General features: G+C 61.7%; 51 protein-coding genes and 2 pseudogenes. 24 read left to right on the top strand and 29 right to left on the bottom strand.

From position 1 onward, the window contains the following. Window positions 1-195 precede the first annotated feature (195 nt). From ACEN83_RS20030 to ACEN83_RS20000, 7 genes are all read left to right on the top strand, one after another. Entirely contained in the window at window positions 196-1,695 is a 1,500-nt protein-coding gene (locus ACEN83_RS20030) for a purine-cytosine permease family protein (protein WP_495578205.1), read from the top strand. Next, window positions 1,692-2,534, top strand: coding sequence for a nitrilase family protein (locus ACEN83_RS20025; protein WP_495578204.1), 843 nt, complete (start codon window positions 1,692-1,694; stop codon window positions 2,532-2,534). The genes ACEN83_RS20030 and ACEN83_RS20025 overlap by 4 nt, the downstream gene beginning before the upstream one ends. Window positions 2,535-2,621: 87 nt before the next feature. Continuing rightward, entirely contained in the window at window positions 2,622-3,644 is a 1,023-nt protein-coding gene (locus ACEN83_RS20020; RefSeq protein ID WP_116581379.1) for a helix-turn-helix transcriptional regulator, read from the top strand. A 201-nt stretch (window positions 3,645-3,845) separates the two neighbouring features. After that, on the top strand, window positions 3,846-5,642 hold the full coding sequence (locus tag ACEN83_RS20015; protein ID WP_495580895.1) for an amidohydrolase: 1,797 nt from the start codon (window positions 3,846-3,848) through the stop codon (window positions 5,640-5,642). 18 nt (window positions 5,643-5,660) lie between these two features. Further along, a complete protein-coding gene (locus ACEN83_RS20010) occupies window positions 5,661-7,400 on the top strand; it encodes an amidohydrolase (RefSeq protein ID WP_495578203.1) in 1,740 nt (579 codons plus the stop codon). 107 nt (window positions 7,401-7,507) lie between these two features. Then, window positions 7,508-8,248: a TorF family putative porin gene (locus ACEN83_RS20005; RefSeq protein ID WP_495578202.1), complete on the top strand. Its 741-nt coding sequence runs from the start codon at window positions 7,508-7,510 to the stop codon at window positions 8,246-8,248. 45 nt (window positions 8,249-8,293) lie between these two features. Beyond that, on the top strand, window positions 8,294-9,682 hold the full coding sequence (locus ACEN83_RS20000; RefSeq protein WP_495578201.1) for a purine-cytosine permease family protein: 1,389 nt from the start codon (window positions 8,294-8,296) through the stop codon (window positions 9,680-9,682). A gap of 166 nt (window positions 9,683-9,848) precedes the next feature. Here ACEN83_RS20000 and ACEN83_RS19995 read toward each other — a convergent pair whose 3' ends face one another. The 7 genes from ACEN83_RS19995 to ACEN83_RS19965 form a co-directional block, all read right to left on the bottom strand. Next, window positions 9,849-10,565: a L,D-transpeptidase family protein gene (locus tag ACEN83_RS19995; protein ID WP_495578200.1), complete on the bottom strand. Its 717-nt coding sequence runs from the start codon at window positions 10,563-10,565 to the stop codon at window positions 9,849-9,851. Then, complete coding sequence (locus ACEN83_RS19990; RefSeq protein WP_495578199.1) at window positions 10,562-11,320, bottom strand: M15 family metallopeptidase; 759 nt, start codon at window positions 11,318-11,320, stop codon at window positions 10,562-10,564. The genes ACEN83_RS19995 and ACEN83_RS19990 overlap by 4 nt, the downstream gene beginning before the upstream one ends. Before the next feature lie 33 nt (window positions 11,321-11,353). Further along, window positions 11,354-12,343, bottom strand: coding sequence for a lipoyl synthase (gene lipA, locus ACEN83_RS19985; protein ID WP_495580894.1), 990 nt, complete (start codon window positions 12,341-12,343; stop codon window positions 11,354-11,356). Between the two features lie 141 nt (window positions 12,344-12,484). Then, window positions 12,485-13,741 (bottom strand): serine hydroxymethyltransferase, encoded by a 1,257-nt coding sequence (gene glyA / locus ACEN83_RS19980; RefSeq protein ID WP_102699168.1) that lies wholly within the window; start codon window positions 13,739-13,741, stop codon window positions 12,485-12,487. A gap of 32 nt (window positions 13,742-13,773) precedes the next feature. After that, window positions 13,774-14,157, bottom strand: coding sequence for a glycine cleavage system protein GcvH (gcvH, locus tag ACEN83_RS19975; protein ID WP_495578198.1), 384 nt, complete (start codon window positions 14,155-14,157; stop codon window positions 13,774-13,776). A 376-nt stretch (window positions 14,158-14,533) separates the two neighbouring features. Next, window positions 14,534-16,042 carry a transcriptional regulator GcsR gene (gene gcsR, locus ACEN83_RS19970; RefSeq protein WP_495578197.1) on the bottom strand — a complete coding sequence of 503 codons (1,509 nt, stop codon included), beginning with the start codon at window positions 16,040-16,042 and terminating at the stop codon, window positions 14,534-14,536. A 69-nt stretch (window positions 16,043-16,111) separates the two neighbouring features. Then, the gene (locus ACEN83_RS19965) at window positions 16,112-17,026 is read right to left on the bottom strand and encodes a LysR family transcriptional regulator (RefSeq protein WP_015094432.1); all 915 of its coding nucleotides are present in this window, start codon (window positions 17,024-17,026) and stop codon (window positions 16,112-16,114) included. 151 nt (window positions 17,027-17,177) lie between these two features. On the opposite strand from ACEN83_RS19965, the gene speB reads away from it, so the two are divergent. The 5 genes from speB (at window position 17,178) to ACEN83_RS19940 (ending at window position 23,811) form a co-directional block, all read left to right on the top strand. After that, window positions 17,178-18,179 carry an agmatinase gene (gene speB / locus ACEN83_RS19960; RefSeq protein WP_008055762.1) on the top strand — a complete coding sequence of 334 codons (1,002 nt, stop codon included), beginning with the start codon at window positions 17,178-17,180 and terminating at the stop codon, window positions 18,177-18,179. A 68-nt stretch (window positions 18,180-18,247) separates the two neighbouring features. Beyond that, window positions 18,248-19,756, top strand: coding sequence for an aldehyde dehydrogenase family protein (locus tag ACEN83_RS19955; protein WP_495578196.1), 1,509 nt, complete (start codon window positions 18,248-18,250; stop codon window positions 19,754-19,756). 167 nt (window positions 19,757-19,923) lie between these two features. Further along, window positions 19,924-21,498 (top strand): purine-cytosine permease family protein, encoded by a 1,575-nt coding sequence (locus tag ACEN83_RS19950; RefSeq protein ID WP_015094434.1) that lies wholly within the window; start codon window positions 19,924-19,926, stop codon window positions 21,496-21,498. 17 nt (window positions 21,499-21,515) lie between these two features. Then, on the top strand, window positions 21,516-23,204 hold the full coding sequence (gene betA / locus ACEN83_RS19945; protein WP_495580893.1) for a choline dehydrogenase: 1,689 nt from the start codon (window positions 21,516-21,518) through the stop codon (window positions 23,202-23,204). A 148-nt stretch (window positions 23,205-23,352) separates the two neighbouring features. Next, window positions 23,353-23,811 carry a GNAT family N-acetyltransferase gene (locus ACEN83_RS19940; protein ID WP_104447741.1) on the top strand — a complete coding sequence of 153 codons (459 nt, stop codon included), beginning with the start codon at window positions 23,353-23,355 and terminating at the stop codon, window positions 23,809-23,811. A gap of 13 nt (window positions 23,812-23,824) precedes the next feature. On the opposite strand, the gene ACEN83_RS19935 is transcribed toward ACEN83_RS19940, so the two are convergent. Further along, complete coding sequence (locus ACEN83_RS19935; RefSeq protein WP_102699161.1) at window positions 23,825-24,130, bottom strand: NIPSNAP family protein; 306 nt, start codon at window positions 24,128-24,130, stop codon at window positions 23,825-23,827. A 230-nt stretch (window positions 24,131-24,360) separates the two neighbouring features. Here ACEN83_RS19935 and ACEN83_RS19930 point away from each other — a divergent pair, with 230 nt between their 5' ends. Together ACEN83_RS19930 and ACEN83_RS19925 are read left to right on the top strand one after the other, a co-directional pair. Then, complete coding sequence (locus tag ACEN83_RS19930) at window positions 24,361-25,023, top strand: ATPase (RefSeq protein ID WP_495578195.1); 663 nt, start codon at window positions 24,361-24,363, stop codon at window positions 25,021-25,023. 40 nt (window positions 25,024-25,063) lie between these two features. Further along, on the top strand, window positions 25,064-25,402 hold the full coding sequence (locus tag ACEN83_RS19925) for a hypothetical protein (RefSeq protein WP_104447739.1): 339 nt from the start codon (window positions 25,064-25,066) through the stop codon (window positions 25,400-25,402). Between the two features lie 498 nt (window positions 25,403-25,900). On the opposite strand, the gene ppk2 is transcribed toward ACEN83_RS19925, so the two are convergent. Next, the gene (ppk2, locus tag ACEN83_RS19920; RefSeq protein WP_495578194.1) at window positions 25,901-26,818 is read right to left on the bottom strand and encodes a polyphosphate kinase 2; all 918 of its coding nucleotides are present in this window, start codon (window positions 26,816-26,818) and stop codon (window positions 25,901-25,903) included. Between the two features lie 177 nt (window positions 26,819-26,995). Between ppk2 and ACEN83_RS19915 the strand changes: the two genes are divergently transcribed. The 4 genes from ACEN83_RS19915 to ACEN83_RS19900 all read left to right on the top strand — a co-directional run bounded on the left by ACEN83_RS19915 (window position 26,996) and on the right by ACEN83_RS19900 (window position 29,414). Further along, entirely contained in the window at window positions 26,996-27,925 is a 930-nt protein-coding gene (locus ACEN83_RS19915) for a Ppx/GppA phosphatase family protein (protein WP_495578193.1), read from the top strand. A 24-nt stretch (window positions 27,926-27,949) separates the two neighbouring features. Beyond that, a complete protein-coding gene (locus tag ACEN83_RS19910; protein ID WP_495578192.1) occupies window positions 27,950-28,393 on the top strand; it encodes an arsenate reductase ArsC in 444 nt (147 codons plus the stop codon). A 62-nt stretch (window positions 28,394-28,455) separates the two neighbouring features. Beyond that, the gene (locus tag ACEN83_RS19905) at window positions 28,456-28,836 is read left to right on the top strand and encodes a DUF1801 domain-containing protein (protein ID WP_495578191.1); all 381 of its coding nucleotides are present in this window, start codon (window positions 28,456-28,458) and stop codon (window positions 28,834-28,836) included. 188 nt (window positions 28,837-29,024) lie between these two features. Further along, window positions 29,025-29,414, top strand: a complete 390-nt coding sequence (locus ACEN83_RS19900) for a c-type cytochrome (protein WP_495578190.1) — start codon at window positions 29,025-29,027, stop codon at window positions 29,412-29,414. Here the strand turns inward: ACEN83_RS19900 and ACEN83_RS19895 are convergent, their stop codons facing one another. Beyond that, window positions 29,415-30,272: a LysR substrate-binding domain-containing protein gene (locus ACEN83_RS19895; RefSeq protein ID WP_116581395.1), complete on the bottom strand. Its 858-nt coding sequence runs from the start codon at window positions 30,270-30,272 to the stop codon at window positions 29,415-29,417. Window positions 30,273-30,406: 134 nt separating this feature from the next. On the opposite strand from ACEN83_RS19895, the gene ACEN83_RS19890 reads away from it, so the two are divergent. From ACEN83_RS19890 to ACEN83_RS19875, 4 genes are read left to right on the top strand one after another with little or no spacing between them, the layout of a single operon-like run. Continuing rightward, window positions 30,407-31,459 carry an agmatine deiminase family protein gene (locus tag ACEN83_RS19890; RefSeq protein WP_495578189.1) on the top strand — a complete coding sequence of 351 codons (1,053 nt, stop codon included), beginning with the start codon at window positions 30,407-30,409 and terminating at the stop codon, window positions 31,457-31,459. 4 nt (window positions 31,460-31,463) lie between these two features. Continuing rightward, window positions 31,464-32,372 carry an N-carbamoylputrescine amidase gene (gene aguB / locus ACEN83_RS19885; protein WP_495578188.1) on the top strand — a complete coding sequence of 303 codons (909 nt, stop codon included), beginning with the start codon at window positions 31,464-31,466 and terminating at the stop codon, window positions 32,370-32,372. A 1-nt stretch (window position 32,373) separates the two neighbouring features. After that, entirely contained in the window at window positions 32,374-33,474 is a 1,101-nt protein-coding gene (locus ACEN83_RS19880) for an extracellular solute-binding protein (RefSeq protein ID WP_495578187.1), read from the top strand. A 49-nt stretch (window positions 33,475-33,523) separates the two neighbouring features. Beyond that, window positions 33,524-34,648: an agmatine deiminase family protein gene (locus ACEN83_RS19875; protein ID WP_495578186.1), complete on the top strand. Its 1,125-nt coding sequence runs from the start codon at window positions 33,524-33,526 to the stop codon at window positions 34,646-34,648. A 129-nt stretch (window positions 34,649-34,777) separates the two neighbouring features. Here ACEN83_RS19875 and ACEN83_RS19870 read toward each other — a convergent pair whose 3' ends face one another. From ACEN83_RS19870 to ACEN83_RS19790, 17 genes and pseudogenes are all read right to left on the bottom strand, one after another. Then, on the bottom strand, window positions 34,778-35,206 hold the full coding sequence (locus tag ACEN83_RS19870) for a nuclear transport factor 2 family protein (protein WP_218483594.1): 429 nt from the start codon (window positions 35,204-35,206) through the stop codon (window positions 34,778-34,780). Further along, complete coding sequence (locus tag ACEN83_RS19865; protein WP_495578185.1) at window positions 35,199-35,942, bottom strand: SGNH/GDSL hydrolase family protein; 744 nt, start codon at window positions 35,940-35,942, stop codon at window positions 35,199-35,201. The genes ACEN83_RS19870 and ACEN83_RS19865 overlap by 8 nt, the downstream gene beginning before the upstream one ends. 27 nt (window positions 35,943-35,969) lie before the next feature. Further along, complete coding sequence (locus ACEN83_RS19860) at window positions 35,970-36,170, bottom strand: helix-turn-helix transcriptional regulator (protein WP_104447726.1); 201 nt, start codon at window positions 36,168-36,170, stop codon at window positions 35,970-35,972. After that, window positions 36,167-36,541, bottom strand: a complete 375-nt coding sequence (locus tag ACEN83_RS19855; protein WP_495578184.1) for a hypothetical protein — start codon at window positions 36,539-36,541, stop codon at window positions 36,167-36,169. The genes ACEN83_RS19860 and ACEN83_RS19855 overlap by 4 nt, the downstream gene beginning before the upstream one ends. Before the next feature lie 264 nt (window positions 36,542-36,805). After that, complete coding sequence (locus tag ACEN83_RS19850) at window positions 36,806-37,378, bottom strand: chorismate mutase (protein WP_495578183.1); 573 nt, start codon at window positions 37,376-37,378, stop codon at window positions 36,806-36,808. Window positions 37,379-37,459: 81 nt separating this feature from the next. Further along, complete coding sequence (locus ACEN83_RS19845; protein ID WP_495578182.1) at window positions 37,460-37,750, bottom strand: DUF7693 family protein; 291 nt, start codon at window positions 37,748-37,750, stop codon at window positions 37,460-37,462. A 135-nt stretch (window positions 37,751-37,885) separates the two neighbouring features. Further along, a complete protein-coding gene (locus tag ACEN83_RS19840; protein WP_102699150.1) occupies window positions 37,886-38,155 on the bottom strand; it encodes a PAAR domain-containing protein in 270 nt (89 codons plus the stop codon). After that, on the bottom strand, window positions 38,152-39,708 hold the full coding sequence (locus ACEN83_RS19835) for a type VI lipase adapter Tla3 domain-containing protein (RefSeq protein ID WP_495578181.1): 1,557 nt from the start codon (window positions 39,706-39,708) through the stop codon (window positions 38,152-38,154). Before ACEN83_RS19835 ends, ACEN83_RS19840 begins: the two co-directional genes overlap by 4 nt. Before the next feature lies 1 nt (window position 39,709). Next, window positions 39,710-39,979: a PAAR domain-containing protein gene (locus ACEN83_RS19830; protein ID WP_495578180.1), complete on the bottom strand. Its 270-nt coding sequence runs from the start codon at window positions 39,977-39,979 to the stop codon at window positions 39,710-39,712. Next, entirely contained in the window at window positions 39,976-41,652 is a 1,677-nt protein-coding gene (locus tag ACEN83_RS19825; RefSeq protein ID WP_495578179.1) for a type VI lipase adapter Tla3 domain-containing protein, read from the bottom strand. Before ACEN83_RS19825 ends, ACEN83_RS19830 begins: the two co-directional genes overlap by 4 nt. Further along, on the bottom strand, window positions 41,649-43,679 hold the full coding sequence (locus tag ACEN83_RS19820; protein ID WP_495578178.1) for a T6SS effector phospholipase Tle3 domain-containing protein: 2,031 nt from the start codon (window positions 43,677-43,679) through the stop codon (window positions 41,649-41,651). Before ACEN83_RS19820 ends, ACEN83_RS19825 begins: the two co-directional genes overlap by 4 nt. 334 nt (window positions 43,680-44,013) lie before the next feature. Then, window positions 44,014-46,363, bottom strand: a pseudogene (locus ACEN83_RS19815) (type VI secretion system Vgr family protein); the annotation flags it as partial. A 286-nt stretch (window positions 46,364-46,649) separates the two neighbouring features. Beyond that, a complete protein-coding gene (locus tag ACEN83_RS19810; protein WP_495578177.1) occupies window positions 46,650-48,206 on the bottom strand; it encodes an amino acid permease in 1,557 nt (518 codons plus the stop codon). Window positions 48,207-48,369: 163 nt separating this feature from the next. Next, window positions 48,370-49,530, bottom strand: coding sequence for an iron-containing alcohol dehydrogenase (locus ACEN83_RS19805; RefSeq protein WP_495578176.1), 1,161 nt, complete (start codon window positions 49,528-49,530; stop codon window positions 48,370-48,372). Between the two features lie 3 nt (window positions 49,531-49,533). Continuing rightward, entirely contained in the window at window positions 49,534-50,925 is a 1,392-nt protein-coding gene (locus ACEN83_RS19800) for an aldehyde dehydrogenase family protein (RefSeq protein ID WP_495578175.1), read from the bottom strand. 7 nt (window positions 50,926-50,932) lie between these two features. Beyond that, entirely contained in the window at window positions 50,933-52,306 is a 1,374-nt protein-coding gene (locus ACEN83_RS19795; protein ID WP_007979256.1) for a glutamine synthetase family protein, read from the bottom strand. A gap of 260 nt (window positions 52,307-52,566) precedes the next feature. Further along, the gene (locus ACEN83_RS19790; protein ID WP_495578174.1) at window positions 52,567-54,156 is read right to left on the bottom strand and encodes a winged helix-turn-helix domain-containing tetratricopeptide repeat protein; all 1,590 of its coding nucleotides are present in this window, start codon (window positions 54,154-54,156) and stop codon (window positions 52,567-52,569) included. A gap of 216 nt (window positions 54,157-54,372) precedes the next feature. On the opposite strand from ACEN83_RS19790, the gene ACEN83_RS19785 reads away from it, so the two are divergent. Beyond that, window positions 54,373-55,125, top strand: a complete 753-nt coding sequence (locus ACEN83_RS19785) for an SDR family oxidoreductase (RefSeq protein ID WP_495578173.1) — start codon at window positions 54,373-54,375, stop codon at window positions 55,123-55,125. 44 nt (window positions 55,126-55,169) lie between these two features. Next, complete coding sequence (locus ACEN83_RS19780; RefSeq protein ID WP_007979246.1) at window positions 55,170-55,583, top strand: cupin domain-containing protein; 414 nt, start codon at window positions 55,170-55,172, stop codon at window positions 55,581-55,583. A gap of 403 nt (window positions 55,584-55,986) precedes the next feature. Here the strand turns inward: ACEN83_RS19780 and ACEN83_RS19775 are convergent, their stop codons facing one another. Continuing rightward, entirely contained in the window at window positions 55,987-56,730 is a 744-nt protein-coding gene (locus ACEN83_RS19775; protein ID WP_495578172.1) for a hypothetical protein, read from the bottom strand. A 324-nt stretch (window positions 56,731-57,054) separates the two neighbouring features. Beyond that, window positions 57,055-57,291: pseudogene (locus tag ACEN83_RS19770) on the bottom strand (hypothetical protein); the annotation flags it as partial. Between the last annotated feature and the right edge of the window lie 100 nt (window positions 57,292-57,391).

Below are 57,391 nucleotides of genomic sequence, written 5' to 3'. Positions count from 1 at the left end.
GCTCCCGATTGTCGATTACATAGGTGCTGATCTATGTGAACAGTGTGCCTGCGATATTTTATTGCCCTGATTCACGCCCTACATTGCCGTGAAACCAGCGTCATCGTCAGCTTTTTCTGGAGTTTCACCCGATCTGGACGTCGTAGCGAGCGCTGTAACCACAAAAACAACAAACACCAGCATAGGAACAATCGTATGTCAGGTTCCCCAGTGTCTGCGCGCGCCGCCGAGGCGAGTGGCGGATTGGCCATCGAAGGCCACTCCATCGATTACATTCCGGAAAACGAACGTCACGCCAAACTCAGCAGCCAGGGGCCGTTCTGGTTCCTGGGCAACTTCCACTTCTTCACCATCTCCATCGGTTTTGTCGGCCCGAGCCTCGGATTGTCCGCGCTGTGGACCATGCTCGCCGGTGCCCTGGGCATCATGTTCGGCACCATTTTCATGGCGTTCCACGGCTCCCAGGGGCCGGAAATGGGCCTGCCGCAGATGATCCAGTCCCGCGCCCAGTTCGGTTATCGCGGGGTGATCCTGGCGTTGATGGCGACCATGTTCGTGTTCGTCGGATTCAACGTGGTGAACATCTCGCTGATCATGAACGGCCTGGAACATGTGTTCGGCATCGACCCGACCATCGTCGCCGTTACCGTGGTGCTGATCGGTGCGCTGTTGTCGATCTACGGCCACGACCTGATGCACAAGGCGTTCAAGTGGGCCTTGCTGGCGACCTTGCCGCTGTACGCCCTGGTGACCATCGCCCTGATGTTCGGTGCGGGTCAGGAAGGTGTCACGCCGGCGACCGATCTGGGCTTCAACTGGGTGGCCTTCGCCACGCTGTTCGCCATCGGTGCCAGCTACAACATTTCCTATGCGCCCTACGTGTCCGACTATTCCCGTTACCTGCCGAAAAACACCAGCAGGGTGAAACTGATCGCGGCGGTGTTCATCGGTGCCTCGTTGTCCGGCAGCTGGATGATCGGCCTCGGCGCCTGGCTGGCGCAGCAGTTGAAAGCAGCGGATGCACTGGTGGCGTTGAATCAGGTCGGTTCTTCCATGGTGCCGGGGTTGGGCAATCTGCTGGTGATCGTCTCGGTGGCGGGCTTCCTGCCGATCATTGCACTCAACACCTACAGCGCCATGCTGACGCTGCTTACCGGTGTCGACTCGATCAAAAAAATCACCCCGACACCCCGCGCCCGCGTGCTGTCGATCAGTGTGATCAGCGTGATTCTGTTGACCTGCGTGCTGTCGATCAAAGGGGACGGCATCGCGCTGTTGAACACCTTCCTGGTGCTGTTGCTGTACTTCCTCGTGCCGTGGACCGCCGTCAACCTGGTGGACTACTTCTTCGTGCGCAAGGGCCGCTATGCGATCCCGCATTTCTTCACGCCGAAGGGCATCTACGGCGCCTGGCAATTTCGCGGGATCGTTTCGTACCTGATCGGCTTCGCCGCGATGGTGCCGTTCTTCTACATCTTCGATGCCGCCGCCGGCAAAGAGGTGTTTGTCGGGCCGCTGGCGCGGGTGCTGGAAGGCGTGGACATCGCCTGGCTGGTGGGCCTGGTGGTCTCGGGGCTGACCTATTACCTGCTCAGCCGCTCGATTGACCTGGCCGCCGAACGCCGGGTGATCGACGCCCTGAGCGAGAGCGACATCGTCGCCATGACCCATTCATCTGCGGAGGCAGGGCGTTGAGCAGCGTAAAAAATACCGTGGTCGCCTGCTGCCAACTGGCACCGAAAGTAGGTGACCTGGGCTACAACCGCACGCTCACCGAGCGCGCGATTCGCCAGGCGGCGCACCAGGGCGCGCAAGTCGTCGTGCTGCCCGAACTGGTGCAGAGCGGCTATGTGTTTGCCGACCGCGACGAAGCGCTGAGCCTGGCGGAAACCCTTGACGGTCCGACCTTGCAGTTGTGGCAGGCCCTGGCCCGTGAGCTGAACCTGGTGATCGTCGGCGGCTTCTGCGAACGCCTGCCCGGCGATGAGCTGGCCAACAGTGCGGCGATGATCGACGCCAATGGCCTGCGCGCGGTGTACCGCAAGGCGCACCTGTGGGATGCCGAAAAGGACATCTTCACCGCCGGCGATGCGCCGCCGCCGGTGGTCGAAACGCTGCATGGACGGCTCGGCATGCTGATCTGCTACGACCTGGAATTCCCCGAATGGGTGCGCCTGCCGGCGCTGGCCGGCGCCGATCTGTTGTGCGCGCCGGTCAACTGGCCCGACGGTCCGCGGCCGCAAACCGAGCGCCCGGCGGAAGTCCTGCGGGTGCAGGCCAATGCCTCGGTGAACCGCCTGTTCATTGCCGCGTGCGATCGCTATGGCCATGAGCGCGGGGTCGGCTGGGTGCAAGGGTCGGTCATCGTCGATGCCGACGGTTACCCCTTGGCCGGTCCGGCGGAGCAGGGCGGCGAGCAGATCCTGCTGGCGACGCTGAACCTCACCGAAGCGCGCAACAAGCGCATCAGTGCCCGCAACGACCTGCATCAGGACCGCCGGCCACAGCTGTACGGGTTGCACAGCACTTTGTAACCGATGATGTCATTGCGTGCTGGACGCCCGTCAGGGGCCTATGGCATCGTCGAAACGAAAGGCCATGCAGTGAACGGGATCGCAATGATGGGGGCGGGAAATAAAGTCGACGGTGACGCAACGATGGTCACGCTCAAGGCGTTCAATCATTGCGTACTGCACCTTGGCCGGCTGGCGCGGGAGAGCGGGGCGTCGCGATTCATCGCCGATGGGCTGCAGGCATTCGGTCAACTGGTGCCCTTCGCCTCTGCCTGGTGGGGCGAAATGTCTGCGCCAGGTCATGATGTGCCCATGCAAAGCTGGATGCATGGCAGCATCAATCTTCCTGAATCCTTTGCCGCCGAATGGCATCCGGTGGCGGCCAACGATCAGTTTTCCTACGCCACGCTCAATCGTCCCGGTGAAGTGGTGCGCGACAAGGGTTTCACCGACCCTTGCGAGGCAGTCAATGATTTCGCCCGGCGCTTCGATCTCTATCACTTGATGAGCATCACCTACGAATTGCCCGAAAGCGGCCTGATGTTTTTCGTCTGCCTCTACCGGGGTGAGGATGAACAGGCGTTCGAGGAGAACGAAGCCGAGCTGTTTTTGGCGTTCTGCGATCACCTGTTCCAGCTGTGGCGGTTTCAAGTGCAGGACATGATTCGCTTCGACAGCGAAAACGGCGCGAGTGATTTTGGCATCGCGCGCATGGACGGCAGTCTGCTCTATGTAGGGGCCAGGTTGTGCGTTGCCATCCAGCGCGAACTGCCCGGCTGGAGCGGTTCCACGCTGCCACCCGAGGTGATCGCGCAACTGTCCAGAGCCCCCTGCGTGATCCGTCTGGGCCGCTGCGCCCTGACCCTGAGCCCCAACGCCGAACACGTCATCCTGTCCCTCGAAGCCCCCTCGGGCGGGGACGGTCTGGCACCTCGGGAGCGCACGGCGGCGATGCTGTTCGCCGCTGGCCACTCCTACAAGGAAATCGCCAGAATGCTCGCCTTGAGCCCGTCTACCGTGCGGACCTACCTGCGCAATTGCTACTTGCAGCTCGGTGTGAAAAGCAAGGTGGAGCTGGGCTCTGTCCTGCGTTCGCCGGGTGCGCTGACGGAGTCCGTGCGCCGGGATTAATCCCTGCCGTTTCAATTATTTGCCTGACCCCTCCTCATTTGCAGAGGTCCATTCGAACGCTGCGCCCTATAGGGTAGGCCCTGTCTATGCAAGGGCTTGTGCAGCCGTTCGGGCCGCTTCAAAACAATAAGAACAGGGGTGAGGCATTTGATACTTTCCAGGCTTTTTGTCGCCATTGCGGCGACCACGACATTTTCCGGCATGGCGTTGGCGGCGACACCCGCCGACACGGTCATGCGCAATGGCTACGTCTACACGGTCGATGGCCAGAGTTCCGTGCAGCAGGCCATCGCCATTTCGGGCGGCAAGATCGTCTACGTCGGCAGCGATGCCGGGGTCGACGGCTACATCGGCAAGCAGACACAACTGATCGACCTGGCCGGGCGCATGCTGATGCCGGGCTTCGTCGATGCGCACATGCACCCGGGGGATGGCGGTCGCGCCATGACGCTGTGCGACCTGAAATACCAGACCATGACCCGCGCGCAGTTTCAGGCAAGCATCCAGGCCTGCCTCGATGCCGAGAAGGACAAGGGCCCAGACGTGTGGCTGGAAGTCGGCAGCTGGGACCGCATGGGCATGACCGGGCTTGACGGCGACGCCGACAAATCGACCCTGGACGCGCTCAAGACCCAGCGTCCGATCCAGGTGCGCTCCACCGATTTTCACACCGTGCTGACCAACTCTCGCGGCCTGGAACTGGCCGGGATCAACAAGAGCACCGCCGACCCCGAAGACGGCAAATACCGACGTGACAGCGCCGGCAACCCGAACGGCATCTGCGAGGACGGCGCCGCCGAGTCTCTGGCCGCCGTGGTGCCGCCCGCCACCGACGCGGAAAAACTCAACCAGACCCGTGCGGCCCTCGACGCCATGCGCCAGCAGGGCATCACCAGCTTCTTCGATGCCCTGTCGGGGCCGGAAAGCGGCAAGGCCTTCACCACTCTGCAAAAGTCCGGCGAACTGACCGCCCGGGCCTTGCTGGCGATCAAGCTGGACCCGGCCGCCGCGGCCGCCGACCCGGTGAAAACCATCGCCGAGGCCAAGGCCCTGGCCAACACCTACGACCAGGGCGAAGTGCGTGTCGCGCCGGGCGTGAGCATGCGCCACGTCAAACTGTTCATGGACGGCATCATCAATGCCCCGGCGGACACCGGCGCCATGTTGACCCCGTACCTGCACAACAGCGGCACCGACAAGGCGCCGAAGTGGACGCCGGGCAAGAACCTGGGCGAGCTGTACTTCCCGCCGCAGGTGCTCAATCCGTTGGTGCTGCAAGCGGTCAAGGCCGGTCTCGATCCGCACCTGCACGCCACCGGCGAGCGCGCGGTGCGCGATGCACTGGACAGCGTCGCCTATGTGCGCAAAGAACTGCCCGGTGCGGATTTCCGCCCGGCCATCGCGCACGCCGAGTCGGTCGATCCTGCCGACTATTCACGCTTCAAGGCGCTGGATGTCACCGCGACCATGTCGTTCCAGTGGGCGCAGCAGGCGCCGTCCACGGTCGACGGCACCAGCGATCACCTCGGCGCCGAGCGTTTCGAGCGCATGGAGCCCTCGGGCAGCATCGCCCATGCCGGCGGCCGTGTGGCGTTTGGCAGCGACTGGCCGGTCGATCCCCTCGATGAGTTCCTGGCGCTGAAAGTCGGTGTCACCCGCTCCGGCGACCCCACCAATCCGCACAGCTATGGACCCAAATATGCCGGGCGGCTCAACAGTGATCCGGCCATGTCGCGAGCCGAAGTACTGCGCAGCATCACCCTGAATGCCGCCCAACAGCTGAAGCTGGAGGCGGTGCTGGGCTCGGTCGAAGTCGGCAAGTTCGCTGACCTGATCGTGCTCGACAAGAACTTCATGCAGGTGCCCGAGGAGGAACTGGGTCGCAATGACGTGCTGCTGACGCTGGTCGGCGGCAAGGTCGTGTGGGCCAAGGCGCCGTTCCTGGGGCTTGCGCCGCACGTGGTTTCCCAGGCTGTTACTTCCCGATCCGCCCAATAAAAACTAGAGAGCGTTCCGATGCGATTGATTCCAAACCTGTTGGCCGCCGCACTGGCCTTGTCGTCGGTGCAGGCGATGGCCGCCGCTGACCTGGTGTTGTTCAACGGCAAGGTCTTTACCGCCGAACCCGGCCAGGCGCTGGTGCAGGCTGTTGCGGTGCAAGACGGCAAGATTCTGAAAGTCGGCAGCGATGCCGAAATCAATGCCCTGGCCGATGCCGGGACCCAACGCATCGACCTGGCGGGCAAGGTGTTGATGCCAGGCATGATCGACACCCACAGCCACCCGGTGGTGGGGGCGTTCGACAGCATGAAGGCCAACCTGCTGGACGAAGTCAAACCGCTGCCGGAACTTGAGCAGTGGTTGATTGAAGAGGACAAGGCCGGGCGCGCCCGGGCTGGCGATGTGATCAGCGTCGCCGGGGTCAGTTCGGCCTATTGGGAAAAAAGCCGTGAACTGGGCAAGGTGTTCAATCAGGGGCGCTGGGCCGATCAGCCTGTCGTATTCAGCGGCATCGACGGCCACACCGGTTGGGCCAACAACGCGATGCTCAAGCGTCTGAACATCGACGCGGCACTGGTCAAGAGCCTGCCGGAGAAAGAGCGCGGTTACGTCGGCCATGAAGCGGACTTCACGCCGAATGGCTACTTTGCCGAATCACGCTGGGACGTGGTGCGCAGCGCAATTCCCGCGCCCAGCCAGGAGACCATGCTCAAGGCCGCGAAAGAGGCGGTGCGGGTCAACAACCAGTTCGGCATCACTGCGTGGATGGACGCCGCGGCGAACGGCGGCAGTGAAGACTCACTGTTCGATTTCCATGCCACCGCCGAAAGCATCGGCGTCCTGCCGTTGTACAAGGCGCTGGCGCAGAACGGCGAACTCAGCGCCCACGTCGCCGCGTTGATGGTCACCAACCCGAAGAGCAAACCGGCCGACCTGGAAGTGATCGCCACGGTGATGAAGCAGTTCGAGGGTGTGCCCAACCTGACGTTCCCCGGCATCAAGGTCTTTGTCGACGGCATCCTCGAGTTCCCGGGGCAAACCGCAGCGGTCATCGTGCCGTACAAGAACAGCCACAAGGACGGACAACTGCTGACCGACCCGGCGCACTTCGGTGAACTGGTGGTGGCGGCGGAAAAACGTGGCTGGATCGTGCACATGCACGCCGTCGGCGACCGCGCGGTGCGTGAAGCACTCAATGGCGTGGCCTATGCGCGCAAGCTCAGCCCGAACCCGGTGCCGCACAGCATCGCGCACCTGCAACTGGTCAATCCCAAGGAGTTTCCGCGCTTCAAGCAGCTCGGCGTGATCGCCTCGATGCAACTGCTATGGGCCACCGGTGAGTCCTACACCGTCGAACTGGTCAAGCCCTACATCAGTGCCTTTGCCTACGGTTACCAGTATCCCGCGCGGTCCCTGCATGACGCCGGTGCAACGATTGCCGGTGGCAGTGACTGGCCGGTGTCGAGCGCCAATCCATTCAACGCCATTGCCCAGGCCAGCACGCGCAAGGGGCCGTTGGGCGTACTCAATGCCAAGGAAAGCATCGACCGCCAGAGCATGTTCTATGCCTACACCCTCAACGCGGCGAAAACCCTGCGCCTGGACAAGCAGATCGGTTCGCTGGCACCGGGCAAGCAGGCTGACCTGATCATCCTCGACCGCGACGTGTTCAAGGTCAGCGATGACGACCTGTTCGAAACCAAAGTCCTGAACACCTTCTTCGCCGGCAAGCAGGTCTACGCCCCCGCGTCCTGACCTGCGAACACCCGACACACGCAAAAACCGCCAGCCCCTCGCAGCGCGAGGGGCCTGGTATCGCCATGCCTGAAATTCCCCGTACGCCATAACAACAAGAGAACTGTATGAACGCACTTTCAGCATTGACCCTCGCCACACTGGCATTGGCCCCCCTGAGCAGCCAGGCCCTGGCCCTCAACGACGACTTCAGCCTTGACATGACCCTGGGCGTCGTCAGCGACTACCGTTCCCGTGGCATCTCGCAAACCCTGGGGGATCCGGCCGTGCAGGGCGGGGCAACGCTGCTGCACAGCAGTGGCCTGTACATCGGCGCCTGGACCTCCAACGTGGATTTCGGTGGCGGCTTCGATACCCGGCAGGAGCTTGAGTACTACGCGGGTTATTTCTGGCAGGCGACCGAGGCCATCAGCCTGGACCTGGGCTACATCAAGTACGACTACCCGAAAAACTCCGAATTCAACCTCAGTGAGATGTACGCCATTGTCGATGTGTATGGCGTCAAGCTCGGTGCCTATTACTCAAAGGACACGCCGAATTTCTTCGGCGAGGACCAGGACACCCTTTACACCTACCTGGGCTACAAAATCGATCTGCCGGCTGAAGTCGGCCTGGACCTGCGCTTTGGACGCAACGATGTGAAAGACCCCGCGTTCTGGTCCGCCAGTGGCGATAACCGCGAGTCTTACTACGAGTGGGAGGCCAAGCTGACACGCGACTTCGTCGGCGTGACCTGGGGCCTGAGCTACGTCGACACGGACTTGTCGAAAAGCGAGTGCAGCAGTTGGTATGGCTATGATGACCTGTGCTCGGCCACGGTCGTTGCCAGCGCCACCAAGACCTTTTAAGTACACCCCCGACAACAAAAACAGTTCCTCAAAGGAAACACCGTCATGAGTGCGCAACGCAGTCCCCTGATCGAGACCCGCTCGATCGATTTCATTCCCGAGGCCGAGCGTCACGGCAGCCTCTACAGCCAGTTCACCCTGTGGCTTGGCGCCAACCTGCAAATCACCGCCATCGTCACCGGTGCCCTCGCCGTGGTACTGGGCGGCGATGTGTTCTGGTCGCTGATCGGCTTGCTGATCGGGCAAGTGCTCGGCGGCGCCGTGGTGGCGCTGCACGCGGCGCAAGGGCCGAAGCTCGGGCTGCCGCAGATGATCTCCAGCCGCGTGCAGTTCGGGGTGTATGGCGCGGCGATCCCGATTGTCCTGGTGTGCCTGATGTACCTCGGTTTCAGCGCCACCGGCGCGGTGCTGTCGGGGCAGGCGATTGCGCAGTTGATCAGTGTCAGCGACAGCGCCGGCATCCTGATTTTCGCGTCGTGCATCGCGTTCCTGACGATCTTCGGCTATCGGGTGATTCACTTGGTCGGGCGGGTGGCCAGCGTGCTGGGCATCATCGCCTTCGCCTACCTGTTCACCCGGTTGATGACCCTCAACGACATCGGCCTGCTGCTCGACAACCGTCATTTCAGCTGGAGCACGTTCCTGCTGGCGGTGTCGCTCTCGGCGTCCTGGCAGATCGCTTTCGGCCCTTATGTGGCGGACTACTCGCGCTACCTGCCGAGCAAGACGTCGTCGTGGAAAACCTTCGCCGCTGTCGGTCTCGGCACAGTGCTGGGGGCCCAGGCTTCGATGGTGCTCGGGGTGTTCGCCGCCGCACTGGCCGGGGCGAATTTCCGTGGGCACGAAGTGGCGACCATTGTCGGCCTGGGCAGTAGCGGGGTGATCGCCTCCTTGCTGTACCTGAGCATTGTCTTCGGCAAGGTCACGGTGTCCACCCTCAACGCCTACGGCAGTTTCATGTGCATCGCCACCATCATCAGTGGCTTTCGCCGCCGCCTGGAAATCAGCGCCCGCCAGCGCATGCTGTTTGTGCTGCTGATCGTCGCGGCGTCCACCGCGCTGGCGTTGGCGGGGCAGTACTCGTTCCTCAACGCGTTCAAGTACTTCATCCTGTTCTTGCTGACGTTCTTCATCCCGTGGAGCGCGATCAACCTGGTGGACTACTACTTCATCAACAAGGAACGCTACGACATCCCGGCGCTGTCCGACCCGACAGGCCGCTACGGTCGCTGGAACGTGCTGGGGATCAGCGTCTATGTGATCGGCGTGTTGATCCAGCTGCCCTTTGTCGACACCCATTTCTACTCCGGGCCGATGGTTGCGCAACTGGCCGGCGTGGACATTTCGTGGATCGTCGGGTTGTTGGTACCTGGGGTGATCTATTACGCGCTGGCCAGGCCTTCGATGGGTGCTGTGGTGGCTGAGCGGGGTTAACCCCCGCATTTGTGGCGAGGGAGCTTTTGTGGTGAAGGGGCTTTTGTGGCGAGGGGGCTTGCCCCCGTTGGGGCGCGAAGCGGCCCTAAAAGATAGGCCTGCTGCGCAGTCCAACGGGGCGGTGCGGCGATCCGACAAGCCCCCTCGCCACAGGGTTCAGCGTTGATTAGCGCTGGGGAAGTTTCCAGCGCTCACGCAACTGCTCGTACTGCGCTTGCGGCAATTGCACCAGCACCGGGGATTTGCCAGGGTCCAGCCAATCGAACAGCCGCGCAATATCCGCCGGGTCCATGGCCGTACAGCCACGGGTCGGCGCCGTGGGGCCGCGCCAGATGTGGAAGAAAATGCACGAGCCGGCAGCGGGAGAGGCCGGGGTGTTGTGCTGGATGAAAATGCCCTGGCGGTACAACTCATCCGGGCGGCGCATCCGTTCGGAGCTGCTCCAGTCCTTTTCGACGACCGTGCCGTCGACCAGTTCGTTGTAGCGAGTCGATTGGCTGTCATCCACGCATTCGATGGTCGGTGTCAGCGACAGATAGGGCAGGCGGGTATCGGCCGAAGGCGCGTAGCCAAACGCCGTGCCCAGCTTGAACATGCCAGCTGGCGCCTTTCCATCGCCTTCCTGCTTGACCGGTCCTTCAGGTGGCCCGCTGTCGAGCAGCCCCTTGCCCCAGCCCATGCCATTCTTGCCGAGCACCACCGCAAAGGGTGCTTCGAATTTTTCAAAGGTCTTGCCACGCCGTTCATAACGCTGGGCAGTGGCTTGAATGTCATCCCAGTTCTTGCTGGTGACCACGATCAACTGGTCGCTGCCGTCGAGTCCCTGGGCCATGGCGGCCAGCGGAAAAAACGCCATCAACAGGGCCTTGAGCAGAAGGTTCATGGCGCCAACGGCGTGATGGGGAAGTCCATGACGTCCGGCTTCGGTGGATTGCCGCTGTACGTGAAGTGCCACCACTCGGCCGAATACCCCACAAAGCCTTCCTTGGCCATGGCATCGGTCAGTCGCTGGCGATTGGCCTTGGCCGTGGCGTTGATCAGCGCCGAGTCGGTGTGCGCGCGCTCATCGAAGCAGTCGAAACCGGTGCCCATGTCGAGCGCGCCGTCGCGCCAGCGCTCGCCATAAGGCGCCGTGCAATCCACCGGTTTAACCGAAGGTGTCCAGGTGTCGTCGGGGAGGGCGTCGGGGCCGGTCATCGTCAGGTCGACGGTGTTGCCCCGGGAGTGATTGGACACCCGGGCCACATACCCCAGGCGCCAGAAGTCCTGCTTGTCGACCCGTGGATAGAACTCGGTCTTGAGCGGGTCGCCGGGTTCGCTGGCGAAGCGGCCCATGTCCGCCACCGCGCGGGTCGGGCGATAGCAGTCGAATACCTTCAGCCCGTAGCCTTCGGCTTTCAGTGCGCTTTGCACTCGGGCCAACGCCTTCGCCGCGTCCTGCGACAGCAGGCACTCCGCCGCCTGGTAGCCGTCGAGCGGGTGCCCGGTGAAGTTGTGCGCGCTGGCGTAACGGATGTCCTGCACGATGCCCGGGTCGACGCTGCGCACATACAGCATGTGCCCGGGTTTCGGTTCGTCGGCCATGCACGGCGTGGCAAGGCTCAGGCACAGCAACAACAGACAGGGTGAACGCGGCATCGGGAACGGCTCCATGCATGACCAGTCACTCCATCATGGCTGGAAACCGCCGGCACCTCCATGAAGTTGTTGATCGGCGTGATAGGACGAACGCACCAGCGGACCGGACGCGACGTTCTTGAAGCCCATGCGCGTGCCTTCCTCGGCGAACCAGGCAAAGGTGTCCGGGTGCACGAAGCGCTGCACCGGCAGGTGACTGCGCGAGGGCTGCAAGTACTGGCCGAGGGTCAGCATGTCGATGTCGTGCTCACGCATGCGCTGCATGACCTCGATCACTTCCTCGTCGGTTTCGCCCAGGCCCAGCATCAGCCCGGATTTGGTCGGTACGTGGGGCACGGCGAGCTTGAACTTCTGCAGCAGGTCCAGCGACCACTCGAAGTCCGAGCCGGGGCGCGCGGCCTTGTACAGGCGCGGTACGGTTTCCAGGTTGTGGTTGAACACATCCGGCGGCTCAGTGGCGGTGATCGCCAGGGCCACGTCCATGCGTCCGCGATAATCCGGCACCAGGGTCTCCAGTTGTACGCCGGGGGACAGCTTGCGGATCTCGCGCAGGCAATCGACAAAGTGTTGGGCGCCGCCATCGCGCAAATCGTCGCGATCCACCGAGGTGATCACCACGTACTTCAGGCGCAGTTCGGCGATGGCCACGGCCAGGTTCATCGGCTCGTTGATGTCCAGCGGCTTCGGCCGGCCATGGCCGACGTCACAGAACGGGCAACGCCGGGTGCAGATGTCGCCCATGATCATGAAGGTCGCGGTGCCACCGGAAAAACACTCGCCGAGGTTCGGGCACGAGGCTTCTTCGCAGACACTGTGCAGCTTGTGCTTGCGCAGCAGTTGCTTGATCCGCTCGACCTCGGGAGAGATCGGCATGCGCACGCGAATCCAGTCGGGTTTGCGCGGGAATTCATCCGTGGGAATGATCTTTACCGGAATACGCGCGACCTTGTCCGCGCCGCGCAGTTTGGTGCCGACCTCCACCTTGGCCGGGTGGTTGCCGGTCGATTCGACAATGGCGTTCATGGTGTTTTCCTTGTGCATCAGCCGCGAATCCTGTGGGAGCGGGCTTGCTCGCGAAGGCGGCGTGCCAGTCAATATTGATGTCGACTGACACGGCCCCTTCGCGAGCAAGCCCGCTCCCACAAGGGGTTTTGTTGTGTGTGCTTAGTCGCGGTAGACCGGGAAGTCCGCGCACAGGGCCGCCGCCTGGCGGGCGACATTGGCTTCGATGTCGGCATCGCCCAGGTGATCGAGGATGTCGCAGATCCACCCGGCCAGGGCGATGCTTTGCGCTTCCTTGAAGCCACGGCTGGTGATCGCCGGCGTACCGATGCGCAGGCCAGAGGTCACGAACGGCGATTGCGGATCGTTGGGCACGGCGTTCTTGTTCACGGTGATGCCGGCACGCCCGAGGGCGGCGTCGGCGTCCTTGCCGGTCAGGCCCTGGCGGATCAGGCTGACCAGGAACAGGTGGTTGTCGGTACCGCCGGAGACCACGTCATAACCGCGCTCGATAAACACCTGCGCCATGGCCTGGGCGTTGCGGATCACCTGCGCCTGATAAGTCTTGAATGCTGGCTCCAGCGCTTCCTTGAAGCACACGGCCTTGGCGGCGATCACGTGCATCAGCGGACCACCCTGACCGCCGGGGAACACGGCGGCGTTGAGCTTCTTCTCCAGCTCCGGGTTGGCCTTGGCCAGAATCAGACCGCCACGGGGGCCGCGCAGGGTCTTGTGCGTGGTGGTGGTGACCACGTCGGCGTAGGGCAGGGGATTGGGGTACAGACCCGTGGCCACCAGGCCGGCGACGTGGGCCATGTCGACGAAGAAGTAGGCGCCGACCTTGTCCGCGATCTGACGGAAGCGCGGGAAGTCCAGGGTCTTCGAATAGGCCGAGAAGCCGGCGATGATCATCTTCGGCTGGTGCTCGATCGCCAGGCGCTCGACTTCGTCGTAATCGATCAGGCCGGTGGTGGTGTCGATGCCGTACTGCACGGCGTTGTACAGCTTGCCGGAAAAACTCACCTTGGCGCCGTGGGTCAGGTGGCCGCCGTGGGCCAGGCTCATGCCGAGGACGGTGTCGCCCGCTTGCAGCAACGCCAGATAAACCGCGGCGTTGGCCTGGCTGCCGGAGTGCGGCTGGACGTTGGCATAGTCGGCGCCGAACAGTTGTCTGGCACGGTCGATGGCCAGTTGCTCGACCACATCGACGTGCTCGCAGCCGCCGTAGTAACGCTTGCCCGGATACCCTTCGGCGTACTTGTTGGTCAGGCCGCTGCCCTGGGCCTGCATGACCCGCTGGCTGGTGTAGTTCTCCGAGGCGATCAGTTCGATATGGTGTTCCTGCCGCGCATCCTCGGCATTCATCGCCGCCAGCAGTTCGTCGTCGTAGCCTTTGATCTGGTCGTGTTTGCTGAACATGATGTGGTCCTTTTTCCGGATTCGTGGGGGCTTCAAACGTCGGCGTGTTCGGCGGTCAGGCGTGCATAGGCGTCTTGATCGAGCAAGTCGCTCAACGCCTCGACATCGACCGGTTTGAAGCGAAAGAACCAGCCTTCGCCCAACGGGTCTTCGTTGACCCGTTCCGGGCTGCTCTCCAGCGTGTCGTTGACCTCGACCACCTCACCGTCCAGCGGCATGCCGATGCTGCTGGCGGCTTTCACCGACTCCAGCACCGACACTTCAGCGCCGGCACCGAAGGCGCCCAATTCAGGCACCTGAACGAACACCACATCCCCCAGCGCCTGCTGGGCAAATGCCGTGATGCCGACGGTGACCAGGCCATTGCTCTCAAGGCGCAACCATTCGTGATCGACGGTAAAACGCAATTGGCTCATATCAACTCCTTATTGTTTTAAGGCTCGTGGCGGGGCGACGAGCGGGGTTTGAGGAGTGATAGCAAGGGTGGTGCCAAGGTTTTTAATTTGTTTTAAATCAATGGCTTGAAGTGATTTTTCAAGGCGCGGAAGATTTCGTCCGTATTGAAATCAATACGGGCCAACCGGACGGTGGACGCGGACGCCGTGATTGCGGTGCGAAGGGTTTTGTCTTGATTTCGCTACACTGTATCGATTTGCAGACATGGACGTCGCGCATCGCGTAGGAGCTGCCGAAGGCTGCGATCTTTTGATCTTGATTTTCAGCGATCTTGAACGGATCAAGATCAAAAGATCGCAGCCTTCGGCAGCTCCTACAGAGAGCCGTGCAGCGGCTTCAGGGTTTGTTGGGAATTCCGTATTTGCGCAGGCGAATCGCAATGGCGCTATGGGACGTCTGCAACCGCGCAGCGAGCAACCGGCTGGACGGATAACTGCGATAAAGCTGTTCCAGCAGTTTCTTTTCAAAGTCACCAACAGCCTCTTCCAGGCTGCCGACTTCACCGTCGTTTTGCCGCTCGACGGCGGTGCGGGCGATGTCGAGGTCGTCGATGTCCACCAAAGGATTTTCGCAGATCGCCGCCGCGCGAAAGATCACGTTTTGCAGTTGTCGCACGTTGCCCGGCCAGCGGTTGCCGAGCAGGGCGCCGAAGGTGCTCGGTGCCAGGCGACAGGCCGGCCGCTGGATCTGCGCGCAGGCCTGTTGCATGAAGTGATTGGCCATCAGCAGGATGTCGTGACCGCGCTCGCGCAGCGGCGGCACTTGCAGGTTGAGCACGTTGAGGCGGTAGAACAGGTCTTCGCGGAAACGTCCTTCGGCGACCATTTTTTCCAGATCGCGGTGGGTCGCGCTGAGCACCCGCACATTGACCCGTACTTCCTTGTCGCCACCGACCCGACGGAAGCAGCCATCGCTCAAGAAACGCAGCAACTTGGCTTGCAGATAGGGCGACATTTCCCCGACTTCATCGAGAAACACCGTGCCCTGGTCCGCCAGTTCCAGCAGGCCGAGCTTGCCGCCCCGTTGCGCGCCGGTGAAGGCGCCGGGGGCGTAGCCGAACAGCTCGCTTTCAGCGAGGCTCTCCGGCAGTGCCGCGCAGTTCAGGGCCAGGAAGGGCGCGTCGTGGCGTGGGCTGATGGCATGGCAGGCACGGGCCACCAGCTCCTTGCCGGTGCCGGTTTCACCCTGGATCAACAGTGGCGCATCCAATGCTGCGACCCGTTGCGCGCGGGCCTTGAGCGCGCGGATCGGCGGCGATTCGCCGAGCAGCGCATCGAAGCCTTCGGCATGGTCGTGATGCAACGCCGACAGGCGTTCGCCGATGCGATTGGGTTGATACAGGGTGAGCAGGGCGCCGGCGTCGGTGATCGGCATCGCGTCGAGGAGCAAGGTCTGCCCGCCGAGACTGACCTCGTGCATCGGCAGGCGGAAATGATGGGCGATCAGGGTGCGCTGCAAGTCGGCATCGTCGAACAGGGCGGTCAGCGACTCACCGGCCGGTTCGCGGCCGCACAGGGCGATCAGCGCCGGGTTGGCCAGCAGCACATGACCACGGTCATCCACCGCTAGCACTGGGTCGGAACTGGCAGCCAGCAAGGCGTCCAGTTGCAGGCGCCGGCGTTGCCCCGGAAGGATGTCGACCATGGTCACGGCCTGCACGCCGCGCACATCGAAAAGGGCTTCGCGCAGCTCTTCGAGCACCTCGGCGCCGAGGGTCGGCGCATCGATGTAGACGTTCGGCGGGACCATCTCCACGGCGTCCAGGTTGAAACTGCGTCCACCGAGCAGCGCCAGCACTTCCTGGGTGATTCCGACGCGGTCGATGAAGGTGACGTGGATGCGCATGACGGGCCTGCAAGGTTGTCGAACTAAAATCAGTATGCCCGGCAAAATTTCAATTTGGCGAGTGGCATGTCACGGCTTGGCGGTTTTACGGGCGCTGGCGGCCAGGTCCTCGAGGAACGCCTGGAGGATGGGCGGCGGTGCCGTACCGCGCCGGGTGATCACATCGAAGGGTGACTTCAGGCGCAGGCTCGCGGCTGCCAGTTGATGCATCTCGCCGCTCTTGACCCACTGGCTGGCGAAGTGCTCGGGCAGGAAGCCGACATAGGCGCCGGAGATGATCAGGATGGCCGAAGCCTCGATGTTGTCGACGGTGGCCGCCGCCTTGCTCACGCCCAGGTGCTCGAGGTCGTATTGCTGCATGTAGCCACGCACGACGATGCGCCCGGCGGCGACTTCTTCGAGCAGTTCCGCACCTTCAGCCTGGCTGCCAAACAGCGGGTGGCGCCGCCCGCAATACAAGCCCAGGGCTTCCTGGTACAGCGGCGATTGCAGCAGCCCCGGCACATGGATCGGGAAGTGCCCGATGGCGAGATGAAGTCGACCGTCGAGTACCCGCTCTTCGAGTTCCGCCGGGGTGCCGACATACACGTTCAAGTGCACGTCATGGCCCCGTGAGACGAAGCGCTGGGTGGTGCGCGGGATCGGCGAGTCGGGGTCGGTGATCGTGGTGTCGATGATCCCCAGGTTGAGCTTGCCGCTGATGTGCTGCTTGAGCACGTCGGCGTCCATGCAGAAGTTTTCCACCGCCGACAGCAGGCGCTGGGTGGCTTCATGAATCGCCACGCCCTGTTCGGTCAGGCGAAAGCCGCTGCGCCCGCGCTGGCAGAGTTTGACCCCCAGGCGGGTTTCCAGGTGGGTCATCTGCTCGCTGATGGTCGACTGCCCGGCATTCAGCGCCGCCTGCGCGGCCGAGAAGCCGCCGCAGCGGACAATCGTGGCAAACACCCTGAGCAGTTTCAGGTCGACATCGTGCAGCTGGATCATCTTGGACCTCCGGCCTGGGGACGCATCGGGAATGCCGATATGAGTATCTGATGTTTAGCATTTTTTCCACGAAAACCTGCGCCCATAGTCTTTCCAACGGCGGTCGCCTTGCAGTCCGCCAGGCCGATAACAAGAAGTGGAGAGGCTAGAAATGTCGAACAACGGTTATGAATCCGGTCGCCTGAACCTGCCATTCGTGGGTCATTGCACCTTTGGCAAATCCCCGGTGTGCACCGATTGGGATGCACTGGATGCCGACGTCGCGGTGCTGGGCGTGCCCAACGACATGGGCACCCAGTGGCGCTCCGGCGCACGCTTCGGACCCCGCGGGATTCGTGAAGCATCGACGCTGTTTTCCTTCGGCCACGCCGGTGCCTACGATCACGAAGATGACGTGATGTACCTCACCGCATCGGATGTGCGCATGGTCGACGTCGGGGATGCCGACATCGTCCACACCGACATGGCCACCAGCAACAAGAACACCGAATACGCCGTGCGCAAGATCCTCGATGCCGGCGTGATGCCGGTGGTGCTCGGCGGCGATCACTCGGTGCACGCGCCGGTGATCAAGGCCTTCGAAGGCCGCGGCCCGATCCACATCATCCACTTCGATGCGCACCTGGATTTCGTCGACGAGCGTCACGGTGTGCGCTACGGCCACGGCAACCCGCTGCGCCGCGCTTCGGAAATGAACCACATCGTCGGCATGACCCAGATGGGCATCCGCAACGTGTCGTCGTCCAACCGCGACGATTACGAAGCGGCCCATGAAGCCGGCTCGAAAATCCTTTCGGTGCGTGATGTGCGTCGCCTTGGTGTCGAGGGTGTGCTGGCGCTGATCCCGCAGAACATCAACTACTACATCACCATCGACATCGACGGTTTCGATCCGTCCATCGCCCCCGGCACCGGCACCCCGAGCCACGGTGGCTTCCTCTACTACGAAGTGCTGGAAATCATCCAGGCCCTGGCCAAGCGCAGCAAGGGCAACATCGTCGGCATGGACCTGGTGGAAGTGGCGCCGGTGTACGACCCGACCGGCATGACCTCGATCCTCGCCGCGCAACTGCTGCTCAACAGCATCGGTTTCATCTTCCACGAGCGCGGCAAGGTGCGTGCAGCCGCCGAGAGCGAAACCAGTCCAGCCTGATATCGAAACCACACAGCTCAGAAGCCAGAGCCCCGGCAGTGCCTGACTGCCGGGCAGAGAGAATAAAAATGGACACGATCGTCAAGAGTTACCTGCAGAAATTCGGCGTCAGCGAAGCCACCCAGACCTTCCTCAGCAAGGTCCAGAAAATGTTCATCGGCGGCGCCTGGGTCGAAGCCAGCGACGGCCAGACCTCCGATGTCATCGAACCTTCGACCGAAGGCCTGATCACCCGCATTCCCATGGGCACCACCGATGACCTGGACCGCGCCGTGCAAGCCGCCCGCGCCCAGTTCGACGGCGGCGCCTGGCGCCAGGCCAAACCGGCCGAGCGCGAGCGCATGATGCAGCGCCTGGCCGACCTGATCGAGCAGAACGCCGCTGAACTGGCAGAAATCGAATCCATCGACATGGGCAAATCCGTGGCCTTCGCCAAGGACGTGGACATCCAGGGCACTGTCGATACCCTGCGTTACTTCGCCGGTTGGGCCACCAAGCTGCACGGCCGCACCGTCGAACCTTCGCTGCCGGGCAATTACCTGGCCTATACCCGCAAGGAAGCGGTCGGCGTGGTCGGTGCCATCGTGCCGTGGAACTTCCCGTTGCAGACCATGGCCTGGAAGCTCGGCGCGGCCCTGGCGACCGGTTGCACAGTGGTAGTCAAACCCGCCGAACTGACCTCGTTGTCGGCCCTGCGTTTCGCTGAACTGGTGCAGGAAGCGGGCATCCCCGACGGCGTGATCAACATCGTCACCGGGCGCGGCAGTGTGGTCGGTGCGGCCATGGCCACCCACCCCGGCATCGACAAACTGACCTTCACCGGCTCGACCCCGGTCGGCCAGACTGTCGGCCGTGCAGCGCTGGATGACATGAAGCGCCTGACCCTCGAACTCGGTGGTAAATCACCGGTCATCGTCTGCGCCGACGCCGACATCCCGGCCGCCGCCCAAGCGGTCGCCAACGGCGTGTTTTTCAACTCCGGGCAGGTATGCGACGCCGGTACACGGGCCTATATTCATAGCAGCGTCTACGACCAATTCCTGGGTGAACTGATCGCCTATACACGCACCCTGAAAATGGCCCCGGGCCTGGACCCGGACTGCTTCATCGGCCCACTGGTTTCGGCCCTGCAAAAGCAGCGCGTGACCGAGTACATCGAGACCGGCAAGGCCGAAGGCGCGAAACTGGTCTACGGCGGACAAGCGGTCGATGGCCCTGGCTTCTTCGTCGAGCCGACCATCTTCGCCCATTGCCGCAACGACATGCGCATTGTCCAGGAAGAGATCTTCGGGCCGGTGCTGGTCACCGCACCCTTCGACGATGAAGAAGAGGCCCTGGCCCTGGCCAACGACTCGCCTTACGGCCTGGCTGCCGCACTGTATTCCAACGACCTTGGCAAAGTGCACAGCCTGATTCCGCGCCTCAAGGCCGGCTCGGTCTACGTCAACGCCCACGGCACCCTCGATCCGTCGATGCCGTTCGGTGGCTACAAGCAGTCCGGGTTCGGCAAGGACCTGGGCGCCGAGCAGCTCGATTACCTGCTCGAAACCAAGGCAGTCTGGATCACGCTCCCCTGAGTCAAGGCTGACTCAATCCCTGTAGGAGCTGCCGCAGGCTGCGATCTTTTGATCTTTGCTGTCCTGTCGGACGGCTGAAGATCAAGATCAAAAGATCGCAGCCTGCGGCAGCTCCTACAAGGGTGTACACCTATCTCGTCATGATCTTCCAACAATAAGAGACCATCATGAACACTAACGCCAAGTCAGCCCCGAGCGTGTCCAGCCTCGATGACAAACCCGTCGTCGAAAGCCATTCGATCGACTTCATCCCCGAGAACGAGCGCACCGACAAACTGTCGAGCCAGGGCCCGTTCTGGTTCCTCGGCAACTTCACTTTCTTCACCATGACCATCGGCTTCGTCGGCCCGAGCGTCGGCCTGACCGCGCTCTGGACCACGCTCGCCGGCACGCTGGGCATCATGTTCGGCACGCTGTTCATGGCGTTTCACGGTTCGCAAGGCCCGCACCTGGGCCTGCCGCAGATGATCCAGTCCCGCGCGCAGTTCGGTTATCGCGGGGTGATCCTGGTGCTGCTGGCGACGCTGTTCGTGTTCGCCGGTTTCAACATCGTCAACCTGGTGCTGATGATGCAGGGGTTGCACACGCTGTTCGGTTTCAGCCCGGCGGTGATCGCGGTGGCGGTGACCATCCCGGCGGCGGTGCTGGCGATCCTCGGCCATGACTGGATGCACCGCAGCTTCAAATGGGCGTTGTTCCTGTCGTTGCCGCTGTATGGCCTGGTGACCATGGCGGTGCTGATGGGTTGGGTGCCGGATGCGGTGCTGCCGGCTCTCGCGGAAGGCGAAGTGGCCCGTGAGCCGCTGGGTTTCAACTGGACCGGTTTCATCGCGCAGTTTGCGGCGGCCGCCAGCTACAACATCGCCTATGCGCCCTATGTGTCGGACTACTCGCGCTACCTGCCGAAAAACACCTCCAGCGGCAAGCTGATCGCGGTGGTATTCCTCGGGGCTTCGCTGTCCGGCGCATGGATGATTTCCGTGGGTGGCTGGCTGGCCGATCACCTGCATACCACTGACGTGCTGGTGGCCCTGGGGCAAGTCGGCAACACCGTGTCGCCACTGATGGGCACGGCGGTGGTGGTCGTCACCATCCTGGCGTTCCTGCCGGTGATCGCGATGAACATCTACAGCGCCAAATTGACCACGCTGACCTGCGTCGACTCGATCAAGCACATCGAACCCACCCGCAAGGCACGCATCCTGGCCATCGGCTTCGTGATCCTGCTGCAACTGGGCGTGGCCCTGAGCATCCAGAGTTCGGGCAAAGGCCTGTCGGTGCTGGGGATCTACCTGGTGGTGATGCTGTACTTCCTGGTGCCCTGGACCTCTGTCAACCTCACCGATTACTTCTTCGTGCGCAAGGGCCGCTACGCCATCCCGCACTTCTTCATGCCCCACGGCAACATCTATGGCAGCTGGGGACTGCGCGGCATCGCCGCCTATGCCATCGGTTTTATCTCGATGATTCCGTTCTTCTACATCTTCGACGGCGTTGAACAGCGTGAGGTGTATGTCGGCCCGCTCGCCAAGGCACTGGGCAGCATCGACATCGCCTGGCTGGTCGGGTTGATCGTCTCGGGCCTGGCGTACTACTGGCTGAGCCGCTCGATTGATCTGAAACGCGAAGAAGCGGTGATCCAGCAGATCGAAAAAACCTCCCCGCAATACACCACCGGCGACACGCTGACCCACAAACAGCAGCCACTGCCGGTATTCACTGAATCGACGGTCGGGAGATAGTCATGACCACGCAAAAAATGGCTACACAAAAATACGACTACATCATCATTGGCGCAGGCTCGGCAGGTTGTGTGTTGGCCAACCGCCTGAGCGAAGACCCGGCCACCTCGGTGCTGGTCCTGGAATTCGGCGGCAGCGACAAGAGCGTAGTGATCCAGATGCCCAGTGCCTTCTCGATCCCGATGAACACAAAGAAGTACAACTGGCGCTACGAGACCGAGCCGGAGACTTTCCTCAACGGCCGGCGCATTCACTGCCCACGGGGCAAGGTGTTGGGCGGATCGTCTTCGATCAACGGCCTGGTGTACATCCGTGGCCATGCGCTGGATTTCGACGAGTGGGAATCCCTGGGTGCCGAAGGCTGGGGCTATCGCAACTGCCTGCCGTACTTCAAGCGCGCCGAAAGCTACGAGTCGGGCGGTGACAGCTATCGCGGGCAGACCGGACCGCTGCACACCACCAACGGCAACCACATGAAAAACCCGCTGTACGGCGCCTGGGTCGAAGCCGGCGCGGAGGCGGGCTACATCAAGACCGAAGACTGCAACGGCTACATGCAAGAGGGTTTCGGCGCCATGCACATGACCGTGAAAAACGGTGTGCGCTGCTCAACGGCCAATGCCTACCTGCGTCCGGCCATGGGCCGTCCGAACCTGACGGTGATCACCCACGCGATGACCCGCCAGATCATCCTCGAAGGCAAGCGTGCGGTGGGGGTCATGTATGACCACGGCGGCCAGACCCACCAGGTGCTTTGCAACCGCGAAGTGCTGATCTCGTCCGGCCCGATTGGCTCGCCGCACCTGCTGCAACGCTCCGGCATCGGCCCGGCGGACGTCCTGCGCAAGGCCGGGATCGGCGTGCGCCATGACCTGCCGGGAGTAGGGGAGAACCTGCAGGATCACGCCGAGGTGTACATCCAGTTCGGCTGCAAGGAACCGGTGACCCTCAACAGCAAGATGGACCCGCTGAGCAAGCTGATGATCGGTCTGCGCTGGCTGCTGTTCAAGGACGGCCTGGGCGCCACCAACCACTTCGAGGCCGGTGGCTTCATTCGCTCCGAGAAAGGCCTGCGCTGGCCGGACATCCAGTTCCACTTTCTGCCGGCAGCGATGCGCTACGACGGCAACAAGCCGATCAAGGGCCATGGCTTCATGGTGCTGACCGGGCCGAACAAACCGAAAAGCCGTGGTTACGTGCGGGTTCGCTCAGCCGACCCGTACGAGCATCCGGAGATTCGCTTCAACTATCTGGAGCGGGAAGAGGACCGCGAAGGCTTCCGCCGCTGCATTCGCCTGACCCGCGAGATCATCGGCCAGAAAGCCATGGACCGCTTCCGCGACGGCGAAATCGCCCCGGGCGCGCAGGTGACCAGCGATGAAGACCTCGACGCCTTCGTGCGCGATAACCTGGAAAGCACCTACCATCCCTGCGGTTCATGCCGCATGGGCGAGGACGACATGGCCGTGGTCGACTCCGAATTGCGCGTGCGTGGTATCGCCGGTCTGCGGGTGATCGATTCGTCGGTGTTCCCGACCGAGCCGAACGGCAACCTGAATGCGCCGACCATCATGCTGGCTGAGCGGGCGTCCGATCTGGTGCGTGGCGTGCAGATGCTGCCGTCAGCGGATGTGCCGGTGGGGTTGGTGGAGGGCTGGGAAAGCAGCCAGCGTACGTCGTTGCCGGGGCGTAACGTGCGGGTCTGATCCAAAAGCAAAGATCGCAGCCTGCGGCAGCTCCTACATTGGAATGTGTTTCCCTGTAGGAGCTGCCGCAGGCTGCGATCTTTTGATCTTGCCTTGTGCATCTCCATTGCTAGTCTGTAAATCCTTGAGACCGCAATGGAGCACCCTCATGGCTATTCAGGCCCTGCGCGCCGACGCATCGCATATCGACCAGATCGCCCCTCTGTTTGACGCCTACCGGATGTTCTACGAGCAGCCGTCGAACCTGGCGCAGTCCCGAGCCTTCATCGCCGAGCGCATCGCCCGGGATGAATCGGTGATTTTTCTTGCCCGGGACACCGACGGAGAAAACCTCGGCTTCGTCCAGTTGTTCCCGACTTTTTCCTCGATTGACGCCCATCGCACGTGGTTGCTCGGTGATCTGTTCACCACCCCCGCTGCCCGGGGCAAAGGCGTCGGCACCTTGTTGATGAACACCGCCCGGGATTTTGCAAGGCTGGCCGGTGGCAAAGGCATGACCCTGGAAACCGCCACCGACAATTTCACCGCCCAGCGCCTGTATGAATCCCTGGGCTGGGTGCGCGATCCCGGTTACTACACCTACTGCCTGGATCTGAAAAAAGACTGAGTCAGCAAGCCTTTCAGGCAAACACCGGCCGCATGAATGAACGCTCGTAGCTGAGGATGAATTTCCGGTCTTCGGCGTATTTGAACGCCGCGATGCACGCCGGGTCGTTCATCGATTGCTGCCGGTAATGTTCGTAGGCTGCCAGGCTAGGAAAGGTGAACAGCGCCAGGGCGATATTGTTGGCGCCCTCCGAGGGCAAAAAGTAGCCGTGGTGCTGGCCGCCGAACTTCTCCACCAGGGGGATCCACAACTTGCCGTAGTGCTCGAATGCCTCGAGCTGGTAGGGATCGAGCACGTATTTCAGGTAGCAGGTCACCATTGTTTCACTCCTTGATCAGGTTTTGAGAGCAGTCGCCACTGTAATCAACAGTGGGCGCCCGGCACAGCCGCTTGTTCGACATTGACCGGTAAGTTTGCGCCAGAGGCCTGTGCTGGCGCCGCCCCACTATCGGTTCAGTCAATAGTCACCATCAAGCATCGCAAGTTCTGTTTTTTGCGCAAAGGCGGAAAATTGCCTTCATTGAACACGCCGCTCAAGGAACCTGCGCGATGAAAATCTTGACCCGACTGGCTGTGATTGCCCTGGTGCTGGGCAGTGTTGCGTCTACCGCATCGGCCTTTGCCGAGGACGCACGCACCTGCCACCTGCCGCCCATCACCGGGAGCCAGGGCGGCTTGCAATACGGTCAGACGGTCGGGGTGCTCTACAGCGAAAGCACCGTGGAAAACCTGCAATACCTTGAGCAATACCACTCGGTGGCCGTGAACGGCGCGAAGCACGCACTGGATGCGCGAATTCGTCAGGCCTTCGTCGACAGCTCCGATCCGCAACTGGCCATCGACTGGCTGCTGAGTTCGTTGCACAAGACCTTTCTGTCGGTGACGGTCTACGACAGCCTCGATGCCCTGGTGCAGGCCCATCCCGATGTGGTGGTGATGCTCGATACCCACAACCAGTTGCTGACCCAGCGTAACGACCGGGTCGAGGCGCGTTTTGCCGCGCGGTTCTACGACGCCAGCCTGCAATACATAGGCAAGGCCGAAGGCACGGTGGAAAAACAGCTGCCGTCGGTGTGGGTACATGACAAGACCGCGCCCGAGATTGCCGCGCAAATCGAACAGCAACGCGACCTGCAACTGACCGCGTTGAAACAGTTCGATGCGTCGTTGAGCGCGCTGGTCTCCGCCGGATTGACCGCCGCAACCCATTAACCAGCCAATTCACCATAGATTGCTTTTCAGGACCTGACTCATGCGCACTTTTTTTGCCCCGACCCTGGCCTTCGCCTCGCTGTTGCTGGCCGGTTGCGCCACGCCGAACAATCCGACGCTGACCTTGCAGACCAGCAAGTCGCCCGAGGAGTACACCCATTGCGTGGTGCCGAAGTTACAGCACGATGCCCTGGCGCCCACGGTGTCGCAGACCCAGCGCAGCTACCGGATCGTCGTATCGAGCAAAGTGGCGGCGGACAACGTGCTTGAAACCTACAAGGCCTCGAACGGCGGCAAGGTGTTCCTGTACGAGCGCAAGCTGCTGGCGTCGACCTTCGTGCCGTCCAGTTTCGAGCGTGCGGCGCAGGAATGCCTGTAAGCGCCATTTCAGGCAAAAAAAAGCCGCCGGGAGAGGCAGAATTGTAGGAGCCAGCTTGCTGGCGATGGACTCAAATGCGCTGCGTTTATCCAGTACACACGCGTTATCGTTAACGACCATCGCTGGCGAGCCAGCTCCTACAAGGGATCATGCCTACGCTGAAAATGAAGTGACCTCCAAACCAGTGGAGGCACAAAAAAAAAGCCGCCGGGAGAGGCAGCAGAAAGTTAAAGCACGCATTGGATGAGCTGAGTATGGCGGACGGTGCATGACAATTCGATGACAGCTTGATGGACATTCATCAGGATGCCAGTAATCCCGCTGCGAGTGATTAACTGTGGCGAGGGGGCTTGCCCCCGTTCGGCTGCGCAGCAGTCGTAAATCCCTACAGCGCGGTATGCCTGAAAAACCGCGATGGATGATTTTGGGGTCGCTGCGCAACCCAACGGGGCGGTGCGGCGATCCGACAAGCCCCCTCGCCACAGGTCCTGTGTTGGGTCAGTAAATCTCGGGCACGATGATTTCCTGCGGCACAGGCCCCCGCGAATAGTCTTTCTGGCGCTCGCGCTGTGGCAATTCGATCACCGGCAACTCGACTTCTTCATAAGGCATCTGGCTGAGCAGATGATGGATGCAGTTGAGCCGGGCCTTTTTCTTGTCGTCGGCCTGCACCACCCACCAGGGCGCTTCGGCGATGTGGGTGCGCTCGAGCATGATTTCCTTGGCCTTGGTATAGGCCTCCCAGCGACGGCGTGACTCCAGGTCCATGGGGCTGAGTTTCCACTGCTTGAGCGGGTCGTGAATGCGGCTGAGAAAGCGCAGGTTCTGTTCCTGGTCGGAAATCGAGAACCAGTACTTGATCAACTGGATGCCGGAGCGGGCAAGCATGCGCTCGAATTCCGGCACGGTGCGGAAGAACTCTTCGTACTGGTCGTCATTGCAGAACCGCATGACCTTTTCAACGCCGGCGCGGTTGTACCAGCTGCGGTCGAACAGCACGATTTCCCCGGCGGCGGGCAGGTGCGACACGTAGCGCTGGAAATACCACTGCGTGCGTTCGCGGTCATTGGGGGCGGGCAGGGCGGCCACCCGGCAGACCCGGGGGTTGAGGCGCTGGGTGATGCGCTTGATCACGCCACCCTTGCCGGCGGCATCGCGGCCTTCGAACAGGATCACCACTTTGTGCCCAGTCTTGACCACCCAGCTTTGCAGCTTCACCAGTTCGCCTTGCAGGCGAAACAGTTCGGCGAAGTAACGGCGCCGGGCTTCTTTCTCGCTGCCATCCTCGATGTGTTCATCGAACAGTGCGTCCAGGTTGTGTCCGTCTTCCGATAATTCCAGTTCCAGCTCTTCATCACTGATGTCGAGCATCTCGCGGTGGATGCACTGGATCAAGGTGTCCTGATTGGAAAGCATGGTGAGACACTCGCGTCATGGGTGGCACAGCCGATCATGGACATAGTTTGTTACGAAGTGGTGATGCCCGGTGGTGTCACATGGGTGTCATCGAAGCCATGGCAAGATCCTCGCAATCCGTCTTGAGTGCCCGACGGCCGTCAGTCCGCCGGCAGATGAATGTGCAAGGAACCCCGTATGAAAGACGCCCCGCTGTTTGCCGCCATCGACCTGGGTTCCAATGCGTTCCGCCTGATGATTGGTCAGTCGGTGAGACGAAACCAGCAGATGGTCATTCAGGAAGTGAAGACCCTGCGCGAACCGGTGCGTCTGGCCGAAGGCCTGCAGGGCGGGGCGCTCGATGAGTTGGCGCTGGACCGTGGCTGGCAGGCGCTGGCGCGGTTCGGCAAGAAGTTGCGCGGTTTCGAGGCCGGACGCGTGCGGGCGGTGGCCACCAGTGCCGTGCGCGAGGCGGACAACGCGCCGCTGTTCCTGGCCAGCGCCGAGCGTCACCTGGGCTTTCGCATCGACGTCATTTCCGGTCACGAAGAGGCGCAACTGGTCTACGCCGGCGTGGCCCACACCTTGCCGGCGCAAACCACGCGGCTGGTGGTGGATATCGGCGGTGGCTCCACGGAAATGATCATCGGCCGTGGCGACCGGCTGCTGGTCACCGAGAGCATTGCCATCGGCAGCGGCACCTTCGGTGCGCATTACTTCCACGGCGGGCGGATCGTGGCCGAAGCGCTGCTGGAGGCCGAACGCTCGGCCACGGTGCAATTCGAACGCATTGCCCGCCGCTACCGCGCCATGGGCTGGCAGCAGGCGATCGGCTCTTCAGGAACGGCGCGGATGCTGGCCAAGGTGCTCAAGGCCAACGGCCTGAACGATGACGGGCTAGGCGGCATCACCTACGGCGGCCTGTTGCGCCTGTCGCTGCGCCTGCTGGAAGTCAAACATGTGAAACACCTCAAGCTGGCCGGTTTGCCTACCCATCGCCTGAGCATTCTGCCTGGCGGCCTGGTGGTGATGCTGGCGGCGTTCAAGGTGTTCGGGATCACGCACATGATTGCGTCTGAACCGGGATTGCGGTTCGGCGTACTGCACGGATTGATGAGCAAACACTGACAACCTGCCAGCCGAGGTAAACCCATGACCGACCCACGTCGCGTGCTGTTCGTCTGCGCCAGAAACGATGTCCGCTCCCCCATGGCCGAAGCCTTGCTTCGCCACAGCGACCCTGCCGACTTCCAGGCCTTCAGCGCCGGGCTTGAGGCCACCGAGATCGATCCACGTACCTTCGAATCCCTCGAACACATCAATATCGATGCCAGCGGCTTGCGCAGCAAGTCCCTCGAGGATTTCGAAGGGCAGGCATTCGACTACGTCATCACCCTGTGCGACAAGTCCCGGGAAGAGGCCACGCGCATGCCGTTTACCGGCGAGGTGATCGTCTGGAACTTCGAAGACCCGACCACCAGCGAAAGACACGAGCCGTTCCGCCATACCCTCCAGGAAATCGGCGACCGCATCAAAATGTTCATCACCATCAAAACCCGCCCCGTGCCCCTGGCACCGTCAGTCAGCGATTCCTGAAAACCCGCCAACAGCGTCTACCCTCATCGGTCACAACCATCATGATGAGGGTGCAGACAGTGATGAAAACGGACAAGGTTGAATCCAGCGAAGCCTCGGCACTGATCGACGAGCGAATCCGCGAACTGGCGGACTGGCGCGGTGAAACCCTGGCCAGCCTGCGCAAGATCATCCGGCAGGCCGACCCCGAAGTGATCGAAGAGTGGAAGTGGCGCGTGCCAGTGTGGTCCTGTGCCGGCATCCTCTGCACCGGTGAGACCTACAAGCAAGTGGTGAAGCTGACCTTCGCCAAGGGTGCGTCGCTGGACGATCCGTCGAAGCTGTTCAATGCAAGCCTTGAAGGCAATACCCGCCGTGCCATCGATGTTCGCGAGGGCGAGCAGATCGATGAAAAGGCGCTGACGGCGTTGATTCAGGCGGCCATTGAACTCAACAAAAAGTAAGCCATGCACAAGTCCCTGTGGGAGCGGGCTTGCTCGCGAAGAGGCCTTCACATTCAACATCGTAGGTGACTGGACTATCGCCTTCGCGAGCAAGCCCGCTCCCACAGGGGATTGCGTCCATTTGACCACTTGGGGTATCCCCGGCCTGCATGTTCCAATAGCGAGCCTTCGCAGACTGGAACCGCAACATGAAGAAAATCGCCGCCCTGACCTTGGCCTGCACACTCACCGCCGGCCTGTTCAGCACTCCCACCCTGGCTGCGGGCGATGTCCAGGCCGGGGAGAAAGTCTTCAAGCGCCTCTGCAGCGGCTGCCATCAGATCGGCGAATCGGCTCGCGCCTTCTTCGGCCCGCAGCTCAATGGCGTGATCGGCCGCCACTCCGCCGTCACCACGGACTACGTGTATTCCGACGCGATGAAATCCGCCAACCTGGTCTGGGATCGCGAAACCCTGATTGCCTACCTCGAAGCGCCGAAGAAAGTGGTGCCCGGCACGCGCATGATTTTCTGGGGCCTGAGCGATCCGGAAAAAATCGAAGACCTGTTGGCCTATCTGCAAACGTTTCCGGCGCAGTAATCACTCCCCCAGGTTCTCCACCAGCCATTGCGTGAAGCTGCGCGCCATCGCCGTGTTCTCGCTGTCGCGGTGGGTCAGCAGCGCCCAGTTCGGGCCGCGGATGGTTTGTTCCACCATCGGCTGCAACAGCCCGGTGGCCCGCGCCTGCCGACTCAGCAACTGGCTCACCAGCGCAATGCCCAGCCCGGTGCAGGCGGCGTCCAGCAGCAGCCCCGGATCGGAAAAATTCAGGCCCTGATCCATCTGCCCCACATCAATGCCCGATTCCACCGCCCAGTGGCTCCAGTCCATTTCCCGCTCGCCATGCAGGGTGGTGCGCTGTTGCACCGGCACGGCCAACAGGCTCGGGTGACAGGCCGGGTAGAGGCGGTCGGCGTGCAGCACCTTGAAACTGCATTCGGCCTGGGAACTGATGTCGTCGCGCACCGCCAGGTCGATGGTCTGGCTGGCCATGTCCGGCACTTCATCGGTGCTGAAGATCCACAGATCGACCTGCGGATGCTGGCGACGGAAATCCCCCAGACGTGGCAACAACCAGTGCCGGGCAAACGCCGGGGTGGTGTTGAGCACCAGTTGATTGGGTTTCTGGTATTGCCCCAACCGGCGAATGCCCACGGCCAGTTGCTGCAACAACGCCTGGGTGGTGCTCAGCAGATCGTGACCGGCATCGGTCAGGCTGACGCTGCGCCCGCTGCGATAGAACAGTGGTTGCTCCAGGTACGCCTCGAGGCTGCGGATCTGCTGGCTGATCGCCGACTGGGTGAGGTGCAACTCTTCGGCGGCCTTGTGAAAGCTGCCCAGCCGGGCGGCGGCTTCGAAGCCGCGCAGGGTGCTCAGGGGCGGCCAGTGTTTGAGCATATCGATAAGCTCCTCTAATCAGTTGCCTGCAAAATCCATCGTTTGTTTGCCCGTTTTACCAGCCGTAGCATGCATGCCAAGACCGCCAAGGGCGTTTTCATTGAACACAATGACTTAACTCAGAGGTACTTGTCATGCAGCAGAACGTTATTCAAAACAGTGGTTGGACGATGCCGGCCGAGTGGGTCTCCCACGCCGCCACTTGGATGGTCTGGCCGCACAACAAGACCCTGTGGGAGTCGGGCTGGCGGGTGACGCTGCCCCAGGTTCAAGAGGACTTCGCCCGGGTGGCCAACGCCATCGCCCGCTTCGAACCGGTGAAACTGGTGGTCGATCCATCAGCGGTCGCCAGCGCCAAAGCCCTGTGCGGGCCGAACATCGAGTTGATCGAACTGGCGGTCAACGACAGCTGGTGCCGCGACTCCGGCCCGAGCTTCGTCTGCCACCCGCAGCAAGGCCTGGCCGGTGTGAGCTGGCGCTTCAATTCCTGGGGCGGCAAATCGGCCCACGATCTGGACGAAAGCCTGGCCCGCCGCGCGCTCAATCATCTGGGCCTGGAGTGTTTCGGCACGGCGCTGAGCAATGAGGGGGGCGCCATCCATGTGGACGGCGAGGGCACGCTGATCACCACCGAGTCGGTGCTGCTCAACCCTAACCGCAACCCGGGCGTGACCAAGGCCGAGATCGAAGAGATCTTCACCCGCCTGCTGGGCGTGAAGAAAACCATCTGGCTGCCGGGCGATCCGGACTACGTGACCGGTGACATGACCGACGGCCACGTCGATGGCGTGTGCGCCTTCGCCCGCCCTGGCGTGTTGCTGGTGGACGCGACCCACGACCAACAATCGGTGTACGCCGACGTCGCCCGGGAGAACCGTCGCGCCCTTGAACTGGCCACCGACGCCCAGGGCCGCAAATTCGAGCTGATCGAACTCTATGAAGCCACCGACGCGGTGGACACCGAGGCCGAAGTGTTCTGCGCCTCCTACACCAATTTCTACATCGCCAACGGCGCGATCATCATGCCGGCCTACGGCATCGATGCCGACAAGGTCGCTGCCCAAGTGCTGGCGCAGGCGTTCCCCGGTCGCGAAGTGGTGCCGGTGCGGATCAACCATCTGGCCCATGGCGGCGGCGGTGTGCATTGCATCACCCAGCAACAGCCGGCCTGGCCGGTGCGGGGGTGATGCCATGACACTGTTGACCATCGCCACCACGCAAATGCCCTGCACCTGGGACCTGAAACACAACCTCGACCAGGCCGAGCAACTGGTCCGCGAGGCCGCGGCCAAAGGCGCGCAAGTGATCCTGTTGCAGGAGCTGTTCGCCACGCCGTACTTCTGCATCGAGCAACACCACAAACACCTGGCCCTGGCCGAGGAATATCGCGACAGCCACGTGCTCAAGCGCTTTGCCGCATTGGCCAAAGAGTTGGGCGTGGTGCTGCCGCTGAGCTGGTACGAGAAGGCCGGCAATGCCTACTTCAATTCGTTGAGCGTGGCCGACGCCGACGGGCGCCTGTTGGGCGTGTATCGCAAGACCCACATTCCCAACGCCATCGGCTATCAGGAGAAGGAATACTTCAGCCCCGGCGACAGCGGGTTCCGGGTCTGGGACACCGCGTTCGGGCGCATCGGCCTGGGCATCTGCTGGGACCAGTGGTTCCCCGAGACCGCCCGCTGCCTGGCCTTGATGGGCGCCGAAGTGCTGTTGTTCCCGACCGCCATCGGCTCCGAGCCGGGCTGCGCAAGCCTGGATTCCCGCGATCACTGGCAGATGACCATGCGCGGTCACGCCGCCGCCAACCTGCTGCCGGTGGTGGCGGCCAACCGTGTCGGCCGGGAGGCGGCGACCACCGACCCGACCCTGCAAATGAGCTTCTACGGTTCGTCGTTCATCTGCAATCACAAGGGCAAGTTGCTCGCCGAAGCCGACCGCGACAGCACCGGCGTGCTGGTCCACACCCTGGACCTGGCGGCCATGCGCGAAGACCGCCTGACCTGGGGCATCTACCGCGACCGCCGTCCGGACATGTACGGCGCCTTGCTGACCCAGGACGGTCGTCAGATCCACTCACGCTGGGCAACCCAAGGGGTGTGACATGAACACGATCAACAAGCTGTGCCTGGCCATGGGCCTAGCGCTGACCTGTGCGGTGCCTGCGCTGCATGCCGAGGAGAAAACCCTGCGGCTGTACAACTGGGCCGACTATTTTGCCGAGGACACCCTCAGCAGGTTCACCGCCGAAACCGGGATCAAGGTGATCTACGATGTCATGGACGGCAGTGAAACCCTGGAAGCCAAGATGCTCGCCGGCGGCAGCGGTTACGACCTGATCTTCCCCGGTGACACCGTGGCCGAACGCCTGGTGCGCGCCGGCAGCCTGCAACCGCTGGATCAGTCCAGAATCACTGCCCTGAACGACGTCGAGCCGGGGTTACAGAAGCTGCGCTCGCACTATGAGCATTCGAGCAAAGCCACGGTCCCCTACACCTGGGGCACGATCGGCCTGACCTACAACGCCGAACAGATCGCCCAGCGTGCGCCGGACGCACCGGTCAACAGCCTGGACATGCTGTTCAAGCCGGAGCTGGCGGCGAAGTTTGCCGATTGCGGCATCTCGATGATCGACTCGCCGGACGAAGTGCTGGCGGTGGTGCTCAACTACCTCGGCCGCGACCCGCGCAGCGGCAAACCGGCGGACCTGGCGGCGGCCAGTGAGTTGTTGATGAAGATGCGGCCGTACGTGCGCAAATTCCAGTCGCAACCGGTGACCGATCTGGTCAACGGCAACCTGTGCATGTCCCTCGGCTACAGCGGCGACATGACCCAGGCGCAGCGCACGGCCGACAGCGCCGGCAAGAAAACCACCTTCCACTACCGCATTCCCCGCGAAGGCACCACGGTGTGGATGGACACCATGGCCATTCCCGTCGACGCCCGGCACCCGGAATACGCCTACGCGTTCATCAACTTCGTGATGCGCCCGCAAAACATGGCGGCCATCAGCAACTTCACCGGCTACCCGACCTCCAACGCCAAGGCGCGGCCGGACGTCGATGCCGCGATGCGCAACAACCCGGACATCTACCTCGATGAAGCCACCTACGCGCGGCTGATTCCCGGCAAGGACATTCCCCAGGCCGACATGCGGGCACGCATGCGCACCTGGACCAAGTTCAAGACTGCTACGGTCAATTGATCACCGGCCGGCCCGCGGGCCGGCCAAACCCCGAATTTCAGGAAAACACATGCCGACACGTCGAACATTCATCAAGCAGGTATCGGTTGTCGCCGGACTGGGCGCGGTGGCGTCCATGGGATTGGGCTTTGCCGCTCTGCCGGTGCGAGCGGCCGACAAAGGCAATTGGTACATGCCCGATGAAGGTGACAAACACCAGCGGGCCTTCATCGCCTTCGGCGCACAGGCCGCAATCTGGGAGGATTTCACGCCCCACGTGCAAGACGCCCTTGGCCGGATCGCCCGCAGCATCGCCGAGTACGAGCCGGTCACGGTGTTCTGTCGCCAGAGCGAACGGCGTCTGGCCGAAGCCAAATGCGGCAGCCACAACACCACTTTCGTGATCACCGAACTGGACGATATCTGGATGCGCGACATCGGCGCCAACTTTGTCGTCGATGACAACGGCAACCTCGGCGCCGTGGACTTCAACTTCAACGGCTGGGGCAACAAACAGCAGCATGAGGACGATGCGCAATTGGCCGCTCAGGTCGCGGAAAACGCCAAGGCCGAGTACCAGCGCAGTGAACTGGTGGGCGAGGGCGGTGGCATCGAAGTGGACGGCCACGGCACCGGGATCATGACCGAAAGCAGCTGGATCAACCGCAATCGCAACCCCGACTGGAGCAAGGCCGAGGTCGAAGCGGAACTGAAGGAACGCCTGGGCCTGCGCAAAATCATCTGGCTGCCGGGCATCAAGGGCAAGGACATCACCGACGCCCACGTCGACTTCTATGCGCGCTTCGTCAAGCCCGGGGTGGTGATCGCCAACCTCGACAACGACCCCGAGTCCTACGACTACAAGGTCACTCGCGCCCATCTGCAGATCCTGGAAAACGCCACGGATGCCGATGGCCGCAAATTGCAGGTGCATACCGTTTCGCCACCGCTCAACCCGCGCAACAGCCAGTTCAGCAAGGACAACCAGGACTTCGCCGCCGGCTACATCAACTACTTCGTGATCAACGGCGCGATCATTGCGCCGCAGTTCGGCGACGAAGAAGCCGATGACAAAGCCTTTGACCTGCTGTCCGAGCTCTACCCGGACCGCAAGGTGGTGCAACTCGACATCGACGCGATCTCCGCAGGCGGTGGCGGCATTCACTGCGTGACCAGTCACCAGCCGATGGTGTGATGATTTCAGGCTGTACACAAAACCTGTGGGAGCGGGCTTGCTCGCGAAAGCGGAGTGTCAGTCAACATCTCTATCGACTGGTTCACCGCCTTCGCGAGCAAGCCCGCTCCCACAGGGTAATTTGCTGAGTCAGGCTTTTGTGGCCTTCAGATAAGCCCCGAGGCGCCGCCCCATTTCCTCTCCCAACGCCTGCAAGCCACTCAGCGGCCGCACCATCACTTCAAACTCGACAATCCTGCCCTGTTCGTTGAAGCGGATCATGTCGATGCCCTTGAGCTCTTTCTCGCCGACCCTGGCGCTGAATTCGAGAATCACGTTCAAGCCATCCGCCGTCGCCAGCTCGCGGTGATAGGCAAAATCCTCGAACACGGTCATGACCGTATTGAGGATCATCGACACCACCGGCGCCCCCGGATACGGCGTGTGCGCCATCGGCGAACGGAACACCGCCTGCGGATCGAGCAATTCGGGCAAGCCACTCAAATCGCGGTTGCCGATCATCGCGTGCCACTGCTTCAGGGACGCGGCGACATTGGGGTTCAGGTTCAGCTCAGACATCTTCAACTCCTGTTTTTATTGTTGTGGTGCGAAAGCGTTGATCGATAACCCTGGCGGCATCGTCGGCCCATTGACGATAAAGCATCGGCCCCGGATGAAAACCGTCGCTGGCCATCAAGCCCGGTTCGGGTGCCAGCGGGGTGGTCAACATCGTGCATTGATCCACGCCGGCGGCCAGATCCGCAAGCCGTGCGTTGAAACGACTTGCCCTGAACCCCAGAAACCAGCGCAGCGGCTGTGGCAGGGCGGGGAACAAATGCATCGGCGGAAGCGGCGACACCACAACCTGCCTCACCGCGAACCTGTCGCACAACAGCGCCATCAATCGCTGTTGCCGAGCGAGCCACTGATCCAGGGGGAGCGAACTGGTGACATCGTTGACGCCAATCGACAACAGCACCACATCGAATGGCTCGGGGGCATGCTGTTCGAGCAGCTCCAGCAACCCTTGCGAATCCAGGCCGGTGCGCGCCCAGAGTTTCCACGACACCCGGTAATCCTCGGCCAGGCGCTCCACCAACCGACCACTGAGCGCCTCACCTTGAGTCGCCGCACCCACCCCCGCCGCGGCGCTGTCGCCGACAATCAACAACCGCAGAACCTCGCCGCTACCGGCCTCGCCCTGGCGTTCACCTTCGGCCTCCGGCAGTCTGGGCGTCACCCGTCGCGTGTACAGGCCCTGCATCAGCAGCAATGGGCCGAGCAAAATTTTGGCGAGGGTTTCCCTATGGCTCATGGGCAGTTGCCTGATTGAAGAGAGAGATTAGCCGGCGAACTCGTCATCGAAAATACGCTCGATAGGCAGCGCAAATGCCCGGGCAATCTGGAACGCCAAGGGCAGGCTGGGATCATAGCGGCCATTTTCGATGGCATTGATGGTCTGCCGCGAAACATTCAACAACGCCGCCAGATCGACCTGCGACCACTTGCGTTCGGCACGCAGTTCCTTGAGACGGTTTTTCATTGGTAGCGCCGCTTGGCCAGCCTGAGCCCGATCATCCACATCAGGCCCATCACGGGCCACACGCAGACCCAGGACACGTGTGGAAAGCCGACATTCTCCAGAAAGCCGTAAGTGAAGGTCAGCAATGCCGAAGCGGCAAAGGCAAAACCGAGCGCTTCGTACTGGATACGCAAGTGCATTTCGTCCAGCGTGCGCATGTTGCGCACTACCGCCCAACACATCAGCCCCGCAGGAATCACCGGCAACAGCGTGATGACGATCTTCAGCGCCATTGCCATTTCCTGCTGATCCTTGAGCAGGATGACCGACAGGATCAGCAATACCGAGTACAGCGCTGCTGCGGCGCCCATTTCCATGTAATAGCGTTTCATTGCATTTTCCTGATGTAAAAAACCCTTTACATGTTCGGCAAGTTTTTTAGCGGTGTAAAGGGTGTTTTACATTTGGCGTGCGGGTTTTCCATTGGCCCAGATCGCGTAAGGCCTGTTGTTCAAACCGTAATGCAAAACCCTGTAGGAGCGAGCTTGCTCGCGAAGAACTCAAGAGCGCCGCGTTTAGCCAGTAAACCCGCGTTATCGTTAACGCCCATCGTCGGAACGCCGCCCGGAGCAAGCTCGCTCCTACAGTAGGCAATGTCATCGACCAACGATGCACAGCTCCCCGGTCGCACGAATCATCGCCTGCCCATGCAGGTAGTCCTTGATCAGCGTCGAGCGTTCGGTGGCCAGCCATTGCGGGCAGTTCGGGTCTTTGCGGTAGGGCAGGAACGCGGCGTACTGCGTGAGCAGCAGGTTCTGCAGCTTGTCGAGTTTGGGCCGTATGTCGTTGCTGAGGTCCGGCCGTGGCGTGTCCGGTGCCTTGTGCGCCGCTTGCCATTGTGCGAGCCGGCCGTATTGCAGCAGTTTGCTGGCTTCGATCTGGGCAGCGATCAGGTCGGCGACATCGTCGGGGTCGAGCTTGCGCTGCTCCGCCTGCTGGCGCGCGTTGGCGATGACTTGCGCTTCCCGGGCATTGTCCTGGACCGGTTTGCCGCTGTCCCACTTGGTCAGCGCCACCAGTTCACTGATGTTCAAGCGCTCGTTCATGGTCGCCAGCAAGGGTTGCAGGGCATCGGGTGCCGGGGGCGTCGCGCCGGCCTGGGCACCGCCAGCGAACAAACCGAGCAGGGCGCAGGCCAGCCAGTGCGAAAGGCGTGGGGAACGGGGCATGGACGGAATCTCCTTGAACGCAAAAATCACTCCGGCTTGTGTATCACAAGTGCGGCCAGGGAACGACAGGTTGCGAATGATTCAGGCCAGCAGCCGCTCAATCTGCGCCAGTTCCCAGGTGCTGAGCAAACTCACCGGGTCGGTGCCGAAGCGCTGCCCGTTGTCGAACGCATACTCGCGGCCATCGGGGCATTGGCCGTGCAGGCAGTGGCGCAAGTGGCCGGCGTCGACATCGAGCAACAGGCGCCAGCCGTCGATGTCGATCCGTACATGACTGGACTCGCAAGTGTCGTCGACTCGCTTGAAGGTGCGAATACCCTGGGCGGCATCGCGCAACGGCTGGTAAACCTCGCGGGCGGTGAGGGCGGGCACAGGTGTCTCCGGAATGAAATCGGGGGAGGCACAGGATAAATCATCAGCCTGCATAAAAGCCCGGCCCGTGAGGCCGGGCTTCACGCTGCGAGCCACCAGCGACCCTGCAACAATGAAGCAGCCCGGAGATTCGGCCTAGACCACCTGCACATTCTGAGCAGTACTCGCCACGCCATGACAACCGCACGCCAGGAGATGGCCCTGCAATACGACCGGAATGCCGTTCATACGCCGGCGGGGATGCCCTTCGACGAAGGCAAACTCGCCCAGATGCAGCGGGCAGGAAGCCTTGTCGCCCAACACCGCCGGGGTTTTTCCATTGAGGGTATGCGTGCCTTCGAGCTGGCAGGAAACCACGGTGCCACCGCTGCTGGTGGTGTCGCCCAGGCAAATGGGATGGCTCATGTTCTGGGTACGCCGCCATTAGGGGCGCCGAACTTGAAAGGGTCGGCACCTCGGTTCTCGCGGTTCTTCGCTTTGCGTGCCTCGTCTGGCGGGCGGATCATCTGTACCGTCAGGCTGCCGTCCTGGCCGGCGTAGACTACCGCGCTGGCTCCGCCGTCCAGGTAGCTGGCAATGGTTGCCAGGTTGATTTCCACCAGGGCCCCACTGACCCCGGTATTGCCCAGACGCCGACCGATGTCGTAACCCTCATCGACATTGCTCAACTCGATACCGTGGCCGTCCGTATTCAGGCCGTGCAAGGCATTGGTCAGGGCGATTTCAGCGTCCCGGTTGTCGGTGGTGTCATAGAACACGCGGACCGGCTTTTGCCCTTTGGGTAACGTCTCCAGGGCTTGCAGCCAGCCGGCTTGCAGGGCCTTGGCCTGCAAGGCCGGTTTCAGCCGTTGGCCGTGTTCATCCTGCATCGAGATCTTGATTGGCCGGTGCAAATAACCCAGCACCGGCGCGGCGTCGAACTCTTTGACCTGGTGCTGAGCCCAGCGGATGGGTAGCCATGGGGAGGGTTCGAAGTAGCCTGCACCTCGATCAGAGACCGTGTTCCAGAGCGAGGGGAGTTGCGATTGCCAGTATGCGGTGGACATGGTGGTAGGCGCATAGGGGGCTTCGGAGGCATTGGCACGCGCTGCGGTTTCATACCAATCCATAAATGCTCTATCACGGTCCCAATAAAAGGCCCACAGTTTGCCCAGATCAGTGTTTTTGTTTTGGTTGTCCTCAAGCTCGTGAGTGGCATAACGGCGAATGTACCGATCCACCCGATCCGAGCGAGTGACCAGCAGCCCGGTCATGCTTTCGTACACAGTGGGGACAACATGACCGTTCTGCAACCCCGGGGTACCTGGCACGCGCAAACCGTTTCGTGTGACGTCGCCGTCCTCGCTCACGATCAAGGCCTGGGGCACTTTGGGGTTGTCATCAAAGAACTGGAACAAGCGCTCGATCATGCCTTGGGCGTGGGTTGTATTCTCCGCGTCTTGCCACAAAAAGAGCGTGACTCCGAGCGTGGCGGCATTGCGACCATTGAGGATGTTATCCGCAGCGCCTGTATCTGAAGGTTGCTTGGGCGGCGCGATGGAAAACACCGGGATTGGCCAGTACGCCACTGACGCGCCTGCCGAATGTTTGAAGGCGACTCGGATTTTGATATCTCTGCTGATCTCTCGGGAGTCTAGTGAGTCTGTGTAATCCTTGGGGTCCCGTGAGTAAATCGAAGCAAAGTTGTTATTTTTCTTCTTGATGAATTGCCAGATCTCCGATTGGTGGTCCTGGTAGATCCCAAGCCCCACCCCGCGGATTTCCAACGCATAAGTCCGCGCTTGCGTGGCCTGTTGCTCGGTGATTTGCGCCATGACGTTGGCTTTATAGGCGGCGAGCCCCGCCTTTTCACTGGCAACGGCTTTGCCCCACCAGTGAGCGCTGAAAATCAGCAGCAAGGGCCCCAGAATAGCGGCGATACCCCAGCGCAGTACCGGGTTGATGTCACGAAGTTCCACGTCAGATAACCCGTACGTTCAAAGCATTGCTCGTCACGCCATGACAACCGCAGGCCAGGAGATGGCCCTGCAATACGACCGGAATGCCGTTCATACGCCGGCGGGGATGCCCTTCGACGAAGGCAAACTCGCCCAGATGCAGCGGGCAGGAAGCCTTGTCGCCCAACACCGCCGGGGTTTTTCCAGTGAGGGTATGCGTGCCTTCGAGCTGGCAGGAAACCACGGTGCCGCCGCTGCTGGTGGTGTCGCCCAGACAAATGGGATGGCTCATGGTTTGTTTCCCGGCATACGAAATCTGAACGGATCGGCGCCGTGGGTTTGCTGGTTCTTCGCTTTGCGGGCTTCGTCTGGCGGGCGGACCATTTGCACGGTGACACTGCCGTCTTCGCCGGTGTACACCACCGCGCTGACACCACCTTCCTGATAACTGGCAATCGTGGCGAGGTTGATTTCGACCAGGGCGCTACTGACGCCGGTGTTGCCCAGACGCCGACCGATGTCGTAGCCCTCGTCGACATTGCCCAGCTCGAGGCCGGCTCCATCGACATTGAGGCCGTGCAAGGCGATGGTCAGGGCGATCTCGCCAGGGGTGTTGTCGGTGCTGTCGTAAAACACCCGCGCCGGCTTTTCACCTTTGGGCAGGGTTTCCAGTGCTTGCAGCCAGCCTGCTTGCAGGGCCTTGGCCTGTAGCGCGGGTTTGAGCGGTTTGCCGTTTTCGTCACGCATCGGGACTTTGATCGGGCGGTGCAGGTAGCCCAACACCGGGGCTTTATCGAATTCCTTGACTTGATGCTCGGCCCAGCGGACCGGTAGCCATGGGGAGGGCTCGAAATGACCGGGGCCTCGGTTGCTCAGGGTTTGCCAGAGAGTGGGGAGTTGGGATTGCCAGTAGGTGGAGGACATGGTGCTGGGGGCATTAGGTTCCTCCACACCTCTTGCCCGCTCAGCATTTTCATACCAGTCGATGAATGCAACATCACGATTCCAGTAGTACGCCCACAACTTACCCATGTCTGTATTTTTGTTCTGGTTGTCCTCTGAGTCGTGGGTGGCATAGGGGCGGATGTAACGGTCTACCCGATCGGAACGGGTAACGAGCAAGCCTGTCATGCTTTCGAATACAGTCGGGACCGCATGGACGTTTTGCAGGCCGGGGGTGCCGCGCTGTCGGTAAACGCTTCGGGATACATCGCCGTCCTTGCTAGCGATCAATGCCTGTGGGACATGTGGGTTGTCGTCAAAAAAAACGAAGAGCCGTTCGATCATTGCTTGTGCATGAGTGGTGTTCTCGTCGTCTTGCCAGAGAAACTGTGTCACCCCCAAAGTGGCGGCATTTCGACCAGAGTTGATCAGACCAGCAGCTTTGTAGCCTTTTTCATAAGGGTCTGGCGGGCCCAACGCAAACACTGGTATCGGCCAGTAGGCAACTGAGTCACTGGCCGAATGCTTGAACGCAACACGTATATTGATTTTTTGAGTGATCTCTCGAGAGTTCACTGAGGCGTCGTAATCCTTGGGGTTTTGCGAATAGATTGAGGTGAAGTTACTGTTGGTCTTTTTGATTTCTCTCCAAATTGAAGATTGATGCCAATTATCAACGGCAAGCCCCGTACCCCGTATTTCCAGCGCATAAGTGCGCTCCTGGGTAGCGATGTGCTCGGCTCTTTCGGCCATGACTTTTGATTTGTAGGTCGCGAGTTCTGCCTCTTCGTAGGCTACGGCCTTACCAAACCAGTGCCCGCTGTAGGTCAACACTAACGCGCCAAACATACTTGCTATTCCCTTAAGCATCACGGCGCTCATATCCCCCAAATCCCTGTTTTCCGCCTGTGCTGCGTAGATGATGAGTAAAAATCCAAGCCATGTAGCTGTCAGTGCCCCCGCAGTCCAGAGATAGCCCTTCAGCTTCGGCCGCTGTGATTTGTCCTGCCGACGATCCCTCATGGGTGTGCACCTTTTCCCTTCGAACCAATTATCAGCGCTGGCGGCGCCAGCGAAACCAGCTCGTTTGAGGGAAACTTACCCCTGTCGTAATACTGATAATTGGCCTTTACCAATGCCCGCGCCTTTGCACTAAGTCGAGACCAACCCGGAAGATTGCTGACTTCTTCAAACCGATTTTCATCCATCTTCCAATCCGCAATCGCCACCAACACCTCCCGCATCACCGGATCATCCAGGCACTTGGCCTGCCCAATCGCAATGTCCATCGCCGTCACCCAGCGATGGTTCTCCGGGCTGCGCAATACAGCCGAGTGATAGCTGTTGTCAGTCCATTCCTTCTGATCAACCTGCATGCGTGCACGGATTTCGTTAGGGGTTTCTTCACGGTAGATGCGGTAGTGGTCCTTACGATTGAGCATCGGGTTGCCGGACACTGGCGTCTGGCGCAGGGCCCGGGTCTGGTCGTTCGGCTCTTTGCCGTGATTCCAGCGAACAAGCCCGTCGTCCAGGTCGAGTCGCTTGTCACTGTTGGTCACGTGAATCCATTTGAAAGTGGCACCGGGGTTGCCCAATGCAGCGTTTTGCGACACCGCATCCGGTCGATCCTTTCCGGCCTGATGGGTAGACCCCGTCACGGCTTCGCCACCAAACATCTGCGGTGCATGGGGTGGGTGCAGTTGTTCGGCATTGATGGTGCGTTCCTGGCCTTCACGGATCCCTGTTTGCGAGGCTATCGCTGCGACCGAGCCGCCACCGGGATAGCGCGGCTCGCCTTCGGCACGGGTGAGGTCCGCTTGCGGCGGTTTGCCAACCAGTACCGGCTCGCCGTCACGCAGGCGCTTGGTCCACAGGCGCTGGTAGAAGCGCATGGACTGCAGCGCGGTCATCGCCGGCTGGCCATCGGGCAGTTCGTCCGGCACGCCGTAAGTGCCGATGCCTTGCACATCATCCAGCGCTACGGTGGTGTCGTCCGGGCAGAAATACAGGTACACCTTGCCGCGGTTGTCGCGCTCGGGAAACACCAGGGTGTTCCCGTCAGCGCCCAGGCGCTGGCCTTGTTCGGGTGACCAGCGCGGCCCCGTGCGACCGCCATAACCCGGTACGCCACAGCGCACGGCACTGAGGGGTGGTTGCGCATGAGGGGATTGAGTGGTGTGTTGCACGATGTCGATCAGGGTCTGCAGGGTTCGCATATTTTTCGGCGTCGCGTCCGGCAGTACCGAATAGGGCGAGGCCACCATGATTGCGCAGTCGGCACAGCGTTCACCGCGATCCACCAGCATGGCCTGGGCGAGCAAGGTGATCAGCGTGCCCTGGCTGTGCCCCATGATGGTGATGGTCTCGTCGGGTGAGACGCGGCGGATCTCGCTGACCAGCATCGCCAGCCGGGTCGCGGCCAGCACGAAATACCGCCGATGCGGCGCCTTGCCCATGTACAGGGAGTTAGGCATGGTGGGTTGAACCCAATGGCGCAGCCATTTGCCGAACCCTTCTTCGTACATCCCCAGCAAATTGTTGGTGGCGTTAGCGAAAAATCCGCCGCCTTTGGCAAAATGACGGTCCAGACGATTGTCGAACCTGTCCAGGAATTGATCGCGCAAGCGGGCCGGATCGCCATTTTTATCGCGTTTGATTTCGCCGGGTTCGGCCCGGTAGCCCCAATAAAACGGAATCAACAGGCTGCGGGTCTTGGGGGCTTCGGTATCGCGCTGGTAGAGGTAAGTATCTGGATCGTCGAGTATTTGCCCCTCGTTGTCCTTCCACGCCTTCCTGGGCGTACTGTTAGCCTCGTTGTACTTGGCCCCATACCGCCCCGCCTTGAGATCCGGCCGATCCAGCCGCTCGTTAACCCCTTGGCACAACCCGGTCTCCACCGACTCATAAGACGCCCCGGGGTCATTCACGCCGTGCAGGAAAATCACCACGCCAGGCAGGTCTCGCGGCACAGCAGTGTTGTGATCCGTGGATCTATTCGGCAGCAAACGACTCGTGCCGGTGGCGATCACTGTGTTGTCCGTATAGCTCATGCTTTTCATATCCTTTTGAAATCATGTTCCTGTCGTCGATCACTGGGTCGACACTTTCCCTAGCTTCCGTCGGTACGGGTGTCTGGTCCGATGCTGGGGCCAAAAGGGCCTGATGCGTCCGCCCCGGTACTGTTCGAGCCCGGGTTCGCTGCCTGGTGGGATGAGTTGCGAAAAACCTCGAGATTGGCGAGCTGCATCTCTGTTCGCTGGAGCAACTCGGTTAGACCATCAGTCCCCGTGATGCCTTGCACCATGCCGCCGTCTTCCAAGGCGATTTTGTAGGGTTGGCCTTGAACAATTGCGGCTGGATCACCTTCGTAGTGCAGTCGATGCCGTTGGTCCGCGCCGTCCCGACCAAAAACAGGAACGGCAGCACTATCGGTCTTGGGCCCCACCCAGTCATGCTCGCCGGCATGCACAATTGCCTTGCCCTGGGTACCGATCTCGACCCCGCCACCGATCCTGATGTAGCTGCCGTCATCGGCCACCAGGCGGATGGTGGGGGCGGTGATGAGCACTTCGCCTTCGGCGGCCGACAGGTGCAGGTTCTTTTGCGCATTGAGCACCATGTCGTCGTCTTGGGCCTGCACTAGCACCTTGCCGCGATTGGCGATGGCGCTGATACCCTCGTCCTGGGCGAAGGCGCTGATGCCTTTGCCGGCGTGCAGGCGCATGGCCGCGCCGCTGTTCAGCTGCAAATGATCCTGGGCGGTGGTGTCATGGTTTTCGCCGGCGTAATGCACCTGCGAGCGCGGTGTGGCACTGGCAATGCCGGCTTCAGCCGCTACCGCGACCACCGGTTCGCCCGGACTGTTGCTTTCGGGTGCCGGCCATTGACTCAACGACTGACGCAACGCCTCGATGCCCTGGGTGTCGATCTTCGGGCTGCCTCGGGCAGCGGCGGTCTGGCCGAGGGACTGGAACAGCTCGCCGCACTCGGCCAACAGCTTGAGCAGTTCTTCGCGGTCCAGCTGTGAACCCTGCGCATCGTGGCGGGCGTAGGTGGTCAACAACAGCCCTTGGGCCGCCCGCAGGGCAATCGCGGCATCGCTGCGCAGTTCGGCGCCCTGGCCGCGCGCCTGGGCCTGCCCGTCGGTTCGCGGCGTGACGAGCTTGCCCAGGTTCAGCGCGGTGGCCTGATGGGTCGTGCCCAGTCGGGCGCGCAACGCGCCGGGTGTATCGTCGAAGAGCAGTTCGTTGAAGCCCTGGCCCTGATGTTCCCGGGTCTGGATCCCGGATAAGGTTCGATTGCCCGGCAACCCCGTGGCGTTACTGAAGTGCGGGGGAAAATGGTCGGCGTTGTAGAGCACCGACGTCACCAGGGGGCGGTCGATGTCGCCGCCGAGGAACGTCACCAGCACTTCCTGACCGATGCGCGGCAAAAACTGATGGCCGAAGCCGGCGCCACCACTGGGCATGGCGACCCTTAGCCAGGTCGTGCCCTGGGCAGGGTCCTGCGCCCGCTGCCAATGAAAGCGCACTTGCACGCGCGCCAGTTCGTCGGTGAAAACCTCCTCACCTTCCGGGCCCACCACAATGGCGGTGAGCGGCCCGGAAATCGTCGGTCGCGGCGTAATGATCGGCGGGCGAAAGGCAATCTTGTGGCGGATGCAGACGAAACTGTTGTCGTAGCTCGCCGGTTGATCCGTCAGGTAGTTGTTGCGGCCTTGGTGCTCCACCTTGAGCAGGAGGAACTGACGATCATCCACGGGATCAGCATCGTGATCGAAGTGCTGGGTCAGTTCGAAGGTGTAGCCCGGCAGCATGGCGCGACAGTTGCTGGCGCCCTCAAACGTCTTGCCCTGGACCTCCAGGGCTTCGAGTCGATGCCGCACCAGCGCTTCGCCATCTGCAGGCATTCCGTGGCTGTAATGACCGGGAAAGTCGTAGATCTCGTAGGCTGGCACATCACCCTGGACGTTGAGGCTGGGCATGCTGACCGGCAGCGGATTGCGCGGTTGCCGGTAGTCGAACGTCCGGATGGCCATCTTGCCGGACTGCAAAACCCGTTGGCTGCTCCATCGGGTGATCGAGTCGGCGGTCTCGGTGACCGCCGCGCTGTGGTAGCGGATCCGCGGTTGCCGGGCCAGCGGCTCAAGGTTGCGCGAATGGTCGGTGATGATCAGGCGGTGTTCTTCCTTCGTATGCTCGAAGTAGAACATCAAGCCCTCACGTTCCAGCAGGCGCAGGACGAAATCCAGATCGCTCTCGCGGTATTGCGTGATGTAGCTGTGGGACTTGAGCGGCTGCTCCAGGCGGAACTCGAACCTGGGCAGCACGCCATAGTGGGCGAACACCGTGCGCAGGATGTCTTCGATGCTCTGCTCTTGAAAGATCCGCGAGTCGACACGTCGTGACAGCATCCACAGCCAGGGGCTCAAGGTGGCCGAGTAGTAAGCCAGACCGCCGTCACTGTTCTGCAGGCTGAATCGACTGATGTAGCCGTGAATGTAACGCGCCTCGCCGCTCGCCAATTCAATCTCGAGTGACGCCGGCTGCCCCATTAACGACTTGAGTTCCAGTCGCGCATCCTGACTGATCAGCGACAACTCGAAACTGAATAGTGTCGACACGCCCTCGACGCCGGAAAAGTGCTCGAGCAACAGCTCCTGCTGGTTCGCAATCGGGGAGGTGAACCTGATCAGACGCCGGTTCTGTGGCGAGGATTTTTTTGTCAGTTCCATTAACAAGCTTCCTGCGGCATAAGCAACCCGTGGTCACCCCAGGACCTGCGCATCCATGCTCCTGGCGAAACCCAAAGGCGGCAATTAAGTCGCTTATGAAATAACTTGTATGTAGGACGCTTCCTTTTTTAGATGCGGATTTGTCGTCGCAATCGCGATCGACGCCGTGGCGCTGTACGTTTTTTTGTTTTGGGCGGCGGTAGAGGCGTGGGTACCGAGGGCGAGTCCTGAAGCAGGCGTGAACCTGTTTCAGGACTGGACTAAATGCACACAGCGGCCATCAAACTCAGGCTTGTTTATTCAACGCCGCTTCCGCCGCGGCGATTTCAGCCTGGCGCTTGACGATCATGTCGCCCACCGGTGGCCCCTGGAAGCGCCGGGCTTCAAAACCGAACCAGACGATGGCGGTCAGGACCAGGAAGCCGATGGTGATGTACAGCGCCCAATCGTTGGGTGGCTGGATGCCGATGACGAATATGATGATCATCGACAGGATCGAGAGGATGGCGAACACCGAGTACCAGAATCGCCCCATGTTCCATGGCCCCATGGTCGGCCACTTCGACGTCCCGTAGGTAAACAGGCCGAGCACGATGGGGATGGCGAAGGAGAAGAACAGGAAGATCACCGTGCAGGACACCACGATCGTGTAGACCGGCGTTGCTCCGACCGAGATCACCGACGAGCCCCAGTCGAACAACACGGCGAGGGTGGCACCGGTCCAGATGGCCGCCACCGGGCTGCGAAAGGTCGGCGAGACCGAGGCCAGGGCTTTGGAGCAGGGCAGGCCACCGTCTCGGGAAAAGGCGAAGATCATGCGCGAAACCGAGGTGACGGTGGCCAGCCCGCAGAGCACCTGCGAGACGAAAATCGCCACGTAGAGCACCAGTTTCAAGGTCGGGTTGACCTGGGTGTTCATGGCCCAGAAAAACACGTTCCAGCCTTGCTTGGCCGCCTCGTCCATGCTCGGCAGCATCAGCACGAACGCGCTGAGCATCAGCCAGCCGAACAGCAGCGACCAGACCACCGACATGACCATGCCGCGGGGCACCGACATGGCCGCGTTGCGGGTTTCCTCGGAGGTATGCGCCGAGGCGTCATAGCCGGTGATGGTGTAGATCGGCAGCAGCAGGCCGAGCATGAACACCCAGCCGTTGGAGACCTGCGGCCAGACGCTGCCGCCCGCTTCGCCGGAATAGTTGCCGAAGGTCCACAGCCGCGCGAATTCAAAGCTGGGTGCCGAGATCAGGCAGACGATGGTCAGCGCCAGCGCCGTGGCGAAGATCAGGTAGCCGGAGAAGTCGGTGAGCCTGGCCGTCAGGCCGATACCCAAGTGGTTGCACAAGGCTTGAAGGCCCGTGAGGATTGCCAGGAAAATCACCCTGACCGTGGTCGTGTCCTCCATGCCCAGTGCCGGTCCGAAGGCACCGAAAAAGAAGTAATAGGTGCCGACGTTGATCGCCCCCAGCACCGTGACCAGCCCCAGCAGGTTGAACCACGCGGTCAGCCAGCCGGTGAAGCGGTTGCCGAGGATCGAGCCCCAGTGGTACAGGCCGCCGGCGGTAGGGTAGGCCGAGGAAATCTGCGCCATGGCCATGGCGAATACCCCGGAGATCAGGCAGCCGATCGGCCAGCCGATCCCGATGGATATGCCACCGGCGCCCGAGGTGCCCTGGGCCAGTGAGTTGATGCCGCCGGAGAGGATGCAGATGATCGAAAAGGAAATGGCGAAGTTGGAGAAAACACCCATTCGTCGTGAGAGTTGCTGGGCGTAGCCCATGCTGTGCAGCACCTTGACGTCCTCGTCATGCGCGTCGGTGCCCGGCTGGCTTGTTGGGTTCATTGTTGTGTGCCCCTTTTCAGGTTTTGGACAGGCCGAACTGAGCCGCCGTAGGCTCGACCTTGGTTTTCTGTAGGAGCGAGCTTGCTCGCGATGGACGTCAACGATGACGCGGGGAGCCTGACACCCCGCGTCATCCACACGTCCATCGCGAGCAGGCTCGCTCCTACAGACGGCCGTGAAGTGCCGCGTCGAAAATCTTTGCCACGCCGTCCCGGGTCAAGGGCAGCGGGTTGCCACCTGCCGAGGGGTCGATAATCGCCATGTCCGCGATCAGGTCGGCCTGCCGGTCATCCACGCCCAGTTCAACCAGGGTATGGGGCACGCCGATGTCCTTGCGCAGCTTGAGGACGAAGGCCAGGAAACTGTCGAACCCCGGGGAGGGCAGGCGCAGGTACGCCGCCAGGCGGGTGATGCGCTCCTCGATGGCCGTGCGATTGAATTGCAGGACATAGGGCATGAAGGTGGCGTTGGTCATGCCGTGATGGGTGTCGTACAGCGCGCCCACCGGATGGGAGAGCGCATGCATCCCGCCCAGGCCTTTCTGGAACGCCGTGGCGCCCATGGCCGCCGCCGCGAGCATTTGCGCGCGCGCCTCGAGGTCCGACGGCGTGTGTACCGCTTTCACCAGGGCGTTGGCCACCAGGCGCATGCCTTCCACCGCAATGCCATCGGCCAGGGGGTGAAAACCGGGGGCGCAGTACGCTTCCAGGCAATGGGATAACGCGTCCATGCCCGTACCCGCGGTGACCTTGGCGGGCATGCCGACGGTGAGGGCGGGGTCACTGATGACCACGCGCGGCATCATTTTCGGGTGGAAGATGATGCGTTTGGTGTGGGTGCGCTCGTCGATGATCACCGCCGCACGACCGACTTCCGAGCCGGTCCCCGCCGTGGTCGGCACGGCAATGACCGGGGCGATGCGGCTGTCGTCGGCGCGGGTCCAGTAGTCGCCGATGTCTTCGAAATCCCAGACCGGGCGGGTCTGGCCGCTCATGAAGGCAATCAGCTTGCCCATGTCCAGGCCACTGCCGCCGCCGAAGGCGATCACACCGTCGTGTTTGCCGGCGCGCCAGGCGTCGAGCCCGCCGGCCAGGTTGGCTTCCACCGGGTTGGGCTTGAGGTCACAGAACAACGCCACACCCAGGCCGGCGGCGCGCAGCGCGTCCAGTGCCGACGTGGTGATCGGCGCGCGCGCCAGGCCGCTGTCGGTGACCAGCAAGGGGCGCTCGATACCCTGGCTGCGACAGACGTCGGCCAGTTCGGCGATGCGCCCGACGCCGAACCGAACGCTCGTGGGGTAGTTCCAGTTTCCAGTCAGGTTCATGGTCTACACCTCGTGACGCAGATGAAAGGATTTGGCCCGGGTCAGGTGCTCGTAACCCAGTGGCGACAGGGTGACGCCGCGCCCGCTGTTCTTCACGCCGGTCCAGGCCAGCGCCGGGTCCAGGTAGTCGCAGCGGTTCATGAACAGCGTGCCGGTGGCGACTTGGTTGCCCAGGCGTTCGGCCGCTGCGAGGTCCCGGGTCCAGATGGACGCGCTGAGCCCGAACTCACTGTCGTTCATCAAGGCAATAGCCTCGTCATCGCTGGCCACCGGCATGATGCCGACCACCGGACCAAAGCTTTCATCGCGCATGACCGACATTTGATGGCTGACATCGACCAGGACCTGCGGCGCGAGGTAGGCGCTGCCCGGCACGTCAGCGGGAAAGGCCTGCGGATCGATCAGCGCCGTCGCGCCCTGGGCCAACGCTTCGGCGATCTGGCCACGAACGAAAAACGCGGCGCCCGGTGTCACCATCGGACCGAGGGTGGTGGCTTCGTCCAGCGGGTTGCCCAGCACGTACTGGCGGGTCAGTTCGGCGAAGCGCTCGACAAACACCGGGAAGATTTTCTGGTCGACATAGATGCGTTCCACCGCACAGCAACTCTGCCCGGAATTGAAGAAGCTGCCGTCCACCAGGTTTTCCACCGCATGCTCGAGGTTGGCGTCAGCCCGCACGTAGGCCGGATCCTTGCCGCCGAGCTCCAGGCCCACGCCGATGAAGCGTCCCGTGGCGGCGCTTTCCATGGCCTTGCCGGCATCGACTGAACCGGTGAAGTTGACCTGCTGTACCCGGCCCGAATCAATGATCGCGGCGGTCTGCCGATGATCGAGCAGCAGGTTGTGGAACAGGCCATCCGGCAGATGGGCGCGGCGCATGGCCTCGGCGAAACGCTCACCCACCAGCAGCGTCTGCGACGCATGCTTGAGGATCACACTGTTGCCGGCCATCAGCGCCGGGATGATCGTGTTCACCGCCGTCAAATAGGGGTAGTTCCACGGCGCGACCACCAGCACCGTGCCCAGCGGCTCGCGCTTGATGTAGCGCCGAAAACCCGCCACAGGCGCCGGCTCTATAGCGGCCAGCGCTTGCGGCGCGATGGCGATCATGTGTCGGGCGCGTTCGGCAAAACCGCGCAGTTCGCCGGCGCCATAGCGCACCGGGCGACCCATCTGCCAGGCCAGTTCCGGCACGATGTCCGCCTGCATCGACAACATCGCGTCCACTGCGGCGCTGCACAATGCTGCGCGTTCGCTCAGTGATCGGCGTTGCCATGCCGCCTGTGCGCTGGCAGCGGCGGTCAGCGCCTGCTCGACCTGCGCCGCATCGGCCATCTCTCGTTCGACGTACACCCGGCCATCGACCGGGGAGATCAATTGCACCTTTGCAGTCATGATGTTCTCAATAGCGCTCGAAGCCGCGCTGCAGTTCCCAGTCGGTGATTCGCCGGTCGTACTCTTTCTGTTCCCACTCGGCGGTGTGCACGTAATGGTCGACCACCTCATCGCCGAACGCCTCGCGCAACATGGCGGAGGCCTTGAGGGCGGCGCTCGCATCGCGCAGGGTCTTGGACACTTCCGGCAAATGCTCGTCCTGGTAGGCATCCCCTTCGAAGGGCGGCACGAGATCGAGCTTTTCGTCGATACCGGCCAGGCCCGCCGCGATCAACGCGGCGAAGGCCAGATAGGGGTTGAGGTCGGCGCCGCCGATGCGGCATTCGATGCGAATGGACTTGCTGCCTTCGGCACACAAGCGAAAGCCGGCGGTGCGATTGTCGCGGCTCCACACTGCCCGCGTCGGCGCAAAGGTGCCGGCCTGGAAGCGCTTGTAGGAGTTGATGTAGGGCGCGAGAAAGCAGGTGATGTCGTTGGCGTACTTGAGCTGCCCGGCGACCCAGGCACGCATCAGTTTCGACATGCCGAACTCGGCTTTCGCGTCGAAGAACAGTGGCTTCTTCGCGTTCTTGTCCCACAGCGAATTATGGATGTGACTGCTGGAACCGGCGGCGTCGTAGCGCCACTTGGCCATGAAGGTGATCGCCTTGCCCTGCAACTGCGCGATCTCTTTGCAGGCGTGCTTGATGATGACGTGGTGGTCGGCCATGGTCATGGCATCGGCGTAGCGGATGTTGATTTCTTCCTGGCCCGGGCCCCATTCGCCCTTGGAGTTTTCCACGGGAATGCCCGAGGCCTGCAGATGCTTGCGAATCGCCCGCAGCACCGGCTCTTCGCGGGTGGTCTGGAGGATGTTGTAGTCCTCGATGTAATGGCCGGCGGTTTTCGGTTTGTGATAGTTGCGCTTGTGGATCGCCTCGTAGCTCTCATCGAACAGATAGAACTCGAGCTCCGAGGCAAACATGCCGGTATAGCCACGCTCGCGCAGGCGCTCGACCTGCTTTTTCAGAATCGCCCGCGGGCTGTGGGGCAGGTCCTGGCGATGGTGATGATCGAGCACGTCGCACAGCACCAGTGCCGTGCATTCCAGCCAGGGCACGCGGCGCAGGGTGGACATGTCGGGCTTGAGCACGAAATCGCCGTAGCCCTTGCTCCAACTGGCTGCGGCGTAACCCGGTACCGGCTCCATGTCGATGTCGTCGGCCAACAGGTAGTTGCAGCAATGGGTTTCTTCGTGGCCGCTGTCGATGAAAAACTCGACCTGGAAACGCTTGCCGACCAGGCGTCCCTGCATGTCGACCATGCAGACCAGCACGGTGTCGATTTCGCCGGCGGCAGCGGCGCGTTTGAGTGCATCAAAGCTGAGGAGGGGCTCGGTCATCACGGCAATCCTGCGTGAAAGGTTTTGGCCAGTCTGAGATCGCTGTTGCAGACGCTCTCCAGAAACACCGAAACCTGCAGAACCGAGCATCATGAGCAACGAGTTGCTCAAAGCTTAGACTACCGTAGCAATGTGCAACTATTGTAGGAGCGAGCTTGCTCGCGATGGACTTGAGGACGCCGCGTTTAATCAGGTAACCCGCGTCATCGTTGACGACCATCGCGAGCAGGCTCGCTCCTACAGGTCAGGGGTGGTCGCCTTTACTCCGGCAATCCCGCCAGGCGCAATCCCTCGACGAAGCGGGCGAAATCCTCAGGCCGTTGAATGGGCAGCCAGTCCTTGAGGGCGCACAGGCGCAAAGAGGGATCCAGCGCTAGCAGGCGTTGCATCGCCAGATTCGCTTTGTCCATTCGACCACCGAGCGCATGACTGGCCGCCACCAGTGCCGCGGCGACCAGCAGGCTGGGCAGGTTGCCCAATGCCTTGTCCGCCCAGGCCGCAGCGGCATCGAAGTCCCCGGCGAAGAAATGCGCGAGCGCCATGCCGACCTGCATCCTGAACATTTCCGGGTCCAGCGGGCTCAAGCGAACGGCATGGTTCAGGTGCTCGATGGCCGCGTCCGTTTCACCGCGCAGCGCCCGCAGGATGCCGCCGAGAAACCAGGCGGGGGCGAGGTTGGGGTTGAGCAGGCGTGCCCGGTCAAGCAGTGCAATGCCGCCGTCGACTTCGCCGGCGAGATGGGCCAGTGCATGTCCGCCCCGGGTCAACGCGACGGCATCATCGCGGCCGAGGGCCACCGCCAGCCGCGCCAGCCGTATGCCCTCGGCGATTTCTGCAGGCCGATCGCCCATCCAGCCATTGAGCTTGCGCCAGAAGTGGCACCAGGCAGCCATGCCATAGGCCGAGGCAAATTCCCCATCGAGCTCGATGGCCTGGTAGAACATCGGCAGGGCCTGCTCGATGGCTTCCCGGCCGCCGCTGTGCAGTTTTGCCATGCCCCGCAGGTAGTAGTCGTAGGCGTCGAGGCTATCCGTCGGCTTGCGCTTGGCGCGTTCGATTTCTGCCCGCTCCAGTTGCGGCGCGATCGCGCCGACGACGCTTTCGGTGATTTGGTCCTGCAGCTCGAAGATATCGTCCAGCAGGCCTTCGAAGCGCTCGGCCCAGAGGTGCGTACCGCTGGTCGCGTCGATCAGTTGCCCGGTAATGCGCAGCTTGTTGCCGCTCTTGCGCACGCTGCCTTCGAGCACGTAGCGCACACCCAGCGCCTGGCCAACGCCTTGGGCGTCCACCGTCTGGCCCTTGTAGGTGAAGCTCGAATTGCGCGCGATGACGAACAGCCAGCGAAGACGCGACAGGGCGGCGATGATGTCCTCCACGACGCCGTCGGCGAAGTATTCCTGCTCCGGATCGCCGCTCAGGTTCTGGAAGGGCAGGACGGTGATCGAGGGTTTTTCTGGCAGGACCAGCGCAGGGGAGGGGTTTGGCTTCGGGGCGGCGCTCGGGTATTCATCGCTCTCGGGCTGTCGCGCTTGCCCGGTCAGGTCGCCATTGATCCGGCCAACGAAGCGGTAGCCTTTGCGGGCGACGGTGCGTACCAGGCGCTGCTCCTCACCGGTATCGCCGATGGCCTTGCGCACGGCATTGATGTGGCTGGTGATGGTCGATTCCGAAACGATCCGGTCGCCCCACACCGCCTTGAGCAGTTCGTCCTTGCTGACGACGCGGTCGGGATTGTTGACGAACAGCAGCAACAGGTCGAAGACCTGCGGTCCGACGGCCACGACTTGCCCGCGCAGGGTCAGTTCCCGGCGCTCCTGATCGAGTACGTAATCTTCAAAGCTGAATGGCAAGACGGGCATCCCCGGGCGGCTGGTTGTGACTGCAAAGAATGATACGGCAGCTCGTCAGCCGCTGCACCGTCAGCGGCAAGGGAGGCTGGACGACCGTCAGTGGCCTTGGACAAAAATCCAAGCGCTCTCCAAGGCAAACCCAAGGACTTGCCTGACCCGTGAAGGCAATCTCTCCATACCGACGCAATGGTTGCCGTCGACAAGTGGAGAACAGTCATGAAGATCGTCGTCATCGGAGGCTCCGGCCTCATCGGATCGAAACTTGTGAACAACCTTCGCGAGCGCGGCCATGATGCGCTCGCCGCCAGCCCCAGCTCGGGCGTGAACAGCATCACCCGCGAAGGCCTGGCCGCAGCGATGGATGGTGCTGACGTGGTGGTCGACGTGGCGAACGCGCCGTCGTGGGAGGACCAGGCCGTTCTCGATTTCTTCCAGACCTCCAGCCGTAACCTGCTGGCCGCCGAAGCGGCTGCCGGGGTTCGTCATCACGTGGCCCTGTCGATTGTCGGCAGCGAACGGCTTCCCGATACCGGCTACTTTCGGGCCAAGGTTGCGCAGGAAGCCCTTATCAAGGCGTCCAGCATTCCCTACAGCATTGTGCGTGCCACGCAGTTCTCCGAGTTTGCCGGCGGCATTGTCCAGTCGTTCGCCGTTGGCGATGAGATTCATGCGTCGCCGGCTCTGATCCAGCCGATAGCGTCCGACGACGTGGTAGCGGCGCTGGCCGATGTCGTGCTGGCAGCACCGCTCAATGGCACGGTTGAAGTCGGCGGCCCGGAAACCATGCCGATCGACGACCTGGCCAGGCGCTATCTGCGAGCCACCCAGGACGGCCGCAAGGTCGTGCCGGATGTACATGCCCGTTACTTCGGCGCCGTGCTCGACGATCAATCGCTGGTCACCGGCAAGAACGCACGCCTGGGCGCGATTCGCTTCGACGACTGGCTGGCCCGGTCGACAGCGCAGTAACGCATCGCACCCTTACATTTCCCTACCCATCCAGGAGAAATTCCATGGTTACCCGATTGCTAATGGCCGCTGTCTTCGCAGCGCTCTCGATCAGCGCCGCCTCGGCCGCCGAGCCGCCTCCCGGCAAGGTGACGGTGGTGTTCGACCGTCCCATTCCCAACATCCCTGGCAAGAGCATGAGGGGCGTGGTCGTCGAGTATGGGCCGGGTGCTGCGTCGCCGGCCCACACCCATCCGAAAACGGCCTTCATCTATGCAACCGTGCTGGAAGGCTCGTTTCGCATCCAGGTCAAAGGCCAGCCGGAAAAGATCTACAAGGTCGGCGAAAACTTCGTAGAGGAGCCGGGTTCCGTGCACCTGGTCAGCGCCAACGCCAGTGACACCCAACCGGCACGCCTGTTGGCGGTGTTCGTCCTCGACACCGAGGAAAAGGTGCTCGTCACCCCGATCAAACAGTGAGCCGATCAACCCGCTCATGAAGGCTCGACAGCCGGGCGGCAGACCCTGATCGGGCATCACGCCGTCACCAACGGCGTGGTCCTGGGCAACTACGTCATTCCGGGTGGGCACGCGCTCATCGAACGGCTGACGACTACAACCGCGATGCTGGAGGGGAAGGGCATGGACCCGCTGACCGCCGGCCGCGCCCATCCTGGTCGGCATCAAGATTGACCTGGCGCGCTATGCGAAAGTGCATGAACAACGGACGAATTGATCACCCACACGAAAAAGCCCGGCGGTTGAGGCCGGGCTTTTCGTTGAGTCCTGCGGTAAAGCACTGCATTCAGACAGCGCGGCTTTCGATCAGACGGTCGGAGCCACCTTCGGCGAATACAGGTTGAGCAGAAGTTGCAGTCGAGCGTTACAACACCTTCAGAACCAGAGGCAAGGAGTCGAAAATATACTCTTCCGGGTTGTCACTAAAAGAGCTGACACGAACTTCTCCGCCTGCCTCCTTGAATTTTAGTACGTCAGGTAATACGACCGTTTTCTCGTCACTTTCCGGCTTCCATCTCTCAATATAAAGGATTCGGCCATCCCGACCGTAGCTCGTCCAGGTGCAGTTAATTGTCCAATTGGGACTGAGTAGAATGGTCAATCCATCAGGGTAATCATGCTGCGAGTTCAGATTTCCATCTTTGGCTTCGGGAGCCTTTGGGGCAGGGATCACGGAACCCGCTGACTTGACGGATGTGACGGTGGTCGATTCGGAATGCCGCGAGGGGCCACCAGCGGCGGGGATGACCTTGTACGTGACCTGAAACGTTCCGAGATTATTGATGAAATAGCACACAAAGCTCTTCGGCACTCTGATGTCGATATAGGATTCAGGATCGCTGACTTTCAGCTCGGTCGAGTATTTTTTCACTATTTCGGTTGAAGTGTTCTCCCAGGTCAGCTTTATGCGATCGCCGCGCGCCATGCCCGGATAGACCGCCAGTCGAGTTATCGCCCCCGACTCTTCGATCTCGCCTTCATAAAGAATGGTGGTACGTTCATCCCGCTCCATCACCATGGGCGCAGGCAGGAGTTCGACGCTGCCCGTGCGGGATCTGTCGTTTTCGAGTTTGGTCTTGCGAATCGCATTATTTTGAAATTCGTTCACGGTGGAAACTCCAAAGAGAAGATTTGATTGGTTCAATTCATCGCAAGGAGTGGAGTAAATTCTCACCCCCCCCTGTAGTCGACAGGTTCATTAGGGGGCACAGTTGGCGATGTAACAACTGTAACAAATGACAGGTTTTTCTTAAAAACAGGTGCCGTTTGTCGCGTGGATACACTCTTCTATCCTGAATGAAAGAAGAGGAGGCGCTACACGGGGGGGGCGCTGAAATATTGGGACTGATTTATTTCATGTGCACGAAAAAGCCCGGCGCTTGAGGCCGGGCTTTTCGTTGAGTCCTGCGGTATAGCCCTGCATTCAAACCGCGCGGTTTTCGATCAGGCGGTCGGAGCCACCTTCGGCGACGCGGTTCTGCATCAGCTTGTCGGAGCCGCCTTCGGCGACGCGGTTTTCGATCAGGCGATCCGAACCACCTTCAGCCACACGGCTTTCAATCAGACGATCCGAGCCGCCTTCAGCGACCACAGGTTGAGCAGAGTTTGCGGCGAAAGCGTTAACTGCGAAAACCGAGAAAGCGATGCTGAGGAGGGTCTGGCGTTTCATGATGGTGTGCTCCGGGGTGCTTATGGGTGGGTATGGAGCAGATGTTACGCCGGGGATTTTTTAAGAGAACTTCATTGAACTGATGGTGACTATCGATGCA

Source organism: Pseudomonas sp. Pseusp49 (assembly GCF_059491875.1).
Note: the sequence above shows the minus strand (reverse complement) of the source record. Positions and strands in the feature narration are given on the sequence as shown.

Coding starts and splice junctions, on each gene's coding strand:
- ACEN83_RS19860 (WP_104447726.1), bottom strand. CDS start 36,170: ATGAAAAACCGTCTCAAGGAACTGCGTGCCGAACGCAAGTGGTCGCAG.
- speB (WP_008055762.1), top strand. CDS start 17,178: ATGTCGAACAACGGTTATGAATCCGGTCGCCTGAACCTGCCATTCGTG.
- ACEN83_RS19950 (WP_015094434.1), top strand. CDS start 19,924: ATGAACACTAACGCCAAGTCAGCCCCGAGCGTGTCCAGCCTCGATGAC.
- ACEN83_RS19800 (WP_495578175.1), bottom strand. CDS start 50,925: ATGACTGCAAAGGTGCAATTGATCTCCCCGGTCGATGGCCGGGTGTAC.
- aguB (WP_495578188.1), top strand. CDS start 31,464: ATGACACTGTTGACCATCGCCACCACGCAAATGCCCTGCACCTGGGAC.
- ACEN83_RS19870 (WP_218483594.1), bottom strand. CDS start 35,206: ATGTCTGAGCTGAACCTGAACCCCAATGTCGCCGCGTCCCTGAAGCAG.
- ACEN83_RS19780 (WP_007979246.1), top strand. CDS start 55,170: ATGGTTACCCGATTGCTAATGGCCGCTGTCTTCGCAGCGCTCTCGATC.
- ACEN83_RS19915 (WP_495578193.1), top strand. CDS start 26,996: ATGAAAGACGCCCCGCTGTTTGCCGCCATCGACCTGGGTTCCAATGCG.
- ACEN83_RS19890 (WP_495578189.1), top strand. CDS start 30,407: ATGCAGCAGAACGTTATTCAAAACAGTGGTTGGACGATGCCGGCCGAG.
- betA (WP_495580893.1), top strand. CDS start 21,516: ATGGCTACACAAAAATACGACTACATCATCATTGGCGCAGGCTCGGCA.
- ACEN83_RS19810 (WP_495578177.1), bottom strand. CDS start 48,206: ATGAACCCAACAAGCCAGCCGGGCACCGACGCGCATGACGAGGACGTC.
- ACEN83_RS19840 (WP_102699150.1), bottom strand. CDS start 38,155: ATGAGCCATCCCATTTGCCTGGGCGACACCACCAGCAGCGGTGGCACC.
- ACEN83_RS20015 (WP_495580895.1), top strand. CDS start 3,846: ATGGCGTTGGCGGCGACACCCGCCGACACGGTCATGCGCAATGGCTAC.
- ACEN83_RS19995 (WP_495578200.1), bottom strand. CDS start 10,565: ATGAACCTTCTGCTCAAGGCCCTGTTGATGGCGTTTTTTCCGCTGGCC.
- ACEN83_RS19865 (WP_495578185.1), bottom strand. CDS start 35,942: ATGAGCCATAGGGAAACCCTCGCCAAAATTTTGCTCGGCCCATTGCTG.
- ACEN83_RS19935 (WP_102699161.1), bottom strand. CDS start 24,130: ATGGTGACCTGCTACCTGAAATACGTGCTCGATCCCTACCAGCTCGAG.
- lipA (WP_495580894.1), bottom strand. CDS start 12,343: ATGAACGCCATTGTCGAATCGACCGGCAACCACCCGGCCAAGGTGGAG.
- ACEN83_RS19900 (WP_495578190.1), top strand. CDS start 29,025: ATGAAGAAAATCGCCGCCCTGACCTTGGCCTGCACACTCACCGCCGGC.
- ppk2 (WP_495578194.1), bottom strand. CDS start 26,818: ATGCTTTCCAATCAGGACACCTTGATCCAGTGCATCCACCGCGAGATG.
- ACEN83_RS19940 (WP_104447741.1), top strand. CDS start 23,353: ATGGCTATTCAGGCCCTGCGCGCCGACGCATCGCATATCGACCAGATC.
- ACEN83_RS20005 (WP_495578202.1), top strand. CDS start 7,508: ATGAACGCACTTTCAGCATTGACCCTCGCCACACTGGCATTGGCCCCC.
- glyA (WP_102699168.1), bottom strand. CDS start 13,741: ATGTTCAGCAAACACGACCAGATCAAAGGCTACGACGACGAACTGCTG.
- ACEN83_RS20010 (WP_495578203.1), top strand. CDS start 5,661: ATGCGATTGATTCCAAACCTGTTGGCCGCCGCACTGGCCTTGTCGTCG.
- ACEN83_RS19875 (WP_495578186.1), top strand. CDS start 33,524: ATGCCGACACGTCGAACATTCATCAAGCAGGTATCGGTTGTCGCCGGA.
- ACEN83_RS19805 (WP_495578176.1), bottom strand. CDS start 49,530: ATGAACCTGACTGGAAACTGGAACTACCCCACGAGCGTTCGGTTCGGC.
- ACEN83_RS19855 (WP_495578184.1), bottom strand. CDS start 36,541: ATGAAACGCTATTACATGGAAATGGGCGCCGCAGCAGCGCTGTACTCG.
- ACEN83_RS19830 (WP_495578180.1), bottom strand. CDS start 39,979: ATGAGCCATCCCATTTGTCTGGGCGACACCACCAGCAGCGGCGGCACC.
- ACEN83_RS20020 (WP_116581379.1), top strand. CDS start 2,622: ATGGGGGCGGGAAATAAAGTCGACGGTGACGCAACGATGGTCACGCTC.
- ACEN83_RS19880 (WP_495578187.1), top strand. CDS start 32,374: ATGAACACGATCAACAAGCTGTGCCTGGCCATGGGCCTAGCGCTGACC.
- ACEN83_RS19825 (WP_495578179.1), bottom strand. CDS start 41,652: ATGAGGGATCGTCGGCAGGACAAATCACAGCGGCCGAAGCTGAAGGGC.
- ACEN83_RS20030 (WP_495578205.1), top strand. CDS start 196: ATGTCAGGTTCCCCAGTGTCTGCGCGCGCCGCCGAGGCGAGTGGCGGA.
- ACEN83_RS19785 (WP_495578173.1), top strand. CDS start 54,373: ATGAAGATCGTCGTCATCGGAGGCTCCGGCCTCATCGGATCGAAACTT.
- ACEN83_RS19850 (WP_495578183.1), bottom strand. CDS start 37,378: ATGCCCCGTTCCCCACGCCTTTCGCACTGGCTGGCCTGCGCCCTGCTC.
- ACEN83_RS19795 (WP_007979256.1), bottom strand. CDS start 52,306: ATGACCGAGCCCCTCCTCAGCTTTGATGCACTCAAACGCGCCGCTGCC.
- ACEN83_RS19965 (WP_015094432.1), bottom strand. CDS start 17,026: ATGATCCAGCTGCACGATGTCGACCTGAAACTGCTCAGGGTGTTTGCC.
- ACEN83_RS19925 (WP_104447739.1), top strand. CDS start 25,064: ATGCGCACTTTTTTTGCCCCGACCCTGGCCTTCGCCTCGCTGTTGCTG.
- ACEN83_RS19895 (WP_116581395.1), bottom strand. CDS start 30,272: ATGCTCAAACACTGGCCGCCCCTGAGCACCCTGCGCGGCTTCGAAGCC.
- gcsR (WP_495578197.1), bottom strand. CDS start 16,042: ATGCGCATCCACGTCACCTTCATCGACCGCGTCGGAATCACCCAGGAA.
- ACEN83_RS19820 (WP_495578178.1), bottom strand. CDS start 43,679: ATGAGCTATACGGACAACACAGTGATCGCCACCGGCACGAGTCGTTTG.
- ACEN83_RS19910 (WP_495578192.1), top strand. CDS start 27,950: ATGACCGACCCACGTCGCGTGCTGTTCGTCTGCGCCAGAAACGATGTC.
- ACEN83_RS19930 (WP_495578195.1), top strand. CDS start 24,361: ATGAAAATCTTGACCCGACTGGCTGTGATTGCCCTGGTGCTGGGCAGT.
- gcvH (WP_495578198.1), bottom strand. CDS start 14,157: ATGAGCCAATTGCGTTTTACCGTCGATCACGAATGGTTGCGCCTTGAG.
- ACEN83_RS20000 (WP_495578201.1), top strand. CDS start 8,294: ATGAGTGCGCAACGCAGTCCCCTGATCGAGACCCGCTCGATCGATTTC.
- ACEN83_RS19990 (WP_495578199.1), bottom strand. CDS start 11,320: ATGCCGCGTTCACCCTGTCTGTTGTTGCTGTGCCTGAGCCTTGCCACG.
- ACEN83_RS19905 (WP_495578191.1), top strand. CDS start 28,456: ATGAAAACGGACAAGGTTGAATCCAGCGAAGCCTCGGCACTGATCGAC.
- ACEN83_RS19955 (WP_495578196.1), top strand. CDS start 18,248: ATGGACACGATCGTCAAGAGTTACCTGCAGAAATTCGGCGTCAGCGAA.